The 57671-nt window shown below is 51.8% G+C and carries 58 protein-coding genes, 5 tRNA genes, 1 rRNA gene and 1 riboswitch (1 of these 65 running past the window's edge); of the genes, 58 read left to right on the forward strand and 6 right to left on the reverse strand.

Annotation, left to right across the window (positions count from 1 at the left end):
- The 4 genes from H1S01_RS14705 to H1S01_RS14720 all read left to right on the forward strand — a co-directional run.
- Positions 1–208: ribosomal RNA gene (locus tag H1S01_RS14705) — 23S ribosomal RNA — on the forward strand; the annotation flags it as partial.
- Positions 209–363: 155 nt separating this feature from the next.
- A tRNA-Lys gene (locus H1S01_RS14710) sits at positions 364–439 on the forward strand.
- A 7-nt stretch (positions 440–446) separates the two neighbouring features.
- A tRNA-Thr gene (locus tag H1S01_RS14715) sits at positions 447–522 on the forward strand.
- Between the two features lie 8 nt (positions 523–530).
- Positions 531–613 (forward strand) — tRNA-Leu (locus H1S01_RS14720).
- Positions 614–645: 32 nt separating this feature from the next.
- Here the strand turns inward: H1S01_RS14720 and ligD are convergent.
- Genes ligD through ku form a run of 3 tightly spaced genes read right to left on the reverse strand, consistent with a single transcriptional unit; the run spans position 646 to position 3256 of the window.
- Positions 646–1551: a non-homologous end-joining DNA ligase gene (gene ligD / locus H1S01_RS14725; RefSeq protein ID WP_341479109.1), complete on the reverse strand. Its 906-nt coding sequence runs from the start codon at positions 1549–1551 to the stop codon at positions 646–648.
- A complete protein-coding gene (locus tag H1S01_RS21610; RefSeq protein ID WP_243237353.1) occupies positions 1548–2444 on the reverse strand; it encodes an ATP-dependent DNA ligase in 897 nt (298 codons plus the stop codon). Before H1S01_RS21610 ends, ligD begins: the two co-directional genes overlap by 4 nt.
- Positions 2441–3256, reverse strand: a complete 816-nt coding sequence (gene ku / locus H1S01_RS14730) for a non-homologous end joining protein Ku (RefSeq protein ID WP_188041186.1) — start codon at positions 3254–3256, stop codon at positions 2441–2443. Before ku ends, H1S01_RS21610 begins: the two co-directional genes overlap by 4 nt.
- 334 nt (positions 3257–3590) lie before the next feature.
- On the opposite strand from ku, the gene H1S01_RS14735 reads away from it, so the two are divergent.
- Positions 3591–4322: a nucleotidyltransferase family protein gene (locus tag H1S01_RS14735; RefSeq protein ID WP_188041187.1), complete on the forward strand. Its 732-nt coding sequence runs from the start codon at positions 3591–3593 to the stop codon at positions 4320–4322.
- 267 nt (positions 4323–4589) lie between these two features.
- Complete coding sequence (locus tag H1S01_RS14740; RefSeq protein WP_188041188.1) at positions 4590–5285, forward strand: zinc dependent phospholipase C family protein; 696 nt, start codon at positions 4590–4592, stop codon at positions 5283–5285.
- Between the two features lie 69 nt (positions 5286–5354).
- Here the strand turns inward: H1S01_RS14740 and H1S01_RS14745 are convergent, their stop codons facing one another.
- Complete coding sequence (locus H1S01_RS14745) at positions 5355–5903, reverse strand: biotin transporter BioY (RefSeq protein ID WP_188041189.1); 549 nt, start codon at positions 5901–5903, stop codon at positions 5355–5357.
- Between the two features lie 147 nt (positions 5904–6050).
- Here H1S01_RS14745 and recD2 point away from each other — a divergent pair, with 147 nt between their 5' ends.
- The 8 genes from recD2 (at position 6051) to H1S01_RS14785 (ending at position 13163) form a co-directional block, all read left to right on the forward strand.
- The gene (recD2, locus tag H1S01_RS14750) at positions 6051–8231 is read left to right on the forward strand and encodes an SF1B family DNA helicase RecD2 (RefSeq protein ID WP_188041190.1); all 2181 of its coding nucleotides are present in this window, start codon (positions 6051–6053) and stop codon (positions 8229–8231) included.
- Positions 8232–8395: 164 nt separating this feature from the next.
- A complete protein-coding gene (locus H1S01_RS14755; RefSeq protein WP_188041191.1) occupies positions 8396–9106 on the forward strand; it encodes a FadR/GntR family transcriptional regulator in 711 nt (236 codons plus the stop codon).
- Positions 9107–9496: 390 nt separating this feature from the next.
- Positions 9497–10210, forward strand: a complete 714-nt coding sequence (locus H1S01_RS14760; protein WP_188041192.1) for a geranylgeranylglyceryl/heptaprenylglyceryl phosphate synthase — start codon at positions 9497–9499, stop codon at positions 10208–10210.
- Positions 10211–10299: 89 nt separating this feature from the next.
- Positions 10300–10374: transfer RNA gene (locus H1S01_RS14765), tRNA-Asn, on the forward strand.
- A 6-nt stretch (positions 10375–10380) separates the two neighbouring features.
- Positions 10381–10456, forward strand: a tRNA-Met gene (locus tag H1S01_RS14770).
- Between the two features lie 257 nt (positions 10457–10713).
- Positions 10714–11547 carry a polysaccharide deacetylase family protein gene (locus H1S01_RS14775; RefSeq protein WP_188041193.1) on the forward strand — a complete coding sequence of 278 codons (834 nt, stop codon included), beginning with the start codon at positions 10714–10716 and terminating at the stop codon, positions 11545–11547.
- 72 nt (positions 11548–11619) lie between these two features.
- A complete protein-coding gene (locus H1S01_RS14780; protein WP_188041194.1) occupies positions 11620–11841 on the forward strand; it encodes a hypothetical protein in 222 nt (73 codons plus the stop codon).
- Positions 11842–11978: 137 nt separating this feature from the next.
- The gene (locus tag H1S01_RS14785) at positions 11979–13163 is read left to right on the forward strand and encodes a SpoIIE family protein phosphatase (RefSeq protein ID WP_188041195.1); all 1185 of its coding nucleotides are present in this window, start codon (positions 11979–11981) and stop codon (positions 13161–13163) included.
- A gap of 48 nt (positions 13164–13211) precedes the next feature.
- On the opposite strand, the gene H1S01_RS14790 is transcribed toward H1S01_RS14785, so the two are convergent.
- Positions 13212–14027 carry a hypothetical protein gene (locus tag H1S01_RS14790; protein ID WP_188041196.1) on the reverse strand — a complete coding sequence of 272 codons (816 nt, stop codon included), beginning with the start codon at positions 14025–14027 and terminating at the stop codon, positions 13212–13214.
- Positions 14028–14147: 120 nt separating this feature from the next.
- On the opposite strand from H1S01_RS14790, the gene H1S01_RS14795 reads away from it, so the two are divergent.
- The 30 genes from H1S01_RS14795 (at position 14148) to H1S01_RS14940 (ending at position 44076) form a co-directional block, all read left to right on the forward strand.
- Positions 14148–14786: a GNAT family N-acetyltransferase gene (locus H1S01_RS14795; RefSeq protein WP_207732356.1), complete on the forward strand. Its 639-nt coding sequence runs from the start codon at positions 14148–14150 to the stop codon at positions 14784–14786.
- A gap of 29 nt (positions 14787–14815) precedes the next feature.
- The gene (locus tag H1S01_RS14800; protein ID WP_188041198.1) at positions 14816–15454 is read left to right on the forward strand and encodes a CBS and ACT domain-containing protein; all 639 of its coding nucleotides are present in this window, start codon (positions 14816–14818) and stop codon (positions 15452–15454) included.
- A gap of 1 nt (position 15455) precedes the next feature.
- On the forward strand, positions 15456–16628 hold the full coding sequence (locus H1S01_RS14805; RefSeq protein ID WP_188041199.1) for an acetoin utilization protein AcuC: 1173 nt from the start codon (positions 15456–15458) through the stop codon (positions 16626–16628).
- Positions 16629–16697: 69 nt separating this feature from the next.
- Positions 16698–18632 carry a YgiQ family radical SAM protein gene (locus H1S01_RS14810; protein WP_188041200.1) on the forward strand — a complete coding sequence of 645 codons (1935 nt, stop codon included), beginning with the start codon at positions 16698–16700 and terminating at the stop codon, positions 18630–18632.
- 107 nt (positions 18633–18739) lie between these two features.
- Positions 18740–20074, forward strand: a complete 1335-nt coding sequence (rimO, locus tag H1S01_RS14815) for a 30S ribosomal protein S12 methylthiotransferase RimO (RefSeq protein WP_243237354.1) — start codon at positions 18740–18742, stop codon at positions 20072–20074.
- Positions 20061–20612 carry a CDP-diacylglycerol--glycerol-3-phosphate 3-phosphatidyltransferase gene (pgsA, locus tag H1S01_RS14820; RefSeq protein ID WP_155477347.1) on the forward strand — a complete coding sequence of 184 codons (552 nt, stop codon included), beginning with the start codon at positions 20061–20063 and terminating at the stop codon, positions 20610–20612. The genes rimO and pgsA overlap by 14 nt, the downstream gene beginning before the upstream one ends.
- Positions 20613–20753: 141 nt before the next feature.
- Positions 20754–21278 (forward strand): hypothetical protein, encoded by a 525-nt coding sequence (locus H1S01_RS14825; RefSeq protein WP_188041201.1) that lies wholly within the window; start codon positions 20754–20756, stop codon positions 21276–21278.
- A complete protein-coding gene (locus H1S01_RS14830; RefSeq protein ID WP_188041202.1) occupies positions 21275–22774 on the forward strand; it encodes an AAA family ATPase in 1500 nt (499 codons plus the stop codon). The genes H1S01_RS14825 and H1S01_RS14830 overlap by 4 nt, the downstream gene beginning before the upstream one ends.
- Positions 22775–22963: 189 nt before the next feature.
- Complete coding sequence (locus H1S01_RS14835; RefSeq protein WP_207732357.1) at positions 22964–24220, forward strand: competence/damage-inducible protein A; 1257 nt, start codon at positions 22964–22966, stop codon at positions 24218–24220.
- A gap of 28 nt (positions 24221–24248) precedes the next feature.
- On the forward strand, positions 24249–25862 hold the full coding sequence (locus tag H1S01_RS14840) for a DEAD/DEAH box helicase (protein WP_188041203.1): 1614 nt from the start codon (positions 24249–24251) through the stop codon (positions 25860–25862).
- Between the two features lie 32 nt (positions 25863–25894).
- The gene (locus H1S01_RS14845; protein ID WP_188041204.1) at positions 25895–26653 is read left to right on the forward strand and encodes a DUF881 domain-containing protein; all 759 of its coding nucleotides are present in this window, start codon (positions 25895–25897) and stop codon (positions 26651–26653) included.
- Positions 26650–27528, forward strand: a complete 879-nt coding sequence (locus tag H1S01_RS14850; RefSeq protein WP_188041205.1) for a DUF881 domain-containing protein — start codon at positions 26650–26652, stop codon at positions 27526–27528. The genes H1S01_RS14845 and H1S01_RS14850 overlap by 4 nt, the downstream gene beginning before the upstream one ends.
- Before the next feature lie 111 nt (positions 27529–27639).
- A complete protein-coding gene (recA, locus tag H1S01_RS14855) occupies positions 27640–28674 on the forward strand; it encodes a recombinase RecA (RefSeq protein ID WP_188041206.1) in 1035 nt (344 codons plus the stop codon).
- Positions 28675–28682: 8 nt separating this feature from the next.
- On the forward strand, positions 28683–29216 hold the full coding sequence (locus H1S01_RS14860) for a regulatory protein RecX (RefSeq protein ID WP_188041207.1): 534 nt from the start codon (positions 28683–28685) through the stop codon (positions 29214–29216).
- A gap of 338 nt (positions 29217–29554) precedes the next feature.
- A complete protein-coding gene (rny, locus tag H1S01_RS14865; RefSeq protein WP_188041208.1) occupies positions 29555–31084 on the forward strand; it encodes a ribonuclease Y in 1530 nt (509 codons plus the stop codon).
- 152 nt (positions 31085–31236) lie between these two features.
- Positions 31237–31758, forward strand: a complete 522-nt coding sequence (locus H1S01_RS14870; protein WP_155477338.1) for a hypothetical protein — start codon at positions 31237–31239, stop codon at positions 31756–31758.
- Positions 31759–31865: 107 nt separating this feature from the next.
- Complete coding sequence (locus H1S01_RS14875; protein WP_188041209.1) at positions 31866–32648, forward strand: TIGR00282 family metallophosphoesterase; 783 nt, start codon at positions 31866–31868, stop codon at positions 32646–32648.
- Positions 32649–32808: 160 nt separating this feature from the next.
- Positions 32809–33069 carry a stage V sporulation protein SpoVS gene (gene spoVS, locus H1S01_RS14880; RefSeq protein WP_012283429.1) on the forward strand — a complete coding sequence of 87 codons (261 nt, stop codon included), beginning with the start codon at positions 32809–32811 and terminating at the stop codon, positions 33067–33069.
- Between the two features lie 84 nt (positions 33070–33153).
- Entirely contained in the window at positions 33154–34119 is a 966-nt protein-coding gene (locus H1S01_RS14885; protein ID WP_188041210.1) for a dipeptidase, read from the forward strand.
- 482 nt (positions 34120–34601) lie between these two features.
- Positions 34602–35777, forward strand: coding sequence for an LL-diaminopimelate aminotransferase (locus H1S01_RS14890; RefSeq protein WP_188041236.1), 1176 nt, complete (start codon positions 34602–34604; stop codon positions 35775–35777).
- Positions 35778–35847: 70 nt separating this feature from the next.
- Positions 35848–36123: a translation initiation factor 2 gene (locus tag H1S01_RS14895; protein WP_188041211.1), complete on the forward strand. Its 276-nt coding sequence runs from the start codon at positions 35848–35850 to the stop codon at positions 36121–36123.
- Positions 36120–36300, forward strand: a riboswitch (cobalamin riboswitch). It overlaps the preceding gene by 4 nt.
- A gap of 94 nt (positions 36301–36394) precedes the next feature.
- Positions 36395–37534, forward strand: coding sequence for a cobalt-precorrin-5B (C(1))-methyltransferase CbiD (cbiD, locus tag H1S01_RS14900; RefSeq protein WP_188041212.1), 1140 nt, complete (start codon positions 36395–36397; stop codon positions 37532–37534).
- Positions 37480–38802 carry a precorrin-6y C5,15-methyltransferase (decarboxylating) subunit CbiE gene (gene cbiE / locus H1S01_RS14905; protein ID WP_188041213.1) on the forward strand — a complete coding sequence of 441 codons (1323 nt, stop codon included), beginning with the start codon at positions 37480–37482 and terminating at the stop codon, positions 38800–38802. The genes cbiD and cbiE overlap by 55 nt, the downstream gene beginning before the upstream one ends.
- A complete protein-coding gene (gene cobI, locus H1S01_RS14910; RefSeq protein WP_188041214.1) occupies positions 38802–39518 on the forward strand; it encodes a precorrin-2 C(20)-methyltransferase in 717 nt (238 codons plus the stop codon). Before cbiE ends, cobI begins: the two co-directional genes overlap by 1 nt.
- Positions 39515–40282, forward strand: coding sequence for a precorrin-4 C(11)-methyltransferase (gene cobM / locus H1S01_RS14915; protein ID WP_188041215.1), 768 nt, complete (start codon positions 39515–39517; stop codon positions 40280–40282). The genes cobI and cobM overlap by 4 nt, the downstream gene beginning before the upstream one ends.
- Positions 40279–41418: a cobalamin biosynthesis protein gene (locus tag H1S01_RS14920; RefSeq protein WP_188041216.1), complete on the forward strand. Its 1140-nt coding sequence runs from the start codon at positions 40279–40281 to the stop codon at positions 41416–41418. The genes cobM and H1S01_RS14920 overlap by 4 nt, the downstream gene beginning before the upstream one ends.
- Positions 41406–42128, forward strand: a complete 723-nt coding sequence (gene cobJ / locus H1S01_RS14925; RefSeq protein ID WP_341479111.1) for a precorrin-3B C(17)-methyltransferase — start codon at positions 41406–41408, stop codon at positions 42126–42128. Before H1S01_RS14920 ends, cobJ begins: the two co-directional genes overlap by 13 nt.
- The gene (cobK, locus tag H1S01_RS14930) at positions 42125–42937 is read left to right on the forward strand and encodes a precorrin-6A reductase (protein ID WP_188041218.1); all 813 of its coding nucleotides are present in this window, start codon (positions 42125–42127) and stop codon (positions 42935–42937) included. The genes cobJ and cobK overlap by 4 nt, the downstream gene beginning before the upstream one ends.
- A gap of 153 nt (positions 42938–43090) precedes the next feature.
- Positions 43091–43456, forward strand: coding sequence for a sirohydrochlorin chelatase (locus H1S01_RS14935; protein WP_155477326.1), 366 nt, complete (start codon positions 43091–43093; stop codon positions 43454–43456).
- Positions 43456–44076 carry a precorrin-8X methylmutase gene (locus H1S01_RS14940; RefSeq protein ID WP_188041219.1) on the forward strand — a complete coding sequence of 207 codons (621 nt, stop codon included), beginning with the start codon at positions 43456–43458 and terminating at the stop codon, positions 44074–44076. Before H1S01_RS14935 ends, H1S01_RS14940 begins: the two co-directional genes overlap by 1 nt.
- Here the strand turns inward: H1S01_RS14940 and H1S01_RS14945 are convergent.
- Entirely contained in the window at positions 44073–44615 is a 543-nt protein-coding gene (locus H1S01_RS14945) for an HD domain-containing protein (protein WP_155477324.1), read from the reverse strand. The two genes, H1S01_RS14940 and H1S01_RS14945, sit on opposite strands and share 4 nt — an antisense overlap.
- Positions 44616–44664: 49 nt before the next feature.
- Here H1S01_RS14945 and cobU point away from each other — a divergent pair, with 49 nt between their 5' ends.
- From cobU to H1S01_RS15015, 14 genes are all read left to right on the forward strand, one after another.
- Positions 44665–45270 carry a bifunctional adenosylcobinamide kinase/adenosylcobinamide-phosphate guanylyltransferase gene (cobU, locus tag H1S01_RS14950; RefSeq protein WP_188041220.1) on the forward strand — a complete coding sequence of 202 codons (606 nt, stop codon included), beginning with the start codon at positions 44665–44667 and terminating at the stop codon, positions 45268–45270.
- Positions 45270–46844 carry a cobyric acid synthase gene (locus H1S01_RS14955; protein ID WP_188041221.1) on the forward strand — a complete coding sequence of 525 codons (1575 nt, stop codon included), beginning with the start codon at positions 45270–45272 and terminating at the stop codon, positions 46842–46844. The genes cobU and H1S01_RS14955 overlap by 1 nt, the downstream gene beginning before the upstream one ends.
- Positions 46841–47905, forward strand: a complete 1065-nt coding sequence (gene cbiB, locus H1S01_RS14960; protein WP_188041222.1) for an adenosylcobinamide-phosphate synthase CbiB — start codon at positions 46841–46843, stop codon at positions 47903–47905. Before H1S01_RS14955 ends, cbiB begins: the two co-directional genes overlap by 4 nt.
- Entirely contained in the window at positions 47902–49395 is a 1494-nt protein-coding gene (locus H1S01_RS14965; protein ID WP_188041223.1) for a cobyrinic acid a,c-diamide synthase CobB, read from the forward strand. Before cbiB ends, H1S01_RS14965 begins: the two co-directional genes overlap by 4 nt.
- On the forward strand, positions 49377–49952 hold the full coding sequence (locus H1S01_RS14970; protein ID WP_188041224.1) for a cob(I)yrinic acid a,c-diamide adenosyltransferase: 576 nt from the start codon (positions 49377–49379) through the stop codon (positions 49950–49952). The genes H1S01_RS14965 and H1S01_RS14970 overlap by 19 nt, the downstream gene beginning before the upstream one ends.
- A gap of 13 nt (positions 49953–49965) precedes the next feature.
- Positions 49966–51021, forward strand: a complete 1056-nt coding sequence (gene cobT, locus H1S01_RS14975; protein WP_188041225.1) for a nicotinate-nucleotide--dimethylbenzimidazole phosphoribosyltransferase — start codon at positions 49966–49968, stop codon at positions 51019–51021.
- Between the two features lie 2 nt (positions 51022–51023).
- A complete protein-coding gene (locus H1S01_RS14980; RefSeq protein ID WP_188041226.1) occupies positions 51024–51881 on the forward strand; it encodes an adenosylcobinamide-GDP ribazoletransferase in 858 nt (285 codons plus the stop codon).
- Positions 51882–51910: 29 nt separating this feature from the next.
- The gene (locus tag H1S01_RS14985) at positions 51911–52822 is read left to right on the forward strand and encodes a GHMP family kinase ATP-binding protein (RefSeq protein ID WP_188041227.1); all 912 of its coding nucleotides are present in this window, start codon (positions 51911–51913) and stop codon (positions 52820–52822) included.
- The gene (locus tag H1S01_RS14990; RefSeq protein ID WP_188041228.1) at positions 52819–53943 is read left to right on the forward strand and encodes a pyridoxal phosphate-dependent aminotransferase; all 1125 of its coding nucleotides are present in this window, start codon (positions 52819–52821) and stop codon (positions 53941–53943) included. The genes H1S01_RS14985 and H1S01_RS14990 overlap by 4 nt, the downstream gene beginning before the upstream one ends.
- Complete coding sequence (gene cobC / locus H1S01_RS14995; protein ID WP_188041229.1) at positions 53940–54581, forward strand: alpha-ribazole phosphatase; 642 nt, start codon at positions 53940–53942, stop codon at positions 54579–54581. Before H1S01_RS14990 ends, cobC begins: the two co-directional genes overlap by 4 nt.
- Before the next feature lie 73 nt (positions 54582–54654).
- Entirely contained in the window at positions 54655–54906 is a 252-nt protein-coding gene (locus H1S01_RS15000; RefSeq protein WP_188041230.1) for a YkvA family protein, read from the forward strand.
- A gap of 153 nt (positions 54907–55059) precedes the next feature.
- The gene (guaB, locus tag H1S01_RS15005; protein WP_188041237.1) at positions 55060–56502 is read left to right on the forward strand and encodes an IMP dehydrogenase; all 1443 of its coding nucleotides are present in this window, start codon (positions 55060–55062) and stop codon (positions 56500–56502) included.
- A gap of 15 nt (positions 56503–56517) precedes the next feature.
- The gene (locus tag H1S01_RS15010; RefSeq protein WP_188041231.1) at positions 56518–56883 is read left to right on the forward strand and encodes a hypothetical protein; all 366 of its coding nucleotides are present in this window, start codon (positions 56518–56520) and stop codon (positions 56881–56883) included.
- Positions 56880–57671, forward strand: partial view of a Cof-type HAD-IIB family hydrolase gene (locus H1S01_RS15015; RefSeq protein WP_188041232.1) — the 5' portion only. Its footprint extends 24 nt past the window's final position; the window shows 792 of its 816 coding nt (coding positions 1–792); its start codon is at positions 56880–56882; its stop codon lies beyond the right edge, outside the window. Before H1S01_RS15010 ends, H1S01_RS15015 begins: the two co-directional genes overlap by 4 nt.

Consider the following 57671-nt stretch of genomic DNA (forward strand, 5'->3'; position numbering starts at 1 on the left):
AGTTGTCGTGCCAACGGCAGCGCTGGGTAGCTATGTCGGGAGCGGATAAGCGCTGAAAGCATCTAAGCGCGAAACCGACCCAAAGATGAGACTTCCCACTACGATAAGTAGGTAAGACCCCAGGAAGATGACCTGGTCGATCGGCCCGAGATGTACACGCCGTGAGGCGTTCAGTCGACGGGTACGAATCGGTCGAGGACTTGACCTTACATTGACGCTTTACTATCTGGAAGATTTTATTTGATGCAGCGGGACTTGGTAACCTCAGTCGTCGGCGGCTTTGCCGCCGGTAACGACGTGGGAACCGTCCGTAGCGGAATCAAATAAAATCTACCGCTGTGTAGTTTTCGGGGAACACCATAAGATCCATTAGCTCAGTTGGTAGAGCACCTGACTTTTAATCAGGGTGTCGCTGGTTCGAGTCCAGCATGGATCACCATTTTCATGCCGCTGTAGCTCAGTCGGTAGAGCGTATCCTTGGTAAGGATAAGGTCACCGGTTCAATCCCGGTCAGTGGCTCCATAATCAATGCGAGAGTGGCGGAACTGGCAGACGCGCACGTTTGAGGGGCGTGTGGGCAACCGTGGGGGTTCAAATCCCCCCTCTCGCACCATAAGAAATAACGAAGCCATTCCTGGCGCAAAGTCAGGAATGGCTTTTTGTCTTTTGAACATAAGGCAACAGGTTGCCGAGATCATTGGGATGCGTAAGGACCGGGAGAAAGAGATCCCCTTTTTCACGCAGCCGATCAAAAATGTTTGTCATCGTGAATTGCCTCGGTGACAGTGTTCCAACGATTTCCCCCCAATGAAGCGGTGTTGACACGGGCGCTTTTTTCACCGGCCGGAGACTGTAGACGCCGGCCAAAGTCTTACCACGAGCGATTTGCCAACAATCGAGATACAACCTTGTCCCCCTGTCTTTGATCTGCCGGGTGAGGGTGACCCGTTTATCTGCCTCTTCGATAAATTTAGCGATAAATACGGCACATTCCCGGACTGTCTGATAATCGTATATAGGCTTGACGGGCACATATACATGGATGCCTGATGCGCCTGAAGTTTTTGGGTAAGAAGTGAGACCGAAAGAATCTAAGGCACTTTTGACCAATTGGGCTACCTCAACGACTGTCTGAAAGCTTTGTGATTCATGGGGGTCTAAATCAAAAACCATGGCCGTGGGGTTATTCAACGCGTCGATTCTCGAAAGCCAAGGATGGATCTCAATGCAGCCTAAATTGATGAGCCAGAGAAGATCCCGCTCTTCCTCGACCATACAATAGCGGATGACTGTTCGCTTCCCCTCGGAGGGAATCTCTACGGTCGGCAGCCATTCAGGGCGAAACTCCGGTGCTTCTTTTTGATAAAAGAATTTACCCGTTATGCCGTCGGGATAGCGGACGAGCACAAGAGGGTATCCTTGGAGATGTGGCAGTAAATAGGGTGCGATTTTTGCGTAGTATTCAATCAATTCGCCTTTCTGATATCCCTCTTCAGGCCAGAAGATTTTATCTAGGTTGGTGAGTGATAAGGTATCGCCTTTTATAGTCACGTCAAGCCGGTTTCCTCGCCCAGATAAGAAGGGTGGCGAAGGTGCAAATCGGGGGTCCACTCTAAAAAGCGAACTTTGACCCGGTATCGTGGCGTTACCGGTAGATAATCGGTTTTGATCGATAGATTCTGGCGGTCCGGGTACAGCCGTTGATACCATAGAACTGCCTCCTTGTCGGTAATGCCGGAACTGACCCGTCCTACGTAGGGTGGACTCTCGTTGCTCTCTGTTCCCAGTGCGAAAGAAGCGATTCGGCCAGGTAAAGACTGGGTATAGCCAATCACCCAACAGGTGATGAAGCGGAAGTTCTTAATCTTTTTCCAGGCTGAGTGTTTTTTGCCGGAGATATAGGGGCTTTGTATTTCTTTAGCCACCATTCCTTCTAATCCCAAATCCTGAATGCCTTGAAAGAAGATGGTTCCCTCTTGCCGGTAGGACTCGGTTACCGAGACCTTCTGACTTGTAACCAAGTGAGTGGAGAGCATGTCGAGTCGATCGTGGAGAGGTTTTTCAAGCAAGCTCTTGCTGTTTAGCTCGAGCAAATCGAAAGCCATAAATTGAACAGGATACTGTTGTAGACCCCGGAGTATAGAGCCAGCAGTTTGTGTGCGATCCCGGCGGAGAACCAGGGGAAAGCTCGGTTTTCCTGTTTCGTCAAGAACGATTAGCTCACCGTCTACGATCCCCGTTTCGCCGGGCAGCAGGATGTCGGCTCCGGTGATTTCGGGATACTTCTGGGAGATCTCCCGGCCTTTACGGTTAAAGAGCCGGATGCCCTTTTCTTGCACATAGGCTAAGGCTCTTATCCCATCCCATTTGATTTGAAAGAGATAGTCCGGGTCGTCGAAGGGTTCCGGTGCGATAATCGGTTCCATTGGTTGAATCAGCTTCATGATGTCTTCCGGCGAGGTCGTTTGACAGGAGGCCCCTGTTGAGCTTTCGCATGCTCGATACTGGCTTTTAAGGCCTCCATCAAATCGACCACTTTTCCCGGTGCCGGTCCTTGAGGTACTTCGACGACAGCCTGGCCTTGGATTTTTGATTCGATGAATTGTCCGATCCGTTCCTGATATTCGCTTTTCCATTTATCCGGTTGAAAGGGTTCGGTGAGGCTTTCGACGAGTTGAATGGCCATGGTTTGCTCTTTTTTTGAGATTTCAACGGCCGTTCCCAAATCACCCAGTGTGTCGATAGAACGGATTTCTTCAGGAAAAAGCATTGTGTGCATAGCTAATCCGCTGCCGTATACGCGCAGTGCGGCCAAGACCTCTTTGGAGCGCAAGATGACCTTTGCCAAAGCGAGCCGGTTTGTTTCGGTTAAGGCGCTTTTCAGAAGAGCATAGGCTTTTTGGCCGTGCTGATCGGGAGAGAGGTAATAGGTCTTGACAAAGTAAATTGGATCGATCTCCTTTAAGTCAACAAAGGATTGAATATCAATGGCCCGGCTGCCTTCCGGTTCTAATCCTTCCAGTTCTTCTTGGGTGACGACTACATAGCGCCCTTTCTCATATTCAAAACCTTTAACAATTTCTTCGGGCTTCACTTCCTCATCGCAGAAAGGACAGCGTTTTTGGTATTGAATGGGTCGATGACATTTTTTATGCAGCAGGTTGAAGCGAATATCTTTGTCTTCCGTAGCGGCAAAAAGCTTAATGGGAATGTGAACCAAGCCAAAACTAATCGCCCCTTTCCAGATGCTTCGCATAGATTCACCTCGCCATTAGGACGTCTGACCGATAGTTTTTCCGCTTCCTGAAAGAAAAGACTGCGAAAGAAGAGTCTCGCTGCATAAATTGATGGAAAAATAAAAAAAGGTTAACAAAATCGTTACACCCTTGTAGAGATTTTGAGTGGTAAAATGTTGATGGGGCTGGAATTATTTTAGACTAAGTAGTATAATATGAGTAAATTTCCTTGTTTTTGATAAGCCTTGAGAATACAAGGAACAAAATAACAATGGAGGTGCATAAAAGAGGGTAACCCAGAATAGATAGAAAAAAGTATCTTTGGCTTCTGGCCAAAAGGGAGAGTGTATCCTTATGAAAGCCGTGATTATGGCTGGTGGGTTGGGAACTCGATTGCGCCCGCTCACCGATAACATGCCAAAACCGATGGTTCCCATACACGGTCGCCCTGCGATGGAATATGCCGTGATGTTGCTGAAGTGCCATGGGATTACCGACATTGCGGTCACCCTTTGTTATCAACCCAAAATAATTATGAATTATTTTGGTGACGGATCCCGCTTTGGAGTACGGTTCGAATACTTTGTAGAAAAAGAACCTCTGGGAACGGCCGGATCTGTCAAGCAAGCTCAGGATTATCTAGACGAATCCTTTCTCGTCATCAGTGGGGACGGCATAACGGATATTCACCTCGGAAAAATCATCCACTTTCACCAGAAGAAACAAGCTTTAGCGACCATGGCCTTGACTTGGGTAGATAACCCGACTCAGTTTGGCATCGTAGTCACCGACGAAAATGGCCGCATCTGCCGGTTTATCGAAAAACCGAAGCCGGAGCAGGTCTTCACGAACACTATCAACACGGGGATTTACGTGCTCGAACCAGAGATTTTTACATACATGCCGGAAGGCTTTTTTGACTTTTCCAAGCAGTTGTTCCCACTATTGCTCGACAAAGACCTGCCTTTTTATGGTGTCCATTCGAGAGGCTATTGGAAAGATATTGGTACGATCGAACAGTATAATCAGGTACATATCGATATCAACAACGGAAAGTTGTCCAATTATTACAAAGAAGCGATTTAATCGGCGTATAAGGCCGAATTATCCTGGATAAGATAGAAATGTAGGGGATTACCCCCTTAATTTCCCCTATGTTTCTCCTCTGGAAGCCCCTTCCCCAGGGGCTTCCCCCCGAAAATCAACCTGGGTTCGCCCAGGTTTTTTGTTTTGTAATTTTTTCGTAAAAAATGGTTCATCCTATATTAACGCAAACTTTATTATGTGTTAACAAGTGCATGATAGAATCAAATTGGGTTATCAAGTGACTCCTTTTTAAGAAGGTGGTTGGGCGTGCGGTTTTCAATTGGTGGCCCACCGGTCCAGACGGCTGCCCGATGGCTGTTGACAACGGCTTTGCCTACGCAAGAGATGGTAGGCGCCCTTTCCAGCATCACCCACGATTTTTGCATCATCCAAGCGAAGGAAATTTTATGGAATGATGGGCACGAGTCAGAAGCGTTACAGGTATCTTTTCATCATTCCAGTCTCAGCGATGGAGTTCGTTGGATCGATCAAGGTTGGCGTAACATAGCTCACTATTATCATCCTGTTCGGGGAAGGGGTCTTTTTGGCGGATCTCACGCAGTCCACGAGATCGGGCAGTACTATCATCGGGCTCTTCGCTTATTTCGCCGTCATAAAACGGATCAGGCTATGTTTTTCCTCGGAGCAGCTTGTCATTTTGTTCAAGATCTATGTGTACCTCATCATGCCAAATGCGCAATCTTTTCAGGTCATCGCGAGTTTGAACAGTTTGCCGAAGAGCATCGAAGGGAATACGCAGTATCCTGCAAAGGTCTCTATGACAAAGAAAAGAGGCCCGAATCATGGGTGGAAGAAAACGCCCGCATCGCCTATGACTGGTTCCCTCATGTGGAAGGCAAGAACAGCAGCAACTATGATCGGGCGCTGCAGACGCTGCTTCCCCTGGCACAACAGACGACGGCGGGATTTCTTAAAAACTTCTTCGACGAAGCCAAACAATAATACTTACACTGATAAAGAAAAACACCGGAAAACGATGAACGTTCTTCCGGTGTTTTTTGATCGATTTTTTTAGGAAGGATCCTGCGCAAACTGGTGAGCGATACGCCGTCCGAGTGTAATGGCAAGGGTGGACGCTAATCCCAACTTCACCAGGTCTCCAGGGATAAAGGGATAGAGCCCAAGCACAAGCGCTTTTTCAAGGGGTACAGAGGTGACTACCATCAGCCCTGTTACTCCGAGGGCGTAGATAATGACCATTCCGGCAGTACAGATGATCAGGTTCCGTAAAAGATTGGAGCTGGACCAGTGCCGAGCTAAGAGGCTGCAGGCGACGGTGGCCATGAGGTAGCCGAGCAGGTAGCCTCCTTTGGGGCCTAAGAGAACGGCAATTCCGCCATTGCCGCCGGCGAAGACCGGCAATCCGATCAGACCGAGCGTCAGATAGACCAAAATACCGGTAATAGCGATGCGTGGCGGAAAGATAAGTGAGAAGAGGAAAATGGCAAAGGTTTGCAATGTGATCGGAATTGGGCTAAAGGGCAGGGGAAATGAGAGTTGAGACGAAATATATATGGTAGCTGCGACGAGGGCGGATAAGGTTAGGTCACGAGTGTTCACAGCACCAACTCCTTTCGCGGTTTTGAATTATGTACTTCGTTGACCCTCGCATACGATTGTATGCTTATCCTTGAATATTGTCAACGGATAAACAACATATGGTTGACAATACAAAATAGACAGACTTCAGCGCAAGGCGGGTTTTCATTGGAACAGCTAACAGGTGAATTGAAGCGCATTTTGTTTCAGCAAGAAGCCTATACGGTTGCTGTGTTTACATGTGAGAAGGAACGAGTGACGGCAGTAGGTCCCTTGTTAACAGCGGAGACCGGTCTTGCTTATACATTGGAGGGAGATTGGGTCGAGCATCCCCGTTTCGGCAGGCAATTTCGATTTGTCTCTTGCCGGATGCTTCCACCAGCGACTCCTCAAGCGATGGAAAAGTTTTTGTCCAGCGGGATCATCAAAGGTATCGGTCGCAAGACCGCAAAAAAATTGGTCAAGTCTTTTGGGGTGGACGTATTGTCCATTCTTCAAAAGGACCCCGAGAAGATTTATGAGATTGAAGGGCTTTCCAAGGCGAAGGCGTTGACGGTCCTGGAATCTTATCAAGAATTTGCTTTTGGTGAAAATCTGATGGTAGCCCTCAATAGTTACGGTATCGAAGGCGAATTGGTCTACCGGATTTTTCGTAAATATGGACGAGAGAGCCTAGAGTTGGTCGAAGAAAACCCATATCGGCTTGCATTGGATCTCTATGTCCCCTTTTCTCAATGCGACAGTATTGCTTACCGGTTAGGCTTTCGCGGCGATGAACAAAAGCGGTTGCAAGCTGCGCTCATCTATACGCTCTATATGGCTCGTGATGAAGGCCATGTCTACCTTCCTCTGGAAGTTTTGCTCTCAAGCAGCAAGAGCCTTTTGGCTCAATCAAACCAGTATCCGGAGCCGCCGGAAGATGCGGTTCTTCAGCAAGAATTGCTGCGAGCAGCCGAGGAACGATTTATCCGTACCTATCGAGAGGGATGCTATTTACCGGAGTTATTCCGGGCCGAAAAGTTTGTCGCTGAAAGGTTATATGACTTAGCTAAGGAAAGGCGAACTTGGGCGGTGGACGTATCCACTGTGATCACCACGATGGAAGAGGATTTTGGCATCAAATATGCCGAAGAACAGAAAGAAGCTTTCTTTGCGGTCGCCCGTCATGGCTTAACGGTGATCACAGGCGGCCCAGGGACAGGAAAGACGACTATCGTGCGCGGGCTGATCGCCTTGGTCAACCGCGCCCAGCCGAACGCCGAAATCGTGCTCTGTGCACCAACTGGACGAGCTGCCAAACGGCTCGCCGAAACGACCGGTCAGCCTGCGTCGACCATCCACAAAGTGCTCGGCCTCCGCGGCGGTGAAGGCGATGGATTGCTGGGAGAACTGGAACCCCTGGAAGCGGATGTAGTCATTGTCGACGAAGTGTCTATGGTCGATATCGTCATGATGGCCAACTTGTTGCAGGCTTTGCGCAGAGGTGCCAAGCTGATCGTCGTGGGCGATCAGGATCAGTTGCCGTCGGTTGGACCGGGACAAGTTCTCCGGGACATGATCGACGAAAAGATCGGTGCAATCATTCGCCTCAATCATATTTTCCGGCAAGCCGAAACGTCAGACATTGTCACCGGTGCTCACCGCATAAAAAAGGGAGAACTGCCGGAGTTATATAGCCGCAATGATTTCATCTTTCTCCAGCGGAATAGTCAAAAGGATATCCTGTCGACCCTTCAGCAGACGGTGAGCCGGGCCGTGGAACGTGCCGGCTATTCTCTTGATGATATTCAGGTGCTGTCACCTATGCGTTATACCGATGTGGGTGTATGGAATTTAAACAAAGTGTTACAGGAGCAGTTAAATCCACTTATCGTAGGTGTCCGCGAAGTAAAACTCGGGACGATTGTCTTTCGTACCGGTGATAAGGTGATGCAACTGAAGAACAATTACGAGAAAGATGTTTTCAATGGAGACGTGGGGTTCATCGCTGAGGTATTGCTGAGCGGGGAAGAAGAGGCCGATGAGGACACGATCGTCGTACAGTTCGACGAAAACAGCCGGGTTGCTTATGGGCGCTCTGAATGGGACCAGTTGACCCTGGCCTATGCTACGACTGTCCATAAAGCCCAGGGGAGCGAGTATCCCGTCGTGGTGATGCCGATGACCTTACAGCATCGCCGGATGTTGCGGCGTAATCTCGTCTATACGGCGGTCACCCGCGCACGGGATAAAGTGATCTTAATCGGTATTCCCGATGCACTCTCTTTCGCCGTGACCAATGAGCAGGATGGTTATCGCTATAGCTCGGTACCAGAACGCTGGCGAGAGATTGTGGAAGCCGCCCCGTAAAAAAGTGGCAAACATTTTGAAAATTATATCCATTAGGGTTAAAATAAGTCCAGGAAGACCTCTTCTCAAGTTTTTATAGAATATTGGTCTGGTGGTCTAACCTCTAGCAGGATTTAGACAACTTCATGGCGAAATAATTCGAACTATGGGAAGGGGAGATAGTTATGGAGCTTCGTCCAATTCGAACGAAAAAAATATATGAGGAAATCGTTGAACAAATCAAAGATCTGATTCGAAGCGGAAACTTAAAAGCTGGAGACCGGCTGTTATCGGAGAGAGAGTTGGCTGAGCACTTAAAAGTCAGCCGTGCTGCCGTCCGTGAAGCGTTAAGCGCTTTGGAAGCAATGGGGATGATCGATATTAAGCCTGGCGACGGAGCTTTTATTCGACAACCGTCTGTGAACGGAATCATTGAGCCCCTTGCCATGCTTTTGTTAGTCGAACAGGATTTACCTCGTCAAATTCTTGAGGTTCGAAAAATCATGGAAGTCGGTGGTGCTGGTTTGGCAGCGCAGCGTAGAAAAGAGAGCAATCTCCAATCGATGCAACTAGCGCTGCAACAGATGGAGCAAGACATCCAAAACAGTGTCACCGGTGAAGATGCCGATTTTCGCTTCCATTTCGCTGTTGCAGAAGCTGCTGACAATTCCTTGTTGCTTCGCCTGATGCACACGATTTCTGATACGATGCGTCAAACCTTACGGACGAGCCGGATCCAACTCTTGGCAACGCCCGGTGTTCGGGAACGCCTTTTGGACGAACATATAAAAGTCTACCGGGCCATAGAAAATGGTGACGCGCCTGCGGCTCAAGAGTTGATGTATGATCACCTTCATCGAGTGGAATTGTCGATTTACAAGCATCTCAATATGTAGAAATGACGGAATTCTAGCCGGTTAAGCCGAGCTTTTTTATGGGATGAATTCGGTGGAAAGGGAGGGTGAATCTGACCCCTCCTTTTTCTTCGGGTTCATTTAAAAATTAAAGGCCCTCAGTCGTTGACTGAAGGCTTAAATTCGATTAGGGGCAGCTAGGGGATTCGAACCCTTTCGATTCAGGCGCCACATTCCTAAAATCTTACCACTTCTATGACTACCCCTGTTTTGGTGCGGGTCATGGGAGTCGAACCCACGGACCGGCAGAGCCGGTGCTCTTCCGGAGCATACTCCGCCCTGTTGCGATTCAGATTTATTTATTCACCATAATTTGCGAAAATCCTGCTACAATTGGTAAGAAATTCGTGCTTTATGTTAGAAAGAATCGAAATGGAAGGTATAGGTGGTTTGGTGCCTCAATTGATGATTAAGTTGGATCCCGATCGGCCGTTAGATCAAGAGCGCTTGCTAGCAGTGATGGGTTGTGATGCAGATGCAATCATTATCGGTGGTACACAAGGTATTACTGGTCAAAAAATCAACGATTTATGGGAGGAAATAAAGCCTTTTCCCGGCAGAAAGATCATCGAAATTACCGGTGCCGAATGTCTCGTCGAGGACGCCGATGAATATTGGGTTCCCATCGTGCTAAACTCCACCGATCCCAAGTGGATCTTGGGAGCTCACGCGAAAGCGATCCAGCAAGTCAATCGGTGGAATGGATTGAGCCTCCCGGGAAATGTCTTCCCCGTCGGCTATATCGTATTAAACCCCGAGTCGGCTGTGGCCGTCTGCACCGAGGCAAATACTCAAATAGACGATGACCATATGACCGGTCTTGCCCAAGTGGGGCATCTTCTTTTTCGCGTTCCCTGGATTTATATTGAGTATAGCGGTTCCTTCGGCTCCATGGACCGGCTGGCCCGTTTAAGTGGAAAAATACCTGCCATACCGTTGATCTATGGCGGCGGCATTAAAAGGGGATGGCAAGCGAAACAGGCCGCACAATTCGCTCGTGTGGTCGTCGTCGGCAACCTTGTCTATGAATCGGAAAATCTCGAGGCAGATCTAAGAGAAATTCGGCATGCCGTTAGAAGAGACTAAGATTCCGCTGGGCAAAGTTACCACTGCTTTAAATTCAGAGAAAACTTGACGCTAGGATAGAACTGTTGTATACTCATTTTTGTAATTGTTCCTCGATAGCTCAACGGTAGAGCAACCGGCTGTTAACCGGTAGGTTGTAGGTTCGAATCCTACTCGAGGAGCCATATTGTCGCGGGGTGGAGCAGCTGGCAGCTCGTCGGGCTCATAACCCGAAGGTCGCAGGTTCAAGTCCTGCCCCCGCAACCAATTTGATAACGGAACAGGCGCCTGAAGCAGGTGCCTGTTTTTTTTATTGGGAGATAATGCAAGAGCGGAACAAGTAGAATTATTTCGGTCCATGACTTAAAATATATAAGCAGGAAGGGGGCTTGATAGTGGGACAAGAACCGCGGAACCTCGCTGTTCCGCTGATAACGCTGTTTATTGTTTCCTTTTGTTTTTTCTTTTTGGTTCAAATAGGATTATATTACCAAAGCGTTTCTCCCCAGAAAAGGGATCTTCTATTGATAAAATTCCTACCCTGGTTGAGCAATCACGGCGTGGTAGCCATGGCGGGAGAACCCCTACAAGAGGGTACGCCTCATGATATCTCGACTCCATCGACTAACTCACCGGAAGGGAAGACCGAAAAGGAAGAAAAGATTGCCGAAACAGCACCGCCGCTGGAAATGATTAAACCGGCCGTGTCTTCCAGTGAAGTGCCCGTGCCTAAAAAAAATAACGAAGCGAAAAAAGTTGCATACCTAACCTTTGATGATGGGCCCAGCGAGATTACCCCGATGGTGTTAGATATATTAAAACAACATAAGATTAAGGCCACTTTTTTTGTCATCGGCAATCGGGTTGAAGTATACCCTGAACTGGTCAAACGTATCGTCTCAGAAGGTCATCTTGTTGGCAATCATACCTATTCTCATAAATACAAGTACATCTATTCCAATCCGGAGTCATTCTTCGAAGATCTCTATCACGCCGAAGAGGTGCTCAACAACACCATCGGGTTAAAACCAAAAGTGATTCGTGCACCCGGAGGAACTCGGGGAAACTTCAGCGAGGCTTTAGCCAAGAAGTTAATCGAACAAGGGTACTTGATCCACGATTGGAATGTCGATTCTAAGGACTCCTCCGCTCCCGTCGTGTCTGCGGATACGATTCGTGGGCAAGTATCCAGGCAAACGGCAAACAAAAATAGCGTTGTCATTCTCTTTCATGACGGCACCGGTAAAAACACCTTGCCGGTAGCGCTTCCGTCCATTATAGAGGACCTTAAAGAGCAGGGCTTTGTCTTTAAGTCTCTCGATGAGATTCCCCATCCCATCATCGCGATGTATCAGTAGATCGCATGGGGCGCTACAGTTCAGGAATACTACACCCTGTAGGTTAGAGCAGGCGAAAGGCAGGAGGTAATCTTGGACAAGGATATCATTACAGGCGAAAAGGGCAAGCGACCTTCAGACCGATGGAACGAGATCAGCGCAGAATTGTCTGATCAGCATGAGTATCGCGCCGAAAGGTACTGGCGAGAGGTGGCACAGAACGGACCTTCGACAGATGTGGCTCCTTTTGTGCAAGGCACCAATACGGGAAGCCCTAAGCGGTTGCATCCCGATAGAAAAACAGGTGATCATTGATCATAAGCACCGGAACGGCATACGTCGCCATCCGGTGCTTATGATTTTTAAAGGTTTTAGGTATTTGGGCGCATAGCAGATAAGTTTACAAATGTGGTATAATGCAGGAAGAATCGCCTTTGGGGGAGGGCATAGTGGTGTTTGAGGAGTCCTGGGAATCGGGTGCTCAAATCCTGGTCGTCGATGACGTGGTGACCAATGTCGAATTGATGCGGCTGCAACTGACCCGCGCCGGATATCAAGTCGTCACGGCCTTCAATGGAGAACAAGCCCTCGAGACAATTAAAAAGACATTGCCTGATTTAATTCTGCTTGATGTCATGATGCCTGGGATGAATGGATTTGAGGTTTGTGCCAAGCTAAAAGAGGACCCTCATACCCAACTGATTCCCGTCGTTCTGGTGACGGCCCTTCATGAAGTGGAGGACCGTATTAAAGGCATAGAAGCGGGTGCCGATGATTTTATCAGCAAGCCTTTTAACCGCGTCGAACTGCTCACGCGGGTAAAATCGCTTTTGCGCATCCGCAAGTTATATCGCCAGTTGGAAAAAAGCTATCAAGAAATCGAAGCGAAAAATGCGATTCTGACGGAGGAACTTCGCATGGCGCGCCATGTGCAACAACACTTGCTGCCTGCGGAATTTCCGAATATGAATAAACTCGCCTTTGAAGTCACCTATCGTCCGACCATAGAGATTGGCGGCGATTTTTACGACTTCATTCCCATCAGCCACGATCAGATCGGCATCTTTTTGTCCGACGTGTCTGGTCATGGTGTTTCTGCCGCCATGCTGACTATGGTGATCAGCACGATGATGCGATCCATCACCCAAGAGGCCCATGAACCAGGCCTTGTCTTGGATCAATTGAACCGGCAGTTTGGCAAGATGGTCGAAGGGGAACTAACAGGCACTTTCGTGACTGCTTTTTCCGTTGTCATCAATCAATCGACCGGTCGCATCCAGTATGCCAACGCCGGTCACCCAAGTCCCCTCCTTCTCCGTGGAGACGGAGATGCTGTCGAAAAACTGGACACAGAAGGCTTCCCTCTGGGGCTTTTCGATACGGCTCAGTACGAATCTAGGGAGATAGACATCAAACCGGGCGATAAGCTTGTCCTCTATACTGACGGGATTTATGATGTAGTCGATGAACAAAAAGAAATCTTTGGATTAAGCCGCTTTGTTGCACTCGTCGAGGAGTTGAGGCATTTACCGGCGAAAGAGATGGCCAAAGAGATCATAGCTCGTATTTCCGCCTTTGCCCAAAATGCGCCACAGCCTGACGACATCTGTCTCATGGTGATTGAGCACTTGCGCTAACAAAAAAGAGTGGCAACCCTGCCTGGGGGGTGCCACTTTTGAATTTCACTAATGGTTGCTTTTTTGTCCTTGGGAAGCGGAAGGTTTAGCCGGGGTTGTCGGTTTCGACACCGCTTTAGAAGTCGCTTTTGCCGGTGCCGTTGTCGAAGCTGAGGAAGTGGTTGGCTTTTCAACGGCTGGTTCCACTGGTGTTTGTTGTTCTAGCGGTGGGGCTTCAGGAACAGGAGCCACTTCTATCGTAGCCAAGTAACCGGTTTTCTCACCATATTGGAATAGGACCGATTCGTTCCATTTTATTGCTTTCCAGCCGTCATCCAAGGGCGCCCGGAAGGTTTTGACTTCGTTGTTTATATCTAAGCTGATCTCTCTTTTGCCCCCTTCGGTAACCCCTTTCAAGTACTTCCCTTCCCCTTGTGCAGGGTGTGCCGCATCGTAATAAGCGTAATAGGCGTCGAGAGACTGCACAGCCAATCCAAAGAGTTCGACAAAGAATAGACCGGTCAGCCCAAGCAGGATCCCTTTAACACGCCAAAAGCCTTTGTCGTCCATAGGTGGCCGTTTGGACGCCAGTTGATAGCTGACCCGCAGTGCTAGCAGAGTGATGGCAGCCAAAAAGGCGACGAAGAGGGTCCAAATCAGTTGCCTATAATAATAGCTTCCCAAGGTTTCCCAGTACGTCGGGGCGGCCGTCGCCGAGGGACGAACGTACATATAGACAGCGCCCGAGATCAGAATCCCGATAAACAACCCAATCGATAATAAGGTCAAAAACAGCCGCAGAGGGTCCAAAATTTTCCGGCGGCGCTTGTAACGCCGACGGGAGCGAGGAGAAGAACGACGCTGAACCTGTGGCAGAAAATTCACCTCCAATAGTGTCGAGGCTTGTCACATGGTACATCATTTTCGCTGTATTGAGTGAAAACTCCTGCTCAAGTTCAAGTTCCCATTGTAATTCGCAGGTAATTAAAAAAGGTGGGATGTCCATTGACCAACGAATTCAAGGTTCCTCGAATTCCCCGGAAACTTGCAACAGAACGGGGTGTGGTGCAGATCCATGGTCCCGTCCCTGCCGGGGAAATTAAACAATTCGAGATGGATGAAGGTTTGTGCGCCTTCCGGACGCCGAAGGAACAACAAGAAGCGCTCCTGGAAATCGCCGATCTACCAAAGGGATTAATTTTCTTGGCCACTTGGGATCACCGAATCGTCGGCTATATCACCGTCCATCCACCGGAAGAGTTTGCCCGCTGGGCGAAAAGCCAGGTGCCCGGCATGTTGGAGATGGGCGCTATCGAAGTGAGCCGGAACTGGCGAGGAATGAGCATCAGTTCGAACCTGCTCGAAGTCGCTTTCTCAGAAGATTTTTTCAACGAATCGATCATTATCGCTACCGAATATTATTGGCATTGGGATTTGAAGGGGAAAGGCTTTTCTGTTTGGGAATATCAGCGCTTCTTGGAACAACACTTCGGCCGAGTCGGCTTTAAGCGGATCGGTACCGATGAACCGGACATTCTGGCACACCCGGCCAATATGCTGATGGTTCGCATCGGCAAAAAGGTTCCTCGAGATCGGCTGCTTTTATTTGAGGAATCGCTCTATCAAAATCGCTGGATGTTTTAAGGGCAAGCTGGAGCAGGAGGCGGGAGAAAATGCTCGTTGAGGAAATCATGATCCGTGATGTCTCTGTCGTCAAAGCGGATACGTCAGTCTTCGATGCCTTGACACTGGCCGAAAAAATGCGGGTTCGTCACCTTCCAGTGGTAGAAGAAAATGAAGTGATCGGCATCATATCGGATCGGGACTTGCGTGATGTAAAACCATCGGTTTTATGTTCTGAAAAGTTAGACATTTTGACAAGCACGTATGTCAAAGATATCATGCATGCACAGGTCGTCACCGTTCATCCCCTTGATGCTATTGAAGATGCAGCCCGCATGATTTACGAACACCGGGTGGGTTGCCTGCCGGTGGTACAAAAGGGTAAACTAGTGGGTATCGTCACCACATCCGATCTGCTCCATGCGCTCGTCGACCTGATGGGGATGGGCCAACCGGGATCTCACCTGGAAATAGAACTCCCCAATCAGCCAGGAGCATTGCTGGACATCACTCGGATCATCAAAGATAATGGAATAAACATCATCAGTATCTACATCAATCCGGACAAAAACATGGAAAAACGGGTTGTTTCATTGCGAATTGCCACCTTTGATCCCCGGCGGATTATCGAGCAAATTAAATCCGCCGGTTATCCGGTCCTATTTCCGATGAGCCTCGGAGGGGACTAATATGAGTAAACAATCCCTGTTGATTTACTCGCCTGAGTTCCATACCTATCAATTCGGCCCGGAACATCCCTTTCATCCGCTCCGTCTTGACGTAACGGTCGATCTCATCCGCCAGATGGGAATCGTGACGCCCGATCAAATTGTCCTTCCGGAAATGTGTAGCCGCCACGATCTGCTTCCGGTTCATGCGGAAGGGTTTATCGACGCGATCGAGCAGGCCAGCCGCCTAAAAGCACCGACAAGCTTGCTGAAGACGTACGGATTAGATACGGACGATACACCGCCCTTTCCCGGCATGGACGAAGCCACCCGGCTGGTCGTCGGCGCAACCATGCAGGGGGCGAAGCTGATCATGGAAGGCAAGGCAGACCATGTCTTTCAGATCGCCGGCGGTTTACACCATGCCCACCGGAACCGGGCTTCCGGCTTTTGTGTCTTTAATGACGCCGCTGTGGCCATTACTTACCTGCAACGAAAATACGGCATCCGGGTCTTGTATATCGATACAGACGCCCATCATGGCGACGGTGTCCAGTCGATCTTTTACGATGATCCGATGGTATTGACCATATCGATCCATGAAACGGGCCGCTATCTCTTTCCGGGAACGGGAAACGCCGAAGAAAGAGGCCGCTTTGATGGCTACGGTTTTTCCATCAATGTTCCCTTAGAACCTTATACAGAGGACGATTCTTTCATCGATCTTTACGAGCGGTCTGTCGAACCTCTGGTGAAAGCGTTTCAACCGGATTTTATCATTACCCAAAATGGCTGTGATGCTCACTATTTAGATCCCTTAACCCATTTGGCCCTTACGACCCGTACATATGAGGCCATACCCCGCTTGGCGCACCGCCTTGCACACTCCTATTGTCAAGGACGATGGCTCGCTCTCGGCGGAGGCGGTTATGATCACTGGCGTGTCGTGCCACGTGCCTGGACGTTGCTGTGGGCAGAGATGAACGATCAAGCAGTGCCTGATGAGATCCCTTCCAGCTGGCTGCAGCGGTGGCAGACACTCAGTCCCGTATCGTTGCCGACGCGGATGCGAGACGGCGACGGTGAATTTCCTCCGATCCCTCGGCGGGCCATCATCGAAGATAAAAATCGAGTGACGCTGCAGCGGGTCATGCGCGACGCCGTCGAACTGATAGAATCTCGCAGCGGAATTTAAAGAAGCCGGCCCACTGCCGGCTTTGTTTGCTCGCCAGGCGGACAAACTATTCGAAAAGGGGGTCGTTCCATGGCAGCACCTTTTCTACCTATGTCAAAAGACGAGATGAACCAGTTGGGATGGGACTCCTGCGATTTTATTCTGGTCACCGGAGATGCTTATGTCGATCATCCCAGTTTCGGCGCCGCCATCATCGGGCGGATCCTGGAAAATCAGGGATACCGAGTGGGTATACTCAGCCAACCGGACTGGCGAGATACGAGGAATTTTAAAGCACTTGGAAGACCTCGTCTCGGATGGCTCGTGACCGCTGGCAATCTCGATTCCATGGTCAACCATTACACGGCGGCCAAAAAGCGCCGCTCTGAAGATGCCTATTCTCCGGGGGGACGGAGGGGTCTTCGACCAGACCGGGCCTCGCTGGTCTATGCCCACCGGTGCCGTGAGGCTTATAAGGAACCGCCAGTGATCTTAGGCGGTATCGAAGCGAGTTTGCGACGCTTTGCCCACTACGATTATTGGGAGGACAAGGTTCGCCGATCGGTCTTGCTCGATGCCAAAGCCGATGTGATCATCTTTGGCATGGGCGAGTCGGCCATCATCGAAATCGCTAAAGAATTGGTCCAACGACGGGAAGGGAAATCAGAAGGACAATCTTTCGATTACCCCCTTGGCGCGAACACCCAAGGCGTCTGTTATGTCACCCAGGACATTTCAGCCATCCCGGAGCAAGAACGAATTCTTTTACCGTCCTACGAAAAAGTCGCTGAAGACAAGGTTCTTTTTGCTAAGGCCTTCAAGGTTCAAGAAGAAGAACAAAATCCTTTTGCCGGAAAAATCCTCATCCAACCTCATGGAGATTTGTACTTAGTTCAGAACCGGCCCTCAAAACCGGTCACCACCGAGGAACTGGACGCTGTCTACGACTTGCCCTTTGCCCGTCGACCTCATCCCGCTTATGACCACCTAGGCGGCGTACCGGCCTTGGAAGAGGTGGAGTTTAGTTTGACGGCCCAGCGGGGCTGTTTCGGCGGTTGTTCTTTTTGCGCCTTAACCTTCCATCAAGGGAGGATCATCCAAGGCCGCAGCCATGAATCTCTGTTGCGGGAAGCGAAAAAGCTGGTCGCTGCCCCCAATTTCAAAGGCTATATTCACGATGTAGGCGGCCCAACGGCTAACTTCCGACAGCCCGCTTGTAAAAAACAATTAAAGGCTGGAGCTTGTAAGGAGCGTCAATGTCTTCATCCCAAACCCTGTCCCAATCTGGACGTGGATCATCAGGACTTGCTGGAATTGCTGCGCAAAATGCGCCGGTTGGAAGGCGTAAAGAAGATCTTTATCCGTTCCGGTCTGCGTTATGATTATTTAATGGCCGATAAACCAGCTCAGCGGCGGGAGTTTTTAAAAGAACTCTGTCAACACCATGTGAGCGGGCAGTTGAAGGTGGCACCGGAACATGCTTCCCCACAGGTGCTCCGTTGTATGGGCAAACCGGGAATCGATGTGTACGAATCGTTTAAAAGGGAATATGAGCGGGCTAACAAGGAGGCCGGTAAGGAGCAGTACTTAGTCCCCTACCTGGTGTCGAGCCATCCCGGTTCGGGTATCCGGGAAGCGATCGAACTGGCTGAAACGATCCGCGACTGGGGCTATAACCCGGAACAGGTGCAAGATTTTATCCCTACGCCGGGGAGCCTTTCCACCTGTATTTACTACACCGGAATCGACCCCCGGACGATGAAGCCTGTCTATGTCCCCCGGTCGGCTCAAGAGAAAACACGGCAGCGGGCATTGCTCCAGTTTCGCCGTCCCGAAAATTATCCGCTCGTCTACCAGGCCTTGCGCGCAGCAGGACGCATGGATTTGGTCGGCCATGGTCCGAAGACGCTCCTTCGTCCGCCTCGTCCCGGAGCCGGAAATAATGACCGGGAAATGGGACGGGACGATAAAAAAGGAAAAAAAAGTGTCCCCAAGAAACAAGGAAAAGGACGCAGGCCTTTTTGACATCACAAAAGCTTTAGATTATACTAGTATATTAGTGAAAGACCGTCATCTTGCCCATGAGGGAAAGAGGCGTATTATTTGTTTGCGGGGGAAAGGGCGGAAAGGCTTTGACCGTGAAAGTAAATATAACCAGCTTGGGTTGCGCAAAAAACCGGGTCGATACGGAAGTGATGTTGGGTCTTTTGCGCGATGCCGGGTACGAAATTACACACCGTGAAGAAGACGCCCATGTCCTGATCGTCAATACCTGCGGTTTTATCCTCCCCGCTAAGGAAGAGTCCATCAATACGATCCTCGAACTGGTCCGGTTTAAGGAATCGGGAAAATGCCAGGCTTTGCTCGTGGCCGGCTGTCTGTCCCAAGGATATTCCGATGATTTGGCGAAGGAACTGCCGGAAGTGGACGGCTTCTTGGGGCCTGGCGAAGTCCCCAAAGTTGCATCGATCGTGGCAAACGTGTTACAAGGGAAAAAGACTATCCAGGTAGGTCAACCAGACTTTCTTTACGACCATACGATGCCTCGTGTTTTATCTACACCTTTTCATTATGCTTACGTGAAAGTGGCTGACGGTTGTGATAATCGCTGCGGTTTTTGCATGATCCCGAACTTGCGGGGACCCTTTCGTTCCCGTGAAGAAGACTCGGTCTTCCAAGAGGTGCAATCGCTCACAGAACGGGGAATACAGGAAATTCTGCTGATCGCTCAAGATACGACCCGCTACGGCTTGGATCGGTATGGAGATTTTCGTTTACCCCAATTGATTCGCCGGCTCGCTCCCATCGACGGTTTGAAATGGCTCCGCCTCATGTATTGCTACCCGGCTCATTTCACACCGGAACTGATTGAAGCGATGGCAGCGGAACCGAAGGTATGCCGTTACGTCGATCTCCCCTTACAGCATGCCGATGACGAACTGCTGCGATCGATGAACCGCCGATCAAGCGTTGCCGAAATCCGCCAACTCGTGAAGGACTTACGAGCCAACCTCCCGGGCATGGCGATTCGCAGTTCCTTCATCGTAGGGCTTCCCGGTGAGACGGAAGAAAAATTCCAGCGACTGTTAGACTTCCTTGAGGAAATGCGATTTGACCGGGTAGGTGTATTTACATATTCCCGGGAAGAAGATACACCGGCCGGACGCCACCTGGACCAAGTGCCTGACGAAGTGAAAGAAGAACGTTTTCATCGAGCTATGACTCTCCAGCAAGCCATCTCCCGGTCGATTCAGCAGGAGTGGGTGGGACGGACGATTCCCGTACTCGTGGAAGAGGAAGTTAGTCCCGGTCTGTACCGGGGACGGAGTGAACGGGAAGCACCGGAAGTGGACGGGTTTATCGAATTTAAAGGAAAAGATCTGATGTCCGGCCAATGGGCCAAGGTCAAAATCACGTCGGCAGATGACTATGACCTGATGGGGGAAGAGATCAATGAACCTGGCTAATAAAGTGACCTTGACGAGGATCCTCTTTGTCCCGTTGTTCATGATCATTCTGCTCATTCCGGAAGTACCCTACCGGCAGTACTTGGCCGCTTTTATCTTTATTCTGGCGGCCAGTACGGACGGCTTAGACGGCTACATTGCCCGCTCACGAAAACAGATCACCCGCTTTGGGACCTTTTTAGATCCCTTAGCCGACAAACTGCTCGTTTCGGCGGCGTTGATTTCCCTCGTTGAATTGGGCAAAATCTCCGCTTGGGTGGCTGTCATCATCATCGGTCGGGAATTTGCCGTAACAGGCTTACGGACGATCTTGGCAGCGGAAGGACACACGGTTGCCGCCAGCAAGCTGGGAAAACTAAAAACGGTTTTCCAAATCGTAACGATCGTCGTCATTTTAATCGACGAAGCATTGCAATTCGTCATTCCCTTGCGCATTTCACAGATTATTTTGTACTTGGCTGTCTTTTTCACCCTTTGGTCGGGGATCGACTATTTTGTCAAAGCGAAAGCTGTACTGAAAAACCGCCTGGAGACATGACCGTTTCCGGCGGTTTTTTCATTGCCACGGGTTACCTAGTGAAAAGATGTACATTATCATATATAATCATTATACGCACAGTGCAAATAGAGGCCTTGTTAGGGCCTTTGTGTTTTCTCTGCCATAGAGAGGAGGAACGTCATGTTACAAGCGATTAAACCGTTTCGTGTTATCGCCTTTGCGATCATTGGGTTGGCTATGTTGTGGGGGGGCCAAGAGGCTTACGCACGCCTAGCTGTGGAGCAGCCGCTGCATCAAGCTATCTCCGCTGTGATTCCAGAATCGGCTGTTTTTACACATAAAGAATCAGGACAGACTGTCGTCGAAGTAGGACCGGTCCAAGTGAGCGATTTGGGAGACACTTACCGGCAAGTCTTGAAATCGGCCCAAGAGCGCTTGGGTGAAGATGTTCAGGTTCGCTTGCTCGATGATCCTGATGAACAATGCCGGCAACTCTGGGAACAACTTCAGTTCCCCATTTATCAAGGTTTGGCCACAGGAAATTATGGTGAGATGAAAAAACAGACCGATGAGATTGTCCAGAAATCCGATGAAGGCACTGTAAAACTGTCTATCGATACAGACAATATTTATGTGCAGATCGAAAAGGGCAATCACTATATGTACCGCATCATTTCAGGGGAGAAACGGGGTGAACAGCGATGAACCGGTCTGATAAACGGTACGCATGGCTGGAAGCCCTTTTGGGACTCCTTGTGGCCTTGGTCATTTTTCTGTCCTACAAGCTGATGAATCCACTGCCCTTGTTTATCGCTGCTTCTGGTGGTTTTCTCGCCTACTTCTTGCTGGAACGGCAGGGAATGGGGCAGGGCTTTGGCGATTACGAGGCGCCTGTTGCTTTTTCCTTTGAAGACATCGGTGGGCAAGCTGTCGCCAAACGGGAATTGATCGAGGCCCTGGACTTTATGGCCCGGAGTGCGGAAGCCGTCGAACTCGGCATTCGTCCGCTAAAAGGCATCCTGCTCTGCGGACCACCAGGCACCGGTAAAACCCTGCTCGCGAAAGCAGCTGCTGCCTATACGGACAGTGCCTATTTGACCTGTTCCGGGAGCGATTTTATCGAAGTCTATGCCGGTGTCGGTGCAGGCCGCGTGCGGAGCCTCTTTAAGCGAGCTCGGGAACAGGCGAAGAAGCAAGGAAAAAACGGCGCCATCATCTTTATCGATGAAATCGATGTCCTCGGTGCCAAACGAGGCGGCGATCGCGGCCATCTCGAATATGAGCAAACCTTGAACGCTTTGCTCGTGGAGATGGACGGATTGAAAGCCGACGACCCTTGCCGGGTCCTTTTGATGGGCGCCACGAACCGCCCCGATCTCTTAGATGCGGCGTTGCTGCGTCCCGGTCGCTTTGACCGTCAGATTCAAGTGGATCTGCCTGACCGGGAAGGGCGTAAACACATCTTGGAAATCCATACGCGGAAAAAACCGATCGCCGAAGACGTGGACCTGGAGACCATCGCCAAAGAAACGATCGGTTTTTCAGGAGCCCAACTGGAGAGTGTCGCCAATGAGGCCGCCATCTTGGCGCTGCGGGCTGGCGAAAAAGAGATACATTTTGAACAGATGAAAAACTCGATCGAAAAAGTTCTTCTAGGCGAAGCGGGAGACCGGAAAGCCTTAGAGGAAGAACTGTGGCGGGTCGCCATCCATGAAACAGCCCACGCGCTGCTCAGTGAATGGGAACGGCCCGGTTCGGTAGCCCGTTTGACCATCGCTCCACGGGGACGGGCCTTAGGCTATCTCCGCCAAGTGCCTCCGGAAGAAAAAGTACTAGAGACCGAGAAAGACCTCATCGGCGGTATCCGTGTTGCCTTAGCCGGCCTTGTGGCGGAACAACTCGTCTTTGAGCAAGGCTCCACCGGTGCCGGTCAGGACTTGCAAAACGCATCCCACCTGGCCCGCCGGATCATCATGTCCGGTCTCTCCGAACTGGGTCCCGTTGACGCTGTCGAAATTCCCGAAACCATTCGCTTCAGGGAACTGCAAAAAATTATGACGAGTGAGCAGAATCATGTACAGGAAACGTTAGAACAAAACAAAGAATTTCTCGTAAATATGGCAAAGTACCTCCGGGAAAAGGAAACCCTTTCGGGCGACGAATTCCGGGAGCAGATGAACCAATATCGGTTATCTGCATAAAACTAGCCCTGGCTTAATCGCCAGGGCCTTTTTCATACCTAAGACCGGGCGCCCTTTCCCTATGCCTCAAAAAAAGATATAATTGGAAACGAAGCAGGTGACAAATACTACGAACACAAGGCTTCTCCAAGAGCTTAAACGTTCCTTTTTCATATGCTTCCGTTGAAAAAGAGTGAAGTGGGTGTTATGATGATAAGCGCCGAAATCGTGTCCACTGGAACCGAACTGCTGCTGGGTCATACGCTAAACACTAATGCCCAGTATATCGCCGAACGTCTGGCTGCACTGGGCGTTTATTGCTATTACCAGACAACTGTGGGTGACAACGCCGATCGTATCGGTCTAGTCATTGAAAACGCCTTGAATCGTGCCGACATCGTCATTACCACGGGCGGCTTAGGACCGACCATGGATGATTTGACGAAAGAAGTTGTGGCCGATCTTTTTGGATTGCCTATGGAAATGCATCCAGACCATTTGGCTAAAATCGAGGCGTTTTTTCAGCGCCGGGGTCGAAAGATGCCCGAAAACAACAAAAAGCAAGCCATGCTGCCGGCAGGTTCTCAAGCGATTCCCAATCATCTCGGAACAGCCCCAGGCGTCATTGTGGAACAGGGTGATAAGATCGTCATCCTCTTGCCTGGTCCTCCCTTCGAGATGAGACCGATGTTTGAAGAAACTGTGGTTCCCTATCTAGCGGCCAAGACGAAGATCAATCCGGGAGTGCTCCATTCCCGGACATTGAAGGTTGTTGGCCCAGGGGAATCGGTGATCGAAGACCGCCTGCGGGATTTGCTGACAGCTCAATCCAATCCCACTATTGCTTTGCTGGCCAAGACGGCAGAGGTCCATGTGCGTCTCACCGCCCGGGCAAGAACAGAGACAGAAGCGGCGGCACTGATGGGGGAACTGGAAGGGGAAATTCGTCAGCGCTTACATCCCTATGTTTACGGCGTTGACGAAGAAAGCCTCGCTTCGGTGGTTGGCACTTTGTTGAAGGAACGGAATCTCAATCTGGCCATCGCCGAATCCTGCACCGGGGGATACATTGCCCACCAGATAACCAATGTACCGGGGTCGTCAGACTATTTTCTCCTCGGCCTCGCTTCCTACGCCAACAGCGCGAAAGAGAATGTGCTGGCGGTAGATGAAGAGACGCTGCGCACTTATGGAGCCGTTAGCCCGGAAACGGCGCTAGCCATGGCGAGAGGTGTACGCAGGCTGGCTGGTTCCGATATCGCAGCGGCGGTAACGGGAATCGCCGGTCCTGGTGGAGGGACGGAGGAAAAACCGGTTGGCTTGGTTTATGCCGCCTTTGTAGCCGGCGACAAAGAGGAAGTTGAGAAACTGCAGCTGTTTGGAGATCGGGTGACGATTAAGGAGAAGACCACTTACGCGGTCCTCAATCGATTGCGGGTATACCTGGCAGAAGAGGTCCGGCCGTAAGAGATACAATTTTAAAAGGGGTGCCAATATGGTAGAAAACAACATACCTACAGAGCAAGAGCAAGAAAAAGTGAAATTTGGTGAAATCAGCCTGAGTCCCAAAGTCGCCCGTGCCATATCCGATATGGGCTTCGAGGAACCGTCGCCGATTCAGGCGAAGGCAATTCCCATCGTTATGGACGGAAAAGATCTGATCGGCCAAGCCCAGACCGGTACCGGTAAAACGGCCACCTTCGGGATTCCCATGGCTGAAATGCTAAATGCTCGCGATGGCCGCGTACAAGCATTAGTGCTTTGCCCGACGCGGGAACTGGCGATCCAGGTTGCCCAGGAAATCGGCAAGATCGGACGTTTTAGTGATTTAAAAGCGCTGCCTGTCTACGGCGGTCAATCGATCGATCGACAGATCCGGGCCCTTCGCTATGGCGTACAGGTCGTCATCGGTACGCCGGGACGGATTCTCGATCACTTGAGCCGGAAAACCTTGCGTTTGAACAATGTGCGCATGGTCGTCCTCGATGAAGCCGACGAAATGCTCGATATGGGCTTCATTGAAGACATCGAATCCATCATCAAGGAAATCCCGGAAGAACGGCAGACACTGCTCTTCTCAGCGACTATGCCCGGACCGATCCAGCAATTGGCCCGGAAATACATGAAGACACCGGAGTTTGTGACCATCTCCCGGGACAAATTAACGGTCCCTCTGATCGAACAAGTCTATTATGAGTGCAAAGAGTCCCAAAAGGTGGACGCCCTCTGCCGCATTCTCGATATGGAAGAGATTGGCGCATCGATCATCTTCTGTCGTACCAAACGAGGTGTCGACGAATTGGTAGCCGCTCTGGAAACACGAGGCTATTTCGCCGAAGGACTGCATGGCGACTTGACGCAAGCGCAGCGGGATCGAGTGATGAAAAAGTTCCGCGACGGCAAAGTGGAACTGCTGATCGCCACAGACGTAGCGGCTCGCGGTCTCGATGTGGAAAACGTCACCCATGTCATCAACTACGACATTCCCCAAGATCCCGAGTCTTACGTACACCGCATCGGTCGGACCGGCCGCGCTGGACGGAAAGGCATCGCCATCACCCTGATCAACTACCGGGAATATCGCCAACTGAAGCTCATCGAGCGGATCACCAAAGCCCGGATTCAGCGGCGTGATCTGCCCTCGTTGGCCGATATCGTGGAACGGCAAAAAGATGCTCATAAAAACCGAATCCTCAAGGTTCTCGAAGGCGGCCACTTTGGCGAATACAAGAGCATCATCAGCGAGCTAGCCGATGAGTTCGATCCCTTAGAAATCGCTGCTGCCACCTTGAAACTCCTGATCGAAGGACCTGAAGCAGAAAAAGAAAAAGAAGAAGTTTCTGAGTTCGGCAACACAGGCGCAGAGCCAGGAATGGTTCGTCTGTTTATCAACATCGGCCGGGCCCAGGGGATTCGTCCGCAAGATATCGTCCGTGCCGTTGCTGAAGAAGCAGGGATTCCTGGCAATGTCATCGGCGTCATCAACATCTATGACAAGTTTACCTTCGTGGAGGTACCGGAAGATGTAGCCGGTCGTGTCATGGGTGTCATGCACCAAAACATGATCAAAGGCCGGAAGATCAGCGTCGAGCCTGCGAAAGCCCGGTAAAAAACCGGACCTGGGGCAAAGGGGGGATAAGCTTGGAGTGGGAAAAGCGGAGTCAGGCGATCACCGTGGTTACTCTCGTTTGCTTTTTCATCGGATTATCGATCACCGTACAATGGCGAACACAAACCGAAATCAACCGCATGGCATCCGCCACTTCCGTCGACGAGCTTACTACGACCTTGATCCAGACAGAACGTTCGAAAGAAGCTTTGACGACACAGATTGAAGATTTGCGTTCTCAGTTGGACAAGTATCGAGAAGGGGAAAACTCGAAGCAGACCTTGCAGCAGACCTTGGAGAAAACACGGCTGGCCGCAGGTCTGACGGCCGTTGAAGGACCTGGTGTGATCATCACCTTAGACGACAGTCCCTTGGCTCAACAACTGGATACCATTCGGAAAAACGATCCGAATCAATACTATATCCATGACTCCTATCTCAGGGATTTGGTGAACGCCCTTTGGACAGGCGGAGCTGAGGCCGTCAGTATCAACAACCAGCGTTTAGTCAGCACATCGGAGATTTTTTGCGGTGGCACGACGATTTTCGTCAACCGTGAACTGGTTACACCGCCTTTCGTCATCCGGGCTGTGGGCGATCCGAAAACACTGATGGCCTCTGTCAACATGGTTACCACGTCGCTCGTTCTCAAAGGATATCGACAACAGTTCGGCATCGTCTTTGATCCCGTAGCCAGCGACAAAGTTCAGATTCCGAACTACAAGGGAGATACCAAGTTCCAGTATGCCCATGTCGTGACCGGTGATGAAGCTGTGGAGACAAAGCCATGAATATGAACATGAAAATGCGGATGAAGTGGAAAAAGTGGCAAGTCGCTGCTACAATCGTCGCCTTAACGCTGGGGATACTGTTGGTGACACAATTTAACACGGCTACCGTCATCGCCCAAGGACGTTCACAAGTTCAGGATCGAATCAAATCTCTGGAAAACATCCTGGAACGGTCGAATGAAGAACAGGAGAGCAAGGAAAAAGAGGTGGCCCTTCTCAAGGCGGAACTGGACAAATATGAAAAGGTCGCCAAAGGGGACGTGGGCTCCGGGCTCTCGGACGAGATCGATCGTTTGCGCATTATGACCGGATACTATCCTGTGGCGGGTCCAGGCATCCAAGTGACCTTAGACGATCACCTCGTTCCTAATGCACCTTTGGATATCCTGGACTTGATGGACATCGTCAATATCCTCCGTTATGCCGGTGCGGAGGCCATTGCCGTCAACGGTCAGCGCATCGTAGCCAATTCGGAGATCTATGTATCTGGAAGAAACACATTGATCAATAAAACCCCTGTCAGCAGTGATCGAGAACATATCTTCATCATTGACGCCATCGGCCCAGCCGATGAACTATCACGGGTTTTACAGGTGACCGACGGGAAGATCATCAGCCTGAGAGAAAGCAAGATCGATGTAAAGATTGTCAAGCAGAACAAAATTGTGATTCCTGCCTACACAGACACGCAGAAGTTTCGTTTCGCCAAGCCTTTACCTGACAAGCCGACAGAATCGAGGGCCCTCCGGAACAGCAATGGAGTCGGGGCTAAAGGGTCTGCTACCGGTACTACAACGGGTCCTGCTCCGGGTGAAAAAGCAGTTTCTACCCATGGTGTCAATGAGAGCCGTCCTGTCAGTGAAAGCAAGCCGTAATAAACAGTATGCACCGCATTTTGTTTATATTGACAAAGTGTGGAAATAAAAGTATATTCAAATCAACTCGACATATTCGGACAATGCTCGAAATGAAAAAGGGGGATCACAATGGCTGCTGACAAATTGCAAGCTTTGCAACAGGCGCTGAACCAGATTGAGAAAGCCTTTGGGAAAGGCTCCATCATGCGACTCGGTGAAGTGACGGCGAAGCTGTCGGTGGAAGTCATTCCGACAGGCTCTATCGCACTGGATATGGCTTTGGGTGTAGGCGGTGTTCCTCGTGGCCGGATTGTAGAAGTCTACGGCCCGGAATCTTCCGGTAAGACGACCGTCGCCTTACATATCATCGCCGAAGCCCAGCGTCTAGGCGGGTTAGCTGCTTTCATCGATGCGGAACATGCCTTGGATCCGGTCTACGCCCGCAAACTCGGCGTCGATATTGACAACCTGCTCGTATCACAGCCCGATACGGGCGAACAGGCCCTGGAAATCTGTGAGGCCCTAGTCCGCTCCGGTGCCATCGACATCGTCGTCATCGACTCCGTCGCCGCCTTAGTACCCAAAGCGGAAATCGACGGGGAAATGGGCGATGCCCATGTGGGTCTGCAAGCCCGGTTGATGTCTCAGGCCCTCCGGAAGTTGACTGGCGTCGTCTCGAAGTCAAAGACTTGCTGCGTCTTCATCAACCAGATCCGGGAAAAAGTAGGGGTCATGTTCGGCAACCCCGAAACGACTCCCGGTGGTCGAGCCCTGAAGTTTTACAGTTCTGTTCGCTTGGAAGTGCGCCGCGTTGATACCTTGAAGCAAGGTTCCGACATGATCGGCTCCCGCACGCGGGTGAAAGTCGTCAAGAACAAAGTGGCTCCTCCCTTCAAACAGGCCGACTTCGATATCATGTACGGGGAAGGCATCTCCCGCGAGGGCAGCTTAGTCGATCTGGCTGTTGACATGAACATCGTCGAAAAGAGCGGTGCCTGGTACTCTTACAAAGGAGAACGGCTCGGTCAAGGCCGGGAAAACGTCAAAGAGTTCCTGCGCAATCGACCGGAGCTTGCCGCTGATATTGAGAACATCATCCGTAACCGAGCGGAAAGTGCTCGCGCAGCGGCTATGGCACCGCCCGCTGCCGGAGACAGCGAATAATCATACCTATGAGCTGGTCAAGAAACAAACGACCCCCGACAGTACCGCCAAAGCCAGAGGAGGCCTGGTCTAAGGCCATCCTCTGGCTTTCTCGATCTTCCTTAAGCCGATTTGACGTCGAAAAACGCCTCTATCGTATCGGTGCCGACGAGGAGACCGTCGAAGCGGTCATTCAAAAGCTCTTCGAATACGGCTACCTCAATGACGAGCGTTTCGCCCGCGGCTTTGTCCGCTACCGCACAGAGACGACGACGAATGGCTCTTTACGGTTGATGCGGGATCTTTCCCTGCGGGGAATCGAACAGGATGAAGCCCGACAAGTGGTCAAAGAGCTGCTACCGGAAGATAGGGAAGTGGAACGGGCTCGTCGGATTGCCTACAAAAAGATTCGAGAATGGACAAAAGCCGGCAAAACGGAAGCCATGGGAAGCCGCCTCGGTCGTCACTTGCAGCAAAAAGGATTTCCTTTAGATTGCATCTATCGATTGCTTGATGAGTTGGCAAGAGACAGATCGCTTGATCCTCCTGATTCGGAGAATTAGCGACAACTTGACAGGAAATCTGAAAAATAATAAAATATGCAAGGGACGGAAACTTGTTTACGTGGAGCGTTCACGCCACTTGTATAGGCGGTTCTTATATATATCATTCAACAGCGAACCCCCACCAGCTAGGCTTTTGACAGATTTTTGACCCTTGTTGGGTGCTGTGATTGGCATATAGGGAAATAGGCGTCAGCGACTAGGGCTGGCTGTCGATCATCTGCCACAAGCACATGTGGAATGAATCTCCCGAAACCGAGTTTCTGCTCGGTTTTTTCTATTTTTGTCAGTAAATTATTTGTTTTTGACGTAATAAAGTGAGGAGGTGAAATAATTCTTTGGAATGGATCATTGCTATATTACTAGCCGTAGTTGGCTTTGGAGCCGGCGTTTTTTACCGCAAGTCGATTGCGGAAGGGAAAATCGGTTCTGCTGAAGAACGAGCTCGTCACATTGTAGACGATGCCGTGAAAGAGGCAGAAGCGAAGCGCCGTGAATCCGTCTTAGCCGCCAAGGATGAAGTACACCAGATGCGTACTGAAGCCGAGCGGGAAAACCGTGAACGGCGTAATGAACTTCAACGTCTGGAACGCCGCTTGTTACAAAAGGAAGAGTCCTTGGACAGAAAAATGGAGTCCATGGAGCGCAAAGAAGAAAATCTTCAGCGCCGAGAGGATGAAATTGAAAAACTGAGATCCGGATTGGCCGAAACCCTGCACAAGCAGGTGGCTGAACTGGAACGTTTGTCTGGTTTGACCTCGGAAGAGGCCCGGACACTGTTGCTGTCCAACATTGAGGACGAAGTGAAACATGAAGCGGCGATGATGATCAAAAACATTGAGAATCAGGCCAAAGAAGAAGCGGAGAAACGGGCTCGTGAGGTAATCTCGCTGGCTATCCAGCGTTGCGCTGCCGACCATGTCGCTGAATCCACCGTATCGGTGGTCGCCCTGCCCAATGATGAGATGAAAGGGCGGATTATCGGTCGGGAAGGACGCAACATCCGCACACTTGAAACCCTGACGGGGATTGACCTGATCATCGATGATACACCAGAAGCGGTAATTCTTTCGGGCTTTGACCCCATCCGTCGTGAAGTGGCTCGGATTGCCCTGGAGAAACTGATTCTCGATGGCCGTATTCATCCAGCCCGGATCGAGGAAATGGTCGAGAAAGCCCAAAAAGAGGTAGAACAGCGGATCCGTGAGGAAGGTGAACAAGCTACCTTCGAAACGGGTATCCACGGTCTCCATCCCGAATTAATCAAGCTGTTAGGTCGATTGCGCTGGCGCACTTCCTACGGTCAAAACGTGCTGAAACACTCGATTGAAGTGGCCCACTTAGCCGGTCTGATGGCGGCAGAACTGGGCGCCGATCCTATGCTGGCACGCCGTGCAGGTTTGCTGCATGACATCGGCAAAGCCGTTGACCATGAGATGGAAGGTAACCACGTCAGCATCGGTGTCGACTTGTGCAAAAAATACCGTGAGTCTCGAGAAGTGATTCACTGCATCGCTGCTCACCACGGCGATGAAGAAGCGCGCACTGTAGAGGCCGTATTGGTCGCAGCAGCTGACGCTGTATCGGCCGCACGTCCGGGAGCCCGGAGAGAGACTCTGGAGTCCTACATCAAACGCTTGCAAAAGCTTGAAGAGATCGCTGACTCCTTTGAAGGCGTTGAGAAAGCTTTTGCGATTCAGGCTGGCCGTGAGATTCGGATTATGGTCAAACCGGACAAGGTAGACGATGCTGAATCGCTCCGCGTTGCCCGGGAAATTGTCAAACGAATTGAATCTGAACTGGAATATCCCGGTCAAATCAAAGTCGTAGTCATCCGCGAAACGAGAGCTGTTGACTACGCTAAGTAAACCGTTAACCAAGAGAAGGCCGACCTCAACCAGGGTCGGCCTTCCTGTTTTTCCGTTACTTTTCAACATCCAACGGGAATGGTTGGGGGAGGATTTTGACCGTCTTTGTAGAAACTGTTCACATCCGAAGGTGCGAGGAAGGTGGCCCTAGATTGAGCTTGAAGTTTAAGCAGGGAGCGGAAGTGAACGGCAGCATGGGTCTGCTGATCTCCATCCTGGTCCGTTATCCAGAAGTCGGTACCGTGAACTATGACCCCGACCGTCGGGTTATTAAATTTACTTTTCTCTTACAGCAGGAAAGCGGAAAAACCAAACTGCCCCAAATAGCTCAGTCGATTCAATCGGCTCTGGAGGTTTTTCACGATCTGGAGGGACTCCATCCCCAGACCGTATCGGTAGAGTCTCACTATGACGAGGGCTTGTGCAGTTTGGAAGTCTTCCGGGACGTAGAGACGCTGAGCCTGAGCGAAATCACCTTACTTATTGATCTTTTAAATCAACAGGCTGGTCAGGTGATTTTGTCGGAGGAGTACGTAGAAGGACTGCAGGAAGACGAAAAACTGTGGCAAGAAGAATTGATTTCCCATATGCTCGACAGTTTACGAAGCGGAAGCTATGATCAACAGGTCTATGCCTTTCGGGAAGAAGGCCGAGTCATGGTTTATAACAAGTGATCGTCCCGTTGATAAGGATATGAATTTCTAGGGGAAACTGTGGTTGACATCAGCCACAGTTTGCTTCATATTTGGGAGAGTAAGAATTTGACTGGAGGACGGAATCATTGCGGATCTTATTTATCGGGGACATCGTTGGCCGGCCTGGTCGTAGAGCGATTGAGTTAATCCTTCCGAAGTTGATCAAAGAACAGTCGATTGACTTCGTCATCGCCAACGGGGAGAACGCGGCAGGCGGAAACGGAATTACCCGGGAGATCACGTACGAATTGTTTGATCGTGGTGTCCATGTGCTGACCATGGGCAATCACGTTTGGGATAAACGAGAGATCTTTGACTTTATCGACAGCGAACCTCGGTTGATTCGACCAGCCAATTATCCCATGGGAACACCGGGAAGAGGCTGGGGGCTCTTTACTCTGCCGAATGGAAAAAAGCTGGCCGTCGCCAATTTTTGCGGCCGTGTTTTTCTCGATAATTTAGACTGTCCTTTTAATGGCGTCGGTCCCATGCTAGAATCGCTCCGTGGGCAAGCCGATTATGTCTTTGTCGATTTTCACGCCGAGGCCACATCGGAAAAGGTCGCTTTTGGCTGGCATCTGGCCGGGCGGGCAGCAGCCATGGTGGGAACTCATACGCACGTGCAGACGGCCGATGAGCGGGTCCTGCCTGGCGGTACAGCCTATATCAGTGATGCAGGAATGACAGGGCCGAGAGATTCCGTGCTCGGTGTAAAAAAAGAAGCCATTTTGCGTAAGTTTATCACCGGCTTACCGGTACGTTTTGAAACAGCCGCTGGACCCCTTCAGTTAAACGGGGTAATCATCAGTTTAGGCGACAATGGAACGGCTACCGCTATCGAACGGGTGAATGTGATCGTCGATCCATAACCCGTTCTTCCCTTTTTCGGGAGCTAAGAATGTTATAACTAAGAATTTGAGAAGAATTGGATATTTTTTATTATCTGAAAAAAAGGAATTTTTGATTTACTGTAGAATTAAGCAATGGTGGAAATAGAAGAAAATTATAACATTCAAGGAGGCCGTTTACATGGAAGTTCTCAAAGTATCAGCTAAATCCAGCCCAAACCGAGTGGCAGGCGCTTTAGCAGGAGTATTACGAGAAAGGGGTGGCGCCGAAATCCAAGCCATCGGAGCGGGTGCATTGAACCAGGCAGTGAAAGCAGTGGCTATAGCTCGCGGCTTTGAAGCTCCTCGTGGCGTAGACCTGATTTGCATCCCCGCCTTCACTGATATCCAAATCGATGGTGAAGAGCGTACTGCCATTAAATTGATTGTGGAACCTCGGTAATCATCAGTTTTCATAGAATTGACATACTGTAGATACCTGCTCATATTGAATGAGCAGGTATTATTTTTTTGGAGATGATTAGGTATGTATCCAGTCGTGGACGCCCACTGTGACACCCTTAGTCGTCTAGGGAAGGATCAATTCGATTACTCTTCAGGTCCTGGCCCGATTACGAAGGAGACCTTGGTAAGAGGTTTTGTCAAGGTACAGTTCTTCGCCGCATATATTGATGAAGCTCATAAACCCTATGGAAGCCTGCGGCAAGCACTCGAATTGATTCATCATTTCCATTGCCTGACCGAAGAACATTCCAAAGGCTTGACGAAGATCTTATGGAAAGAAGATCTGAATACAACAGAGGAGCGGATTGGCGCACTCTTGACGATCGAAGGTGCAGAAGCTTTGGAAGGCTCGCTCGATGTACTGCACGTTCTATTTCGCCTCGGCGTGCGCTCGATCGGACTAACCTGGAATCAACGGAATCTTTTAGCCGACGGCAGTTGGGAAGAGGGCAGCAAAAGCGGGCTGACGCGGTTTGGTCGACAAGTGGTAGAAGCAATGCAACAGATGGGTATGCTCGTTGATCTAGCCCATATCTCACCGACTGGTTTTTGGGATGTCCTCGAAGTGTCTACGAAGCCTGTTATCGTATCTCACAGCAACTGCCGACGCATACGGGAACACCCGCGCAATCTGGATGACCGGCAGATCCGGGCGCTCGCTGAGCAGGGCGGCGTCATGGGGATTAATTTTTGCCCGGACTTTCTTGCGGCAGGGATGGCGAACCTGGAACGAGTTGTCGAACATATCGACCATGCCTGCCAAGTAGCGGGAACCTATGACCATGTGGGGATCGGCAGCGATTTTGACGGTATCGAAAAGACTCCTCGCGGCTTAGAAACAGCGGCCGCCTACCCACGTTTATGGGATGCACTAAGTCAAAAGGGATATCAAAAAGAACAGATCAAGGCGATTGCCGGAGATAATTTTTTACGGCTGCTCACTCTTCAATTGCCGTCTCGTCCTGATTGTCCAGTCTCTGTTCCGTAAAAATTGTGGTGCGGTCCATGAATGGTAACTCCTTAGGATGGGACAATAGTAAAAAAGAGGGAATGGACTACCGGAAGGGGGAGTTTTTCTGGACAGCGAGAATCATTGTGCTGGCTGCAAGTATGCGGAAAGTTATGGTGATTGCCTTCCTTGCAAAGAATGTGTCGATGGCAGTGAATTCGACGAAGTCTCTAACGCGAGAGATTGGTAGCATCGTACGTAATAAATGCTCTCGGTTCTTATTATGAATAGGTTAAAACTAAGGCGCTGATGAAGGCGCCTTTTCTCGTGGCATCGACTCGTTTCATATAGATCTTTCACTTCCACCCTACATTCGGATCGTACTTCTTGAAAGGAACTAGCCACTTTGTGGAAGGCTCGAATTTTTATCTGAACGATTTGTTGATTCTGAGAAATAAGGGGAATAAAATGATTGATTATAGGCATTTTCACGTAAAAGGGGTTACAAAAGCATGAAGCAGATAAAAACAGCACGTCGTATGGCCGGACTCACGTCAGCCATGTTTTCACAGATGGATGCACTTCGCAGGGAAGTCGAAGAGAATGGAACCGATGTCATCAATTTGGGTATCGGCAGCCCTGATCAACCGCCTGCGCCACATGTCCGTCAAGCCTTATTGGATGCCTTGCAACGGGATGATGCTTTTGGATATGCCCTTACGGAGGGACTTCCTGAGTTCAAAGAGGCTGTGGCAGAGTGGTATCTCCAACGTTTCAACGTGGAACTGAACCCCCAAGAGGAAGTCTTATCACTGATGGGTTCCCAAGACGGATTAGGTCATATCTTTCTTTCGCTCATCGATCCCGGAGAGACAGCCTTGATCCCGGACCCCGGTTATCCGATTTACACAGCCGGGCTTCTCTTAGCGGAAGGGGTGCCTCATTATGTATCCTTGAAAAAAGAAAATCACTATCTTCCCGACTTAGAGGCGATTCCTGAAGAAGTCGCTCGAAAAGCCCGGATGATGGTGCTGAATTATCCCAGCAATCCTGTGGCGGCTACGGCAGAACTAGACTTTTTTGAAAAGGTCGTAGATTTTGCCCGGCGCTACGACATCATCGTGCTCCATGACGTGGCTTATTCGGAGTTGGCCTACGATGGATATAAACCGGTCAGTTTTCTCCAAGCTCCCGGTGCCAAAGAAGTGGGCATCGAACTGCATTCCGTTTCTAAGTCTTATAATTTAGCCGGCTGCCGGCTTGGGATGGCCGTCGGAAACAAGGCTGTTATCGACGCCTTGGCCAAGTTAAAATCAAATATCGATTACGGGGTGTTTAAAGCGGTTCAATGGGCTGCTGTAGCCGCTTTACGAGGCCCTCAGGACATCGTCCGACAAAATGCGATGAACTATCAAAAGCGGCGAGACGTCCTTGTAGACGGACTGGAACGAATCGGCTGGAAGATGGATAAACCGAAGGCTTCCATGTTCGTCTGGGCGCCGATCCCTGAAGGTTTTGCTTCCTCTTTTGAGTTCGCCGAAAAGTTGTTGCGAGAGACGGGAGTATTGGTCGTTCCAGGAAATGCTTTTGGTGATTCAGGGGAAGGCTTCGTACGGATAGCCTTGGTGGTACCGGAGAAACGCATTGAAGAAGCGGTCGACCGGATTGCCCATTGGGACGGTTTAGCTCGCTCCTAAATAAGCGTTGGGATAATTCGCCTGCCTTTTACATAAAATGGTGTCAAGAGATGGACAGGAGGGCATGTCCATGGAAGAATCAAAACGCGATTCGATCGACACCTTAAAAGACCAAGTGACCTATCTGCGTTCTCGCCTAAACCAATTGCGGGTCAGCCGCCGTGTCTTGATGGCATTATTGGAGACGATAGACTCGGAGCGACGAGACGCCATCGCCCGCTTAGAAGCCGAAAATCGCCGACTGAAACGATTGCATCGGACAGGCAGGGACCATCGGCAGATTTTCCGCAGTGACGACAGAAAAGTTCTTTGGATTTGCAGGAATGATGCAAAGGGTGGCGAATAATTTAACGTAAGACAGTTTTATAATTGGGGTCAGAGACATTAGGGAAGTCGGTGTAATTCCGACGCGGTGCCGCCACTGTGAAAGGGGAGTCCGCTTCATCAGGCCACCGGGTAACCGGGAAGGCGAAGCGTTGCGATGAACCTGAGCCAGGAAACCTGCCTGTCCCCGCACCGGTAAACCCGCGAGCCACGGGGGAGGTGAAAGACTGGGGAAGATTAGGTTCCCTAGATTTTCATTTGCATCTGTACACCCATATCTCGCATGCCGGGATATGGGTGTTTCTTCGGGTAGGGGGAATGGAAGACTGCGCAAGGGCTATACAACCGGATCCTGTGCAGCTGCAGCGGCCAAGGCGGCAACAGGCATCCTCTACGAAACATGGACAGAAGGTACCGGATTCATCGAAATTCCCTTACCCCAAGGTGGGCGGTTACCGATCTCTGTCGCTCAGATCGATGAGCCAGAACCATCCCTTCCTCCGCAGGTCAAGGCAGTGACTTGTCAAGTCATCAAAGACGGCGGAGACGACCCTGATGCTACCCATGGATTGCCTATACGGGTCTCCGTCTTCGCCATTGAAAAAGGCATTGAGATCGGTGGAGGAATCGGTGTCGGCAGGGTGACTAAACCGGGACTGGCCGTGCCTGTTGGTGAACCGGCCATCAACCCTGTTCCACGATCGATGATTCTTGAGGCGGTCAAAGAGGTGCTCCCGGACGACGGTGGTGTTTCGATCGTTGTTTGGGTGCCTGACGGGGAAAAGGTGGGACCGTCTACACTGAACCCGAGATTAGGTATCGTCGGCGGCATCTCCATTCTTGGCACGACGGGTATCGTGAAGCCCATGTCGGAAGAAGCCTTTAAGGACAGCCTGGAACCGCAAATCGATGTGGCCCTGGCAGCCGGACATCGCTCACTCGCTTTGACGCCGGGCAATATGGGCCAACGGGGTTTGCAGCGCCAAGGTGTACCTTCAGAGGCGGTGGTGCTCACGAGCAACTTTATCGGCCATATGCTCGATGCCTGCAGCAAAAGAGGTATAGAAGAAATACTTCTTTGGGGGCATGTTGGCAAACTGGTCAAAGTGGCCGGAGGGATTTTTCACACTCACAGCAAAGTTGCCGACGGACGGAGAGAGATCATCGCTGCCCACGCAGCGGTTCAAGGTTACCCGCTTCCGCTCGTCAAGGCCTTGTTGGAGGCAAATACGGCCGAAGAAACGGTACATATCCTCACCGAGGCGGGATACCGGGAACTTTTTGACGAACTGGCCGAGGTAGCGGCGATAAAAGCCATGGAGCGATTCCCTCGACCGGTTTCGGTGGTATTTACAGATTTGAAGGGAGAGCCTCTAGGTTGGAGCCAGCGAGCAAAGAACGTGATCAAAATGTGGAATCCGGTTACCCCCTAGTGGTCGTCGGCATCGGTCCCGGAACAAAGGACTATTTGGTTCCCAAAGCACTGCGGGCGGTGGAACAAGCGGACCTGCTCGTCGGAGGGCCGAGGGCACTTGAACTCTTTGCCTATCTTGACAAGCCAACTCGTACCATTGACCGCCATTTGGATCGCTTGGTAGAATTTATAGCAGTTGAGCGGTTGCAACGCCGTGTGGCTGTACTCGTGTCGGGAGATCCCGGTTTTTACAGCTTATTGCCGCGCCTAACCAAGACGCTTGGAGTCGATCAAATTGAGGTCATCCCCGGGCTGAGTTCCTTTCAAATGGCTTTTTCCCGGCTGGGTTTGCCTTGGCAGGAGGCTCGTTGGCAAAGCATGCACGGACGTCCTATGGACGATGCCCTGAAGCTGCTAAGCCATGAGGGATGGGTCGCTTTTTTAACCGATCCCGACCATTCGCCAGAAGCGATCGCGCAGCATTTGGTTGACCATCAGCAGGGATGGCGCCGGGCTTTCGTGACTCGCGACCTAGGCTATGAAACAGAGACAGTAAGTTCCGCTTTCATAAGCGACATTGCGCAAGTGAAATCTATTGCTTACCGTCCGGCACTGTTGATCGTCGAAGGCGGTAAGAGAGCAGAACGTGACGGGGAAAATCCAGAAAACTCTCAGGATAGCTGTAACCGAGAGGCCCCTTATCGAAAAAGTACGACGATTGGGTTGCCTGACGAAGTGTTCCAACGAGGTCAAGTACCGATGACCAAATCGGACGTTCGGGCATTGACCCTGGTGAGAGCTCAAATCGAACCAAAAGACGTCGTTTGGGATATAGGAGCGGGAACAGGCTCGATCAGCGTAGAAGCGGCCCGTTTGGCCCATCGAGGTCAGGTATACGCGGTGGAGCGAAACCCAGAGGGGTGTGAACTCATCGCCGCGAACGGATTGGCTTTCGGCCTGTCGAACCTGCAGGTGATCCCCGGGATGGCACCGGATGTGCTCGATTCATTGCCCGATCCCGATAGAGTGATCATCGGCGGCTCCGGCGGCAACTTAACATCGATTCTCGATTTGTGCTGGAAGCGGCTGAAAGTGGGCGGTTCGATCGTGGTCAATGCCATCACCGTGGAAACTCTCAGCGCTGTCGTCGCTTGGTTGGAGGAAAAAAAGATTCCTGTTCAAGCCACTCAGCTTCAAGTACAACGGCTGGAAAAGGCAGGGGCTTATCACTTGTGGAAAAGCCATAACCCTGTCACGATCCTGTGGGCTTGTAAGGAGGATGTGTAATGCTTGGTCGCTTTTACGGCATCGGTGTCGGGCCCGGAGATCCCGGTCTGCTCACTTGCCGGTCGGTTCAACTGCTGCAAAAAGTCCCGGTCATTTTTACTCCCCAGGGTAAAGGCGGCGGAGAAGGTGTCGCCACGACGATCATCCGCGACGTTTTGCCCGCTGAGACGCAGGTGGTTTCGTTACACTTGCCCATGACCAGCGACGAAAGCCGTTTGCGGGAAGCCTGGGATGAGGCAGCCCGGCAGATTTACGAGGTGCTCGCCTCCGGTCGAGAAGCAGCCTTTATCACCATCGGTGACTGCTTGCTCTTTTCAACATACGGGTATTTGCTAAAGTCATTACAGAAGATCAATCCTGAAATAGAAGTCGAAAGCGTACCGGGAATCACCTCCTTTTGCGCTGCTGCATCGCGAGTCAATATTCCCTTGGCCGAAGGAGAGGAACCGTTGCTCATCGTCCCGGCCCTGCGTGACCCCGAGGAACTGCGCCCCTTATTACGTCAGTTCCCCAATCTCGTCTTGATGAAAGTTGCTTCCCGCTTCGATGGAGTCTATGACTTGCTCAAAGAGGAAGGACGGGCCGAATCGTCTCTGTTTATTTCCCGGTGCGGGACAGCGGAAGAAAAGATTGAAAAAGATCTGTCCCGCCTCGTCGGGCAAAAGCTGGATTATCTCAGCTTGTTGTTGGTGAAGCAGAAGGGGGAAGAGATTTGATTAGTTTTATTGGCGCCGGCCCCGGTGATCCCGAACTGATTACGGTGAAAGGGCAAAAACGCTTGGCTGAGGCTGACGTAGTCATCTACGCCGGTTCACTTGTCAACCCCGAAATCCTGAGCTGGTGCCGCCCTGATGCGGAGATTCATAACAGCGCTTCCATGTCCTTAGAAGAAGTGTTGGCTGTCATGAAGCGGGCGGTCGGAGAAGGCAAAGTGGTCGCACGAGTCCATACGGGCGACCCGAGCATATATGGAGCTCACCGGGAACAGATGGACGCCTTGGACGAGATGGGTATCGCTTACGAGATCATCCCCGGTGTGAGCTCCTTCCTGGCAGCGGCGGCAGCCGTAAAAAAGGAGTTTACCTTGCCTGGCGTTTCCCAGACGGTGATCATCACCCGGCTGGCCGGAAGGACACCGGTGCCGGAGAAAGAATCCCTGGCCAGCTTGGCCCAGCATCGAGCTTCCTTATGTATCTTTTTAAGCACCCATCTCCTCTCCGAAGTGAGCCAGGAACTAATTCAAGGAGGATACGAGGAAGATACGCCGGTGGCCGTCGTCTATAAAGCTTCTTGGCCTGATGAAAAGACGGTCCTAGGCACACTCGGCGACATCGCTCAAAAAGTGAGCGGAGCCGGAATTTCTCGTACGGCCATGATCATGGTAGGTCGTTTTCTCGAAGGTCCTTATGATCGTTCACTGCTATATGATCCTACGTTCACTCACGGTTACCGCCAAGGGAAGAATGGAACGGAAGAGTGAACGTCCTGGCCTTGACGCCGGGGGGAGCCGACCTAGCCCGGCGAATTGGCGTAGCCCTGCCGGAAGCGGTACTCTGGCTTCCAGCAAAGACACCGCCGACGTCGAACCTTGAAAGCTGCATCAGTAGGGCCGACCAGTGCTGGCAGCCTCCTTTGAGAGAAACCTTCGAACGGCTATTTACGAGTGGTCAACCACTCGTCTTCATTGGTGCCCTCGGCATTCTCGTTCGAATGGCAGCACCCTTTCTGGTAGATAAGCGGACGGACCCACCGGTCGTCGTCGTCGATGAAGCGGGACAGTTTGTCATCAGCGTCTTGTCTGGTCACTGGGGGGGAGCCAACGACTTGGCCCTCGAGATCAGCCGTCAGATCGGTGCGACGCCGGTGATCACGACGGCGACCGATGTAGTCGGCTTGCCGGCAGTAGATACCTTTGCCCGCCAGAACGGTGCAGTCCCTGAACCTTGGTCGAATGTAAAAAAGATCTCTTCCGCCATGCTCCGGGGCGCCCCGATCGAATGGCTGTGCGATCATCAATTTTATGATGCCTTAGTGAAACAGAACAGGACGTACCCATGGAAGCTATGGGATCCCGCTGAGACAGCAAAGCGAAAAGACGAAAGGGAAACGGTAGCGGTGTCGACGGTGGAGTCTGCTCTTCCCCAGGAAGAGGCGCTAAAGGTATTGCTCACCCACCGAGTCGGCAATGACTCGGCCACACTTCGACTGCGGCCCCGCTTTATCGTAGCCGGGCTCGGCTGCCGGAAAGGCGTCCCTACGGAAACGGTGATGGGGGCGATCGATCAAGCTTTTCAACAAGTCGGCATCCATCCCGATTGTCTGCTGTCAATCGCCAGTGCTTGGGTCAAAGCGGAAGAAAGGGCCTTTTTAGAAACGGCCCGTATACGAAAGGTTCCCTTTCAAACCTATAAATCAGATGAAATTGAAGAGTGCTGTGCCCGGCATCGGGATGACATCCCCGGCTCGGACTTTGTGGCGCAAAAGATTGGAGTGAAAGCGGTATGCGAACCGACAGCCCTATTGGCTCATCGCCGGGCGCGATTGCTATTGAAGAAAAGGGTTCTGGAATCAGTGACGGTAGCTTTAGCCGAGGTACCTTGGCCATTATCGGATTAGGACCGGGTAACCGGGATCAGATGACAGGCCGGGCTTTACAGGCTATCGAAGAATCCGATATCATCGTAGGTTATCACACCTATCTGAAACTGGTGGAAGACTTAATCGCTCATAAAGATGTACGTGCCTCCGGTATGCGCAAAGAGGTGGATCGGGCCTACCTGGCTGTTGACCTTGCAATCGAAGGACATAAGGTGGCTGTCATATCGAGCGGCGATCCTGGTGTTTACGGCATGGCTGGGGTCATCCTGGAAGCAGTACAGCTTCGCCAAGCTCAGGAGAAGGTGAACGTGGAAGTCATCCCCGGCGTCACCTCGGCCACGGCTGCTGCGGCTGCCCTCGGTGCACCGCTGATGCATGACTTTGCCATCATCTCTTTGAGCGATCTGCTGACGCCGTGGGATTTAATCCTCCGCCGAGTAGAAAATGCAGCGACGGCTGACTTTGTTATCGCCTTGTACAACCCGAAAAGCACGAAACGGGTTCACCAAATCGAAGAAGTGCAACAACTGCTATTAAAGCATCGTCCCGCTTCCACACCGGTCGGCATCGTTCGCAATGCCCGGCGGGCTGGTGAGGAAAAAACCGTCTCTACGCTGGGTGAATTTCTGAATCATGACATCGACATGTTCACTGTGTTGATCATCGGCAATTCCCAGACTTATATCAAAGACGGTTGGATGATCACGCCGAGGGGTTATCGCTGGTGATTTGGGTTGTCGCTGGAACCAAAGATGCCCGGTTGTTGATTGAGGCCTTACTGGAGAAGAAATTACCGGTTATAGCTTCTGTCGTCACTGAATATGGCGAACAGATCCTGAGAGAACAGTTTAGTGGAGCCCTCCATGTGCAACGAGGGGCCATGGATCTTCTGTCTATGGAGACCTTTGTTCAAAACCATAACGTAAACGCCGTCATCGACGCCAGTCATCCCTACGCCCGGGTTGCTTCGGAAAATCTCATCGAACTTAGCTGTAAGAGGGGTATCCCTTACTTACGGTATGAACGCCCTGAGAGCGCACTTCCCGCCTATGAAAAACTAACCTTGATCAGCGACTGGAGCCAAACCCTGCTGACGCTGCAAGAGGCTCCGACCGGGAGCAGGGTTTTCTTGGCCACAGGGAGCCGTGCCTTGCCGAAGTTGGTTCCACCTCTGTTGGATAAAGGGTTGTATCCGATTGTACGGATTTTACCTGATCCGCAAGAAATACAGCGGTGCCTCGATCTGGGCTTAACACCGAATCAGATCATAGCCATGCAGGGACCTTTTAGTTACGAACTCAACCGGGCTATGTTTTTGCAAACAGGTGCACAGTGGCTGGTTACAAAAGAAAGCGGCACCGTTGGCGGTGCCGACGAAAAGATGAGTGCAGCTCTGGAACTAGGTATGGGGTTGATTGTGCTCACTCGACCTGCCTTGGATTACCCGGCCTTGACACAGGATGTGTCGACGGCTGTTGGATGGGCGGCTGTTCGCTCGGTTGTTCCACTCGCACGCCAAACCTCTGGGTTATTCTGAATGTGAACCGTGGCGCGCTTAACCGCTTCACAACTCTCGCTCTCGACGCCGCTCCGCCCAAATCGCTCACTCTGTCATCACACCCCAGATTTGCTATCAGGTGCAGCAGTCCTGTTTGAATATTTAACTTTATTGATAGAAGGAGAAGAGACTATGAAAACAGGTGTTTTGCTCGTCGCACACGGAAGCCGGTTGGCTGAAGCGAACAGCCATGCTGTGAACATCGGTAACATGGTACGGAAATTTCATCAAATCGACCCGCTCGTCGTCTGCTTTATGGAGAACGCCAAGCCAAACCTGGCCGAAGGTATCGAAGAACTAGTCGCCTTAGGTGTTGACGAAGTTAAAGTCATCCCTCTGTTCTTATATAACGGCGTACATATTCAAAAAGATATTCCCGAAGAATTAGAGGAAATCGGCAAAGCCCATCCCCAACTGCGCTTTACGATGGGACGGCCGCTCGGCGCTGATGAACGGATTGCCCAATTGATCTTCGAACGCATTCAGGAGGTCGGCTGATGGACTACATTACCGATCCGAGGGCCATTGAAGACAAGAGTATGGCCATCATTGACGAGCTGCTTGGACCGCTGCCCATATCGCCGGAAGAGCGAAAAGTGGTCAAACGGGTCGTCCACACGACCGGTGACCCAGAGTTTGCGAAGATTGTTCGCTGGAGCCCCGGTGCTGTAGACATCGGCATCAAAGCATTAGCGGAGGGTGCTAGTGTTTATACCGATGTGAACATGGTGAGGGTAGGCGTAAACCAGCGCCTGCTCACCAGCAAAGGCGCTTCAGCCGTCTGCAGCATCAGTGACCCTCGTGTCGTCGAAGAGGCGAAAAAGACGGGGAATACGCGAGCCATGACCGCTTTTGAACTACTGGCTGACGAGATGAATGGTGCTGTCATCGCTATCGGTAATGCACCGACAGCCCTGTTTCACCTGCTTAGTTTGATCGAAGGCGGCCGTTGCCGTCCTGCCTTGGTGGTAGGTACACCGGTCGGATTTGTGGGGGCTGCTGAATCGAAAGAAGCGCTCGTCCAAGCGGACATCCCCTACATCACCGTAGTCGGCAATAAAGGCGGCAGCACAGTGGCGGCGTCCATCGTCAACGCCATGCTGTTACAGATGCCTTAGCAGAGATTGTCGGCCCGTTGGAGCATCTGCAAAAGGCGTCGGTTCTCATCAGACATAGAGCCAGATTGATCATGATGGTGGCGGATCAACGCCACCAGGTCCGGCGCCCAATTGCGTTTTTTAGCCTCGGCAGCGCCCAACCGGGCGTGCCGGGCGATCACATGCAGTGGACGCCCGACAAGGGGCCACCGTTTAAAAGGAACGATCCGAGAGCGGCGAGAACCTAAGAGCACAAAAAAAATGCGGTGTCCCAACCGGATCGCACCTTGCCGTTTTCCCATGTCGTGGAGCAAAGCGGCGGTGAGCAGCAGTCGTCGCTGATCCGGCGCTAGCTGTTCGGCCATGGAGCGGCAGATATGAGCGACGTCAAGGCAGTGCCGCCGGTCAGCCGGTGCCATTTCCCGGAAGACTTCATGTTCTTCTGCCGAAAGGAACGATGCGGCCCACTGTAGCTCCTCTCTGGTAAAGGTAGGCAGTAAGGCGCGGCCGACCTGTTGGACGCGATATTTAATTCTGGCGAAGCTTGTCTTTTTACTCATACTCACAGTATAACATGTAGGCAAATATTGACGAAGAGGCGTGGCTGCAATGCGAATTCAAGCAGGAGAATTAGTCCTGGTCACCGGCGGGTCTCGCAGCGGTAAAAGCGCCTGGGCCGAAGAACTAGCCGCAGAAGCTGTCGGCGACCACCCGGAACAGGTCATCTATGTAGCAACAGCGGGAGTTCATGATGATGAGATGCGGCGCAGGGTGACGATACATCAGCAGCGTCGTCCCTCCATCTGGAAAACGGTAGAGGAATCGACCCAGTTGGACAAGGTGCTGCGTGAGTGGGGCCGGAAGGGAAACGTCCTGCTCATCGATTGTTTAACCTTGTGGACGACGAACATGCTCCTTCCCCTTTACGAACTAGGCGAGTGGAATACAGAAAAAGAACAGTTGATCGTCGAACAGGCCCGGCAGGTCTCACAGATGGCACGGGAATCGGAGGCGACGGTGATCGCCGTCGGCAATGAAGTGGGCTGGGGCATTGTTCCCCTCGATCCGCTCAGCCGGATTTTCCGGGATGTGGCCGGATGGGTTCAGCAGGAAGTCGCCCGGCAGGCCCATCGGGTCTATCTCACCGTCAGCGGATGCCCGATGCAGATCAAAGGACCCGACCCTAACGGGTCAAGGCAAGGAGGGGGATTATAATGGCCAAGGCAATTATGTTGCAAGGAACCAGTTCCAACGTCGGCAAGAGCGTCTTGGCGACGGCCTTATGCCGCATATTTCTTCAGGACGGCCAAAAAGTGGTCCCCTTCAAATCGCAGAACATGGCCCTCAACTCCTATGTGACCCGGGACGGGGGAGAGATGGGCCGGGCCCAGGTCGTGCAAGCGGAAGCAGCCGGACTGGATCCCCATGTGAAGATGAACCCCATCCTCCTAAAGCCGACCGGTCAAGCATCATCGCAAGTGATCGTGCTCGGTCGACCAGTGGGCAACATCAGCGCCCGCCAGTATCATTTAGAATATGCAACCCAAGCCGTCGACACGATCCAAGCTTGTCTCGATGAGTTTCATGAACAGTATGACGTCATCGTCATCGAAGGTGCCGGTTCTCCTGCTGAAGTCAACTTAAAAGCGCGCGATATCGCCAATATGCGTGTGGCCAAGATGGCTGATGCCCCTGTGCTGTTAGTCGCCGACATCGACCGCGGGGGTGCGCTCGCATCGGTCGTGGGGACACTGGCTCTTTTGGACCCTGATGAGCAAGAGCGGATCAAAGGCATCGTCATCAATAAGTTTCGCGGTGACATCAGCTTGCTTCAACCAGCCATCGACTTTTTAGAAGAATATACGAAAAAGCCGGTTGTCGGTGTCGTCCCCTATTTCAAAGGGGTGCACATTCAAGAGGAAGATTCGGTAGCTCTCGAAAAACCGATCACCGAAGTGCCTACGGGGGAACTGCTCGATATCGCCGTCATCCGCCTACCCCGCATCTCCAACTTCACCGATTTCGATGCCTTGAGCGCCGAAGGTGCTGCTCAGGTCCGTTATGTAGAAGCGCCTGGTCGACTGGGCCGGCCCGATATGGTCATCATTCCCGGTACCAAAAACACGATCGAAGACATGTTATGGCTGCAAAAGACAGGCTTAACCGAAGAGATCAGAGCCGTCGCCGAAAAGGGCATCTTAGTCTGGGGCGTTTGCGGCGGATATCAGATCTTAGGTAAAGAGATACAGGATCCACAAGGCGTAGAAAGCTCCGTTCCCGTCGTTGCAGGTCTTGGACTGTTGGACATGGTGACAACCATGGAAGCAGAAAAGGTGACCCAATTAGCATCAGCTACGATCTGCGGTCACGGACCCTATCTGGGTCCCCTGCAGGGTCTTTCCGTGCAAGGCTACGAGATTCACATGGGACAGAGCGTAGCCTCGTCAGAAGCGAAACCTTTCTGCCGGATCGAACGACGGGGAGAGGAACTCGTCGATGTCATCGACGGGATTGTCGACGCCGACGGTTTGGTCATCGGTTCCTATTTGCACGGCATCTTTGACAACGACTCCTTACGGCATCATCTGCTCAACACCTTGCGCCGGAAAAAAGGTCTTGAACCGATCAATTTTGCCTCTGCCGCATCGGTAAGAGAGCGGAAAGAACAAGACTACAACCGCTTGGCCGACATCGTCCGCCAGAGCTTAAAAATGGATCTCCTCTATGATATCGTCGGCATCGAAGGGCCAAAGAACTCCCCTGAATCGGAGACCGTTCCAGCGCCATGATAGAGATGTTTACAGATATCTTTTCTTTAAGCATGCTCACGATCGTCATCGCCCTGCTCTATGATGCACTGGTGGGAGATCCCCGCTGGCTGCCTCACCCGGTCATCGGGATCGGGAAGATCATATCGACGTTGGAAAAGCGGTTGTACGGGGCGGGGAAAAGGGCTGAGCGGTCGCTGTTGTTTCGGGGGATGGTCTTGTCGCTGCTCACGGTGGGCATCACCTTTGCCGTTTCGGTGGCTGTCATGGCTCTTGTCCAGTGGGCGAACCTAGAATTTGTTCCTGTGAAGCAGTCTGGAACGGTCCACCTCCTGGATAAGGGTATCTTCATCGGCTCAGGAATTGTACAAGCCTTGGGCGGCGGCATACTCTTAGGGATTGCCTTGGCCGGTCGATGTTTAGCTGAAGCGGCTTTCGAGATCAAAGATCTTCTCGAAGCGGGAGACATCGTAGAAGCCCGGCGAAAGCTTTCCTGGATCGTAGGGCGCGATACAGAACAGCTCAATGAGAGTGAAATCGTCCGAGCTACCGTGGAAACGGTCGCCGAAAACACCGTCGACGGCATCACAAGTCCTCTTTTTTACGCCTTTTTGCTCGGCGTCCCCGGTGCCTACGCCTATAAGGCTATAAACACGCTCGACTCCATGATCGGCTATCGCAATAACCGTTACCTCTGGTTCGGCCGGTTTGCTGCCCGCATGGACGACGCGGCTAACTTTTTGCCGGCTCGATTGACCGGAGCGGTCATGATCCTTGCCGGAACCTTACTTGGCTATCCGGCAGGGCGGATGATCCAAACATGGGTAACTGACGCCCCAAAGCATCCCAGTCCCAACAGCGGTATCCCCGAATCGGTCGTGGCTGGCGCATTAGGTGTCCAATTGGGCGGTCTCAATTACTACGGAGGAGTCCCTTCTCGTAGAGCCACCATGGGACAACCTTTGGTGACCTTAGAGGCACGCCATATTGGAGAAGTGGTGCGAATCATGGCTGTGACGGCCATCCTGTACAGCCTGGCCGGTGGTGCCATTTTATATGGAATAGGAACGTGGTTACGATGATACCAGCTGTTGTAATTGCCGGAACTCACAGCGGTGCCGGAAAGACAACTGTCACCATGGGAATCCTCGCCGCTCTACGCCGGCGGGGCATGACGGTGCAAAGTTTTAAGACAGGCCCCGATTATATTGATCCGACCTTTCACAAGCTGAACACCGGGAGAACCTGTTCCAATTTGGACAGCTGGATGATGGACCGCGAGACGATCCTTCGCTTATACCGGCGGGCGATAGAGGGAGCCCAAATGGCTGTCATCGAAGGGGTCATGGGTCTTTTCGACGGCGCCGCTGGAGAAAAGCCCGGTGGCAAAGGGAGCACCGCTGATCTGGCTCAAATCGTCAACAAGCCTGTCATACTGGTGGTCGATGCTCGATCGGCCGCTCAGAGCATAGCCGCCACGGTCCACGGCTTTTGCACGTTACAGCGGGACCTGACCGTGGCCGCCGTCATCATCAATCGAGTCGGCTCGGAACGGCACGGCTTAATGGCCCGGCGAGCTGTAGAAGAAACCTGTTGCGTGCCTGTTTTAGGCTGCCTCCCTCGCGATGCTGTTCGGCCCATGCCGGAACGGCATCTCGGCCTTGTTTCCGCCATCGAGTCGAGCCGGGAGCTGGAATCCTACTGGCAGCAGTTGGCCGATGTGATGGAACGTTACGTCGACGTAAACCGGCTGCTCGAAGTGGCTTCCTCTTTTTCGACAGAAAAGCTAGAAATAAAGATGGAAAAGAAAAAGGAGAACCTAGCGGAGCATCTAGCGGAGAACTTGGAAAAAAACCAGATAACGAAACAGACCCCTCGGTTCGCTCAAAAAATTCCCGTGGCCATCGCTCGTGATGAAGCTTTTCATTTTTACTACGAAGATGCCCTGCGGGACTTGGAAGACTTGGGCATCGAATGGGTCCCTTTTCAACCGGTTCGTGGAGAGTCCATTCCATTAAAGGTGGCAGGTCTCTACCTGGGAGGCGGATACCCGGAGCTGCATCTCGAAAGCCTCTCGGCGAACAGCTCCTTTTTTCAAGAACTGCGCTACTTGCACCAGCAGGGGATGCCCATCTACGCCGAATGCGGCGGCTTTATGACCTTATGCCGGTCGATCAAGACGAATGACGGACAAAGCTATGAACTTGCCGGTCTTGTCCCGGCAGATTGCCGTATGGGAACCAAACGGCGAGCCCTCGGCTATGTGACCGCACAGATCTACCACGACACTCTTCTGGGCCGCCGGGGAGATCGGCTCCGAGGCCATGAATTTCATTATTCCGATGTGTACTTCTCTCCCGAAGAAAATATGCGGCCTGCTTTTTCATTAGGAAAGACAGACCCCTTGGGAGGGACAGAAGCGTTTCGCCCCGAAGGGTATAGTTCGGGTTCGTTGACGGCGTCTTATTTCCATTTTCATTTCTCCGCTTTTCCAGCATCGATGAAACGTTTTCTCCATTGTCTCGAAGAAGCATCTGTACGGAGTGGTCTAGCATGCCCCAGCAAGGGTTGATTCAAGTCTACACCGGTGACGGAAAAGGGAAAACCACGGCAGCGCTGGGCCTATGCTTGCGAGCGGCTGGCCACGGCATGCAGGTGGAGTTTATCCAATTTCAAAAAGGCAGCGCCTACATGGGAGAATTGTTCGCCTTGCAACGGTTGCCGCAGATACATATCACTCAGTTCGGATGGGGTTGCCCCCGGTCAGCGATGATTCGGTCAGGGATGGCCCATTGTATCCAATGCGGCGAATGTTTCCGGCGAAACCGCGAAACCGACAATCCTTGGCCCGCAATGGGCTTTCAATATGCCGAACAGGTATTACAAGCAGGTAAGGTCGAGCTGGTCGTTCTCGATGAAGTGAGTTATATTATGTCTCGCGGCTATGTGCCTGTGGAAAGGGTCCTCGACGCGCTGCGGCAGCGCCCCGCTCATGTGGAAGTTGTGTTAACGGGGCGGAGAATGGCCCAGGAAATCATCGATGAAGCTCACCTGGTGACGGAGATGACGGTGACGAAACATCCCCTGGCCGACGGAATCACCTCCTCACGACGAGGGATTGAATATTAAGGAGGATACAAAGATGTCTCTAGAATCATTGCTTCAACAAATCAAACCACTGAACGAGGAAGCCATGGAGAAAGCTCAGGCCCACCTTGATGACCTCACTAAACCGCAAGGTAGTTTAGGTGTCCTTGAGGACATCGCCAAGCAACTGGCGGGTATCTATGGAGAGGTTCCAAAAGAAATTCCCCAAAAAGCGATCATCTTGATGGCTGGCGATCATGGTGTCGTCGAAGAGGGCGTCAGTGCATTTCCTCAGGAAGTGACTCCTCAGATGATCATCAATTTCATCCATGGCGGTGCGGGATCGAATGTTTTGGCTCGCCATGCCGGCGCGGAACTGGTTTGCGTCGACGTGGGCGTAGCTGTCGATATGGATGACCTGCCTGGTCTGATCAAGAAAAAAGTAGCCTATGGAACGAAGAACATGGCCAAAGGTCCAGCCATGACCCGGGATGAAGCGATTCAAGCCATACTGGTCGGCGCCGAAGTCGTCGCTGATGCCTATGGCAGAGGGATTCGCGTCGTCGGAACAGGTGAAATGGGCATTGGCAACACGACCCCTTCGGCAGCCATCATCTCGGTCATGGGCAATCTCCCTATTGAACAGGTTGTTGGACGGGGAACCGGCATCAACGATAAACAGCTCGATGTCAAAATCAATGCCATTAAGAAGGCCATCGAGATCAACCAACCGAATCGGGACGATGCCATCGATGTGCTGGCGAAGATAGGCGGTTTAGAGATCGCCGGATTAGCCGGCGTTTGCCTCGGTGCGGCAGCGCAGGGCATTCCCGTCGTCATTGACGGATTCATCTCCGGAGCGGCCGCTGTTATCGCCGGAGCGATCTGCCCGCAAGCTCGCCCCTACATGATCGGTTCTCACCTATCCGTTGAACCGGGCCACAAGTTCATGCTGGAATACGTGGGTATTAAACCGATGCTGATGATGGATTTCCGCTTGGGCGAAGGCACCGGAGCTGCTTTAGCGATGACGATGATCGACGGAGCGGTCAAAATCTACAATGAAATGGCCACCTTCTCCAGCGCCGGTGTCAGCGAGGCCTTGGAATAACGGTGAAATTTCTTGCCCTGCAGTGGCTGCGTTTTCGAATGGCCCTGTCCTTTTTCACCCGCTTGCCGACGGGGGATGTAAGCAACGGGAATGACGAAGATTTTGGCCGCTCTTTTATCTATCTTCCCTTCGTCGGCTTGACGATCGGAATCGTCATAAGTTTACTTACACCGCTCTTGCAATTCTTATTTCCGCCAGCCGTCTTTGTGCCGCTGCTTCTCGCCATGCAAATTTATATCACCGGCGGCATTCACATGGACGGTTTTATGGATACCTTTGACGGTGTCTTTTCGGCGCGAAAGCCCGAGCGGGTTCTGGAGATCATGCGGGATTCCCGCGTCGGCGCTCATGCCGTCCTGTCGGTGATCGTGCTGCTGCTGACGAAGGCGGGCGCTCTCTATTCGTTGTATCAACCGGCAGCGTCACTGCAAGGGGCCACCTTGGAAACGGTACTCCACTGGATCACCCTTTGGCGGTGGGAAAGCGGATTTTACAACTCGAACGGGGTCAATCCGCTATACTTGTCCTTGTTCTGGATCCCCATGGTCGGTCGTTGGGCTATCGCCTATGGGGCAGGCCGCTTTCCTTATGCCCGCCAGCAGGGAATGGCGACCCTGTTCAACAAGTATATCGATGAAAAGGTTTTGAGGGTCGCTGAATGGGTCACATTGATCGTGGCCCTGATCATGGCTGGGGTCTACGGTTTGTTCATGATGGTTCTGGTCAGGCTCTTCGTCGATCGCTGGGGAAAAAAAATGACCCGCTTTTTAGGTGGCTTGACTGGCGATATTTATGGGGCCACTTGTGAAATGGTCGAGGTGCTTTGCTTGTTACTATTGGTGTTCTTACAGAAGGGTTGACTCTAGCTAGAATGGGAGAGGTGAGAGGCGTGTACGGTTGGGCTCAGGTACCGGGAACATGCGGAGAACTGGCACAGGGACTGATTGGAGACCGGTTTTTGCATATCACATGCCCCATCGATGCCTGGGTTACCGCCAGCGCCTCTCTGACGACCGGTTCGGGACGTATCACCGGTCTCGATGACCGGCAGAAGGCCCGGAGGGCAGTATCCCGTCTGCTTGACGAATGGAACGTAACAGAAGGTTACGATGTGCGCATCTCTTTGACGAATCCCCTTCCCCTCGGCAAAGGCTTAGCATCCAGCACGGCCGACATCTGCGCCTGCTGCTTCGCCGTCGCCCGGGCGCTGGGACGGGATTTGTCTGTAAGCACGTTGGCTCGGATTGCTATTACCGTAGAACCGTCAGACGGTCTCTTTTACCCCGGTATCGCCGTATTTGATCATCGCAAGGGCTCCTGGGGAACAACGGTGGGTCAGCCTCCCGTACCTCCTTTATTCGTTCTGGCTTACGACCTGGGCGGGGAAGTGAATACGGTCGAGTTCAACCGACGGCACGACATCATCGAGGCGAACCGTCAAAAAGAGTCTGCTGTCCGTCAAGCTTTTGCTCAGATCATCCAGGGGATCCGCTCGGGCAATCCTACATCTATCGGTGCAGGTGCGACATTAAGTGCTCGAGCGAACCAACAAATCTTGCCCAAAGAAGCCTTGGAAGAACTGATCGCAGGCGTCGCTTCACTCGGCGCTGTCGGTGTCAACATCGCTCACAGCGGCACCGCACTGGGATTGTTGCTTCCCTACAAAAATCGCAGCCGTATCGAAAGCGTCATCAAGTGGACAGAAAGTCGCTTCCCGAAATGGACTCCCCTCGGCGCATATCAGCTCGTCGGCGGTGGTCCACGTTATCATGAACAGAGTGGGGAGGGATGGGCGATTTGAGGCAAAACGAACTGAACAGAAAATCCTTTCCCCATGGTGGTGACGTCTGGTCCGCCTCCGGGGGAAGTGGAAAAGCACTCGAAGGAATTCTCGATCTGAGCGCCAATATCAACTTTTTAGGCTTATCGGCGAGAGTCAAAGCAGCGATCGTCGAAAACATCGACCATATCGTCCATTATCCCGATCCAAAATGCAGCCAGTTGATTTCTGCCCTTGCCCGTCATCTCCAGGTCGAAGAGGAGGCCATCTGCGCCGGAAACGGTGCTGTGGACCTGCTCGATCACTGGCTGCGGCAGGTGCAGGCAAAACGGGTTTTAATCTGTGATCCCGGCTTCGGTCAGTATTTCCGTGCTGTCCATGCCCAGGGAGGACAAGCCGTCCCTATCCAGTTAGACGAGCAAGAGTATTTTCGATTAGATATCGTTCAGTGGGAAAAGAGGCTTCTCGACGAGAAATGTGACGCCGCCATCATCTGTTCTCCTCACAACCCTGTTGGCTGGGTCTGGACCGACGAAAAGAAAGAAGCGATCGTCAATCTCGTTGAGAAGCATCATATACATGTACTCGTCGATGAGTCTTTTCTAGACTTTCTGCCGGACGGCCGTGAACGGAGTTGCTGCTCCCTCGCCGCGAAACACCGGCAGATCGCGGTTCTCTATTCGTTGACGAAATTTTTTGCTATCCCGGGAATCCGGCTCGGTGCGTTGATCGCTCATCGAGACATGATCAAAGACATCATCACCCACCGCGATCCATGGGTGGTAAATCACCTGGCCCAGGTGGCCGGGGTTGCCGCACTCGCTGATTTAGATTATCATAAACGCACTTGGGAGCGACTGCCTAAGGAGCGGGAGTTTTTGATCGAACAATTGTCTCGCCTACCCGGCGTTAGACCGCTAACTTCGGCGGCCAATTTCGTACTGGCCCATACGGGGGACACGGGGCTTTCGTCGACGACATGGACGGAAAAGCTGCGCCATCAGGGAATATTGGTGCGAAATTGCAATACCTTCCCGGCCTTAGGAGAACGGTATCTGCGCTTTGCTGTTCGGGACAGCTCGGCGACAGAACGATTAATTCAGGCGATGCAGGTGATCATGAAGGAGGAAGGACTGGCTTGACCCGAGTCTATCTGATACGGCATGGCGAAACAGAGTGGAATCAGATCCGGCGCTATCAGGGACATAGCGACGTAGCCCTCAGCGATCGAGGGAGAGAGCAGGCACAACGGCTGGTAAAGCGAATGGCCAAAGAAAAGGTCGACTATGTCTATGCCAGCGACTTAAGCCGAGCCGTTGAAACGGCCAGAGCGGTGGCCGACGCCAAAGAGATCGAAGTGGTCTTAGATGCTCGTTTTCGGGAATGCAACTTCGGTGCCTGGGAAGGATTGACCTTTCCAGAGATTGAAAAAGCTTATCCGGAAGAGATTAAGATTTGGAACCGCACACCAGCTAAAGTCTGCCTGCCCGGCGGGGAGAGTTTTCCCATCGTCCAGGAGCGTGCTTTTGCGGCCTTACAAGAGCTGATCGCCAAGCATGACGGCGAAAATATCGCCATCGTCGCCCACGGCGGCACTATCCGCACGCTGCTCTGCGCGATTTTGGACGTTGACCTCGATCGAGCTTGGCAGTTTCGTCAAGACAACACAGCCCTCAACGTTATCGACTTTTACGATGGCAAAGGGATCATCGAGCGCATCAACGATGTGACCCATCTGATTCCAGGGGCTTTTCCCGAAAGCGAAAGCGGGGTAAAATAAAGGTAATTCAATGAATGGGGGGATTCTTCTGCCATCCCTTCAATCGCCAAGTCTTTGGCAAAGGATGCGGCTCTTGTTGAACTTGCCCCGGTCTGGTCGTCTCGTCTACGGTCTCCTGCGAGACGGGCGGGTCCCGCTGATCAACAAAGCCCTCTTTGCCGGTTTGGGATTGCTTTATCTCATATGGCCCCTGGACGTGCTGCCGGACATGATTCCCTTGATCGGTGAATTGGATGACCTGACGATCATCCTCTTTCTGGTCGATCGGTTTGTTGCGTCGGCACCGAACTACGTAGTTCAGGAATACTTGGACCGGTTCCAATGAAGAAAAAACCTTCTGATTGCAGAACTGTGCACCAGAAGGTTTTTCCCATTGACGACAAAAAATTTCTATGACCGTGTTTTTTGTGGTAAAATGATGGTCAAAGAGGAAGGGTATCTTTGGAAAGGAGATGTCGCAGTTTTGCGTGACTTAGGAATGATTCGAGAAGGACTAACATTTGATGACGTTTTACTGGTCCCTGCTAAATCAGAGATATTGCCTCGGGAGGTTGAAACCTCTACGTGGCTGACGCGGCGGATCCGTTTGAATATCCCCCTCATGTCTGCGGGTATGGACACGGTGACCGACTCTCGAATGGCCATCGCCATGGCGCGGGAAGGCGGTATCGGTGTCATCCACAAAAACATGACCATCGATCAACAGGCTCATGAAGTGGATCGGGTCAAGCGTTCAGAACATGGGGTCATCACCGATCCCATCTACTTAACGCCGAAACATAAAATCAATGACGCACTGGCCATCATGGAACGCTACCATATCTCGGGTGTGCCGATCGCCGATGAAGAGGGCAAGCTCGTCGGTATTCTGACCAACCGGGATCTGCGCTTTGAGACGGAATTCACCCGCCCCATTAGCGATGTCATGACAAAAGACAATCTGGTCACCGCTCCTATAGGGACTTCTTTGAAAGAAGCGAAAGATATTCTGCGCAATCACAAAGTAGAGAAACTGCCCATCGTTGACGCAGAGGGACATTTAAAGGGCCTAATTACCATTAAAGATATTCAAAAAGCCCGCCAGTTCCCCAACTCCACAAAAGATGAGCGGGGACGTTTGCGCGCTTGTGCCGCTGTAGGCGTCACCATAGATACGATGGAGCGGGCCCGGGCTCTTGTCGCTGCCGGCGTGGACGCTCTCGTCGTCGACACTGCCCATGGTCATTCACGGGGTGTATTGAATGCGGTCGAAAAACTGAAAGAGGAATTCCCGCAGGTCGATATCATTGCCGGCAACGTAGCCACTTATGAAGCAACCATCGATTTGATCAATGCAGGCGCCGACTGTGTCAAAGTCGGCATCGGGCCGGGCTCTATCTGCACCACCCGCGTTGTCGCTGGTATCGGCGTTCCCCAGATTACAGCGATTGCCGACTGTGCCCGTGCCGCCCGAGAGAAAAATGTTCCCATCATCGGCGATGGAGGCATCAAGTTCTCCGGTGATGTCGTCAAAGCCATCGCCGCCGGTGCCAACGTGATTATGATCGGCAGCTTGCTCGCCGGTACCGAAGAAAGCCCTGGAGACATCGAAATCTACCAAGGCCGGAGTTTCAAAGTGTACCGCGGCATGGGTTCCCTTGGTGCGATGAAAGAAGGTTCCAAAGACCGTTACTTCCAGGAAGACGATAAGAAGCTCGTCCCTGAAGGCATCGAAGGCCGCGTTCCCTACAAAGGATCCCTTTCTGATACGGTTTTCCAACTCATCGGCGGACTTCGTTCCGGCATGGGCTACTGCGGATGCCGGAACATCGATGAATTGATGACGAAAACCCAATTTATCCGCATCACCGCTGCCGGTCTGCGGGAAAGCCATCCCCACGATGTGACCATCACCAAAGAAGCACCGAACTACAGCCTATAGTAAAGGAATAAATAGATGGGAAATTATTATCTGGCCGGAACAGAATACGTCACATCGGACCCAAAAGAAATGGTTTTGGCCGACGCCTTGGCGCCCCTCCTGGGGCGCCGGGGTACCTTTAGCTTAAAAACGGGACAGCATACATCCATTTGGCGGGGCCTATGCACGGTCGAACGAATTGTCCGCCGGGAAGAACGGATTGAAGAGGGACATTTGACAGTCGATCAAGTGGCTTTTCAAATGCTTTCCCAAGAAACGGCTCCGGGGCAAGGAAGTTGGGAAATCACCTTTCCCGTCGATCAGTTTATCGCTGTGGAAGAGTACCCTCGTGAGTTATCGATTCTCTTTCAAGGTTATACCTGGTCCTGGAGGCCGGCATGAGTTCGATCCGGCTGGTGGCCATGGACTTGGACGGTACTCTGCTCGATGAGAAGCGAACCGTTCCTGAACCGGTACGCCAACGGATCGCTGAACTTCAGCAAAAGGGTGTTTTATTCACCCTGGCCACCGGAAGGCTCTTTCCGTCGGCGATTCGCTATGCCCGGCAATTATCCTTGCAAACGCCGATCATCGTCTGTAACGGCGCCATGATACGCGATTTATTGGAAGACCGCATGCTTCATCATCTCGCCCTGAACCGGGAGTTGGCTCTCGAGGTTCTCCGTTTGCTGAAGGACCGCGGCCATGATGCATTGCGGTTTTCCTTTTATGGTGACGAAGTACTGACCGATACGCCTCATGAACAGACGGAAAATTATCAGCAAGGATTAGGTGTGTCCTTTTCGAATGTAGCCGATCTGAGCGAACACCTCCTACAGACACCGGAACAACATCCCACGATGCTCGTCTTGATGACCGATCCGGCGGTTACCCGTCCCTTGACGGCGGAGATTGCAGAAAAATTGGGCGACTCGATCTTTGTCACGAACTCCCATGATCACTTTGTGGAGATCCTCCACCCTAGAGCAACGAAAGGCGAGGCTTTAGCTCAACTGGCCGCATCCTTGTCCATTCCCAGGGAATCAGTCATGGCCATCGGTGACAACCGTAACGACCTGAGCATGATCCGCTGGGCCGGTCAAGGGGTGTTGGTGGCCAATTCTCCTCAAGAGATTCAAGGCGATGCCGATTGGGTCACATCGGCTTCTCGCTCCTGGGGCGTGCTGGAA

The organism is Heliobacterium chlorum (assembly GCF_014502795.1).
In the GTDB taxonomy this organism is placed as follows: domain Bacteria; phylum Bacillota; class Desulfitobacteriia; order Heliobacteriales; family Heliobacteriaceae; genus Heliobacterium; species Heliobacterium chlorum.

Coding starts and splice junctions, on each gene's coding strand:
- ku (WP_188041186.1), bottom strand. CDS start 3,256: ATGCGAAGCATCTGGAAAGGGGCGATTAGTTTTGGCTTGGTTCACATT.
- H1S01_RS14885 (WP_188041210.1), top strand. CDS start 33,154: ATGTATCCAGTCGTGGACGCCCACTGTGACACCCTTAGTCGTCTAGGG.
- H1S01_RS14945 (WP_155477324.1), bottom strand. CDS start 44,615: ATGAGTAAAAAGACAAGCTTCGCCAGAATTAAATATCGCGTCCAACAG.
- H1S01_RS14760 (WP_188041192.1), top strand. CDS start 9,497: ATGGAAGGTATAGGTGGTTTGGTGCCTCAATTGATGATTAAGTTGGAT.
- H1S01_RS14830 (WP_188041202.1), top strand. CDS start 21,275: ATGAACCGGTCTGATAAACGGTACGCATGGCTGGAAGCCCTTTTGGGA.
- H1S01_RS14800 (WP_188041198.1), top strand. CDS start 14,816: ATGCTCGTTGAGGAAATCATGATCCGTGATGTCTCTGTCGTCAAAGCG.
- recA (WP_188041206.1), top strand. CDS start 27,640: ATGGCTGCTGACAAATTGCAAGCTTTGCAACAGGCGCTGAACCAGATT.
- H1S01_RS14955 (WP_188041221.1), top strand. CDS start 45,270: ATGGCCAAGGCAATTATGTTGCAAGGAACCAGTTCCAACGTCGGCAAG.
- cobU (WP_188041220.1), top strand. CDS start 44,665: ATGCGAATTCAAGCAGGAGAATTAGTCCTGGTCACCGGCGGGTCTCGC.
- H1S01_RS14810 (WP_188041200.1), top strand. CDS start 16,698: ATGGCAGCACCTTTTCTACCTATGTCAAAAGACGAGATGAACCAGTTG.
- H1S01_RS14825 (WP_188041201.1), top strand. CDS start 20,754: ATGTTACAAGCGATTAAACCGTTTCGTGTTATCGCCTTTGCGATCATT.
- cobT (WP_188041225.1), top strand. CDS start 49,966: ATGTCTCTAGAATCATTGCTTCAACAAATCAAACCACTGAACGAGGAA.
- H1S01_RS14860 (WP_188041207.1), top strand. CDS start 28,683: ATGAGCTGGTCAAGAAACAAACGACCCCCGACAGTACCGCCAAAGCCA.
- cobI (WP_188041214.1), top strand. CDS start 38,802: ATGCTTGGTCGCTTTTACGGCATCGGTGTCGGGCCCGGAGATCCCGGT.
- guaB (WP_188041237.1), top strand. CDS start 55,060: ATGATTCGAGAAGGACTAACATTTGATGACGTTTTACTGGTCCCTGCT.
- H1S01_RS21610 (WP_243237353.1), bottom strand. CDS start 2,444: ATGAAGCTGATTCAACCAATGGAACCGATTATCGCACCGGAACCCTTC.
- H1S01_RS14735 (WP_188041187.1), top strand. CDS start 3,591: ATGAAAGCCGTGATTATGGCTGGTGGGTTGGGAACTCGATTGCGCCCG.
- H1S01_RS14850 (WP_188041205.1), top strand. CDS start 26,650: ATGAATATGAACATGAAAATGCGGATGAAGTGGAAAAAGTGGCAAGTC.
- pgsA (WP_155477347.1), top strand. CDS start 20,061: ATGAACCTGGCTAATAAAGTGACCTTGACGAGGATCCTCTTTGTCCCG.
- H1S01_RS14755 (WP_188041191.1), top strand. CDS start 8,396: ATGGAGCTTCGTCCAATTCGAACGAAAAAAATATATGAGGAAATCGTT.
- H1S01_RS14940 (WP_188041219.1), top strand. CDS start 43,456: ATGGACTACATTACCGATCCGAGGGCCATTGAAGACAAGAGTATGGCC.
- H1S01_RS14935 (WP_155477326.1), top strand. CDS start 43,091: ATGAAAACAGGTGTTTTGCTCGTCGCACACGGAAGCCGGTTGGCTGAA.
- spoVS (WP_012283429.1), top strand. CDS start 32,809: ATGGAAGTTCTCAAAGTATCAGCTAAATCCAGCCCAAACCGAGTGGCA.
- H1S01_RS14840 (WP_188041203.1), top strand. CDS start 24,249: ATGGTAGAAAACAACATACCTACAGAGCAAGAGCAAGAAAAAGTGAAA.
- H1S01_RS14835 (WP_207732357.1), top strand. CDS start 22,964: ATGATAAGCGCCGAAATCGTGTCCACTGGAACCGAACTGCTGCTGGGT.
- H1S01_RS14970 (WP_188041224.1), top strand. CDS start 49,377: ATGCCCCAGCAAGGGTTGATTCAAGTCTACACCGGTGACGGAAAAGGG.
- H1S01_RS14965 (WP_188041223.1), top strand. CDS start 47,902: ATGATACCAGCTGTTGTAATTGCCGGAACTCACAGCGGTGCCGGAAAG.
- H1S01_RS14805 (WP_188041199.1), top strand. CDS start 15,456: ATGAGTAAACAATCCCTGTTGATTTACTCGCCTGAGTTCCATACCTAT.
- H1S01_RS15010 (WP_188041231.1), top strand. CDS start 56,518: ATGGGAAATTATTATCTGGCCGGAACAGAATACGTCACATCGGACCCA.
- cbiB (WP_188041222.1), top strand. CDS start 46,841: ATGATAGAGATGTTTACAGATATCTTTTCTTTAAGCATGCTCACGATC.
- cbiD (WP_188041212.1), top strand. CDS start 36,395: ATGGGTGTTTCTTCGGGTAGGGGGAATGGAAGACTGCGCAAGGGCTAT.
- H1S01_RS14895 (WP_188041211.1), top strand. CDS start 35,848: ATGGAAGAATCAAAACGCGATTCGATCGACACCTTAAAAGACCAAGTG.